Here is a 56499-nt window from a genome sequence, read left to right on the forward strand (position 1 = left end):
GGCGCGGCGGCGCCCAGGCCGGCCTCCGCCGGCTCCAGCTCGGCGGGCGGCGGCGCGCCGGTCACCCAGACCGTATAGCCCAGCGCCGCCAGCCAGCCCTGCTGCTCTGCCGACCATGGCGTCTGCGCGGACAGGCTCATGCCCGCGCCTCGCCACGGCGCATCCGCTGCCACAGCCAGTAGCCAGGGCCGGACAGTGCATAGCAAACGCCCACCGCGAACAGGACACGCGGCAGATCGATGAACAGGATCGCGATCACTACCGCGACCAGGAACAGGCCCACGAACGGCACCCGATCCGCGCGCGCGCCGCCTTCACCGCTGCCCTTGAAGCTCCAGAACCGGATCCGGCTGACCATCAACAATGCCGCCAGGATGGTCACCGCCAGCGCCACGTAGCGCAGTTCATCGCCGTTCCAGCCCAGGCTGCCATCGGCGAACGCCCACACGAAGGACATCATCAGCCCGGCTGCCGCCGGACTGGCCAGGCCGACGAACCAGCGCTTGTCGACCGTGCCGACCTGGGTGTTGAACCGCGCCAGCCGCAACGCCGCGCAGGCCGCGTAGAGGAATGCCACCGCCCAGCCCACGCGGCCCATCGCGGCGTTGTCCAGCTTCAGCGCCGAAAGCGACCAGTGATACATCACCAGCGCCGGCGCCAGGCCGAAGCTGACCAGATCGGCCAGCGAGTCGTATTGCACGCCGAACGCGCTGCTGGTGCCGGTGAGGCGGGCGACGCGGCCGTCGATGCCGTCCATCAGCCCCGCCACGAACACCGCGATGGCGGCGTTGACGAACTGGCCGTCGGCGGCGGCGATGATCGCGTAGAAACCCGCGAACAGGCCGGCGGTGGTGAACAGGTTCGGCAGCAGGTAGATGCCGCGGGAACGCGGCGGCGGCTTGATTTCGTCCATGCGTCCCAGTTTAGCCCAAGCCCAGCCGCCGCCGGCTTGCCAGCCCGGCGGGGGAATGCTGCAATCCGGTTCCTGCCGTTTCCGCCTGGAGCCGACCGTGCGCGCACCGCCCCGACCGTCCACCGCCCTTCCGCTGCTGGCGTTGGCGACGCTGGTCGTGGCCAGCCTGCCGGCCCTCGCCGGTCCCGTTTACCAATGGAAGGACGCCAAGGGCGTGACCCATTATTCGGACAAGCCACCGACGGACCGGCAATACCAGGACCGCCGCATCGCGCCGCGGGGCGAGCCGGTTCCGCAGGCCGATGCCGCCGCCGGCAAATCCGTCGAACACCCGCAATGCACCACCGCCCGCAAGAATCTGGAAATCCTCGGCAGCAGCGGTCCGGTCGCGCAGGCTGGCGAGGACGGCAAGCCGGGCCAGGCGATGGACGACACCCAGCGGGCCAACCAGCTGGCACTGGCGCAGGCGGCCGAAAAGGCTTACTGCGCGCCCCCGGCCAAGTAATCGGCGCACCCGCTCTCCAGCGCCGGACGCGGGCATCGGTGCATCCCGCGCCGGTCCGGCTTCACTGCGGGCCCCGCCGCGCGGGCGCGGACTGCGCAAGGCTGGCAGAATAGGCCGTTCATTCCCCCGAAAAACCGAATCTCGATGCGCCTGTCGCAATTCCATCTCCGCACCGCCAAGGAAACCCCGGCCGACGCCGAACTGGTCAGCCACCAGTTGATGCTGCGCGCCGGCATGATCCGCAAGCTGGCCGCCGGCCTGTACACCTGGTCGCCGCTGGGCCTGCGCGTGCTGCGCAAGGTGGAAACCGTCGTGCGCGAGGAAATGAATCGCGCCGGCGCCATCGAAATGGTCATGCCGACCATCCAGCCGCGAGAGCTGTGGGACGAGAGCGGACGCTGGGACAAGTTCGGCGATCAGTTGCTCAAGCTCAAGGATCGCAAGGAGCAGGAGTTCTGCTACAGCCCCACCGCGGAAGAGGCGGTCACCGAGTTCGCCCGGCAGGAGCTGAACAGCTACAAGCAGTTGCCGGTGAACTTCTATCAGATCCAGACCAAGTTCCGCGATGAAATCCGTCCGCGCTTCGGGGTGATGCGCGCGCGCGAATTCATCATGAAGGACGCGTACTCCTTCCACCTGACCGACGAGGATCTGGTGCGCGAGTATCGCAACATGCATGCGGCGTACACCCGCATCTTCACCCGCCTGGGCCTGGATTTCCGCGCGGTGCAGGCCGACAGCGGCGCGATTGGCGGCGACGCCTCGCAGGAGTTCCATGTGCTGGCCGAATCCGGCGAGGACGCGCTCGCCTTCTCCACCGGTTCGGACTATGCCGCCAACGTGGAAGCCGCGCAGGCCGCGGCGCCCGGGCCGCGTCCGGCCGCCGCGGAAGCGCTGCGGAAGATCGATACGCCCACCCAGAAGACCTGCGAGGAAGTGGCCGCGCTGATGGGCGTCGCGTTGCAGCGAACCGTCAAGTCGGTCGCGCTGATGACCGAAGGCGGCTTCGTGTTGGCGCTGGTGCGCGGCGATCACGCGGTCAACGAGATCAAACTGGCGAAGGTGGCCGGCATGGCCGGGTACCGGCTGGCCAGCGAGGCGGAAATCCTGGCCCACCTGGGCAGCGAACCCGGTTTCCTCGGCCCGATCAACCCGCGCATGGCCATCCGCGTGATCGCCGATCGCGACGTCGCGGCGATGGCCGATTTCGTGGTCGGCGCCAACGAGGCCGGCTTCCACCTCGCCGGCGTCAACTGGGGTCGCGATCTGGCCGAACCCGAAACCGTCGCCGACATCCGCAACGTGGTCGCGGGCGAAGCCGCCGCCGATGGCGGCCAGATCCGCCTGGCGCGCGGCATCGAGGTCGGCCACGTGTTCCAGCTGGGCCGCAAGTACAGCGAGGCGATGCAGTTCACCGTGCTGGACGAAAACGGCAAGGCCGCCATTCCGGCGATGGGCTGCTATGGCATCGGCGTCACCCGCATCGTCGCCGCGGCGATCGAACAGAACCACGACGCCAACGGCATCATCTGGCCCGCGCCGATGGCGCCCTGGTCGGTGGCGGTCTGCGTGATCAATCCCAAGAACGATCCGGCGGTCACCCAGGCGGCGAACGAATTGCTGGCGGAACTGATCGGCGACGGCGTCGATGCCGTCCTGGATGATCGCGGCCTGCGTCCGGGCGCGATGTTCGCCGACATCGAACTGATCGGCATTCCGCATCGCGTGGTCGTGTCCGAACGCGGTCTCGCCGCCGGAACCTACGAATATCGCTTCCGCAAGGCCAGCGAAGCGGAAAACCTCGACAAGTCGGAATTGATTCGCCGCCTCGCGGGCTGAACGATAATCCGGATGACATTCGGGGCGGATATATGTCGATTCACTGACATTATTCGCCCCGATTTGTTTCTGCAAAGCCGCATGGCTAAGATGCAACTCCCGCCATGGACAGGTGATATTCCCTTTCCATACATCCGGAGAACTAGATGTCGATTGATTTGCGTGGCCTGTCGGCCAAAGAACTGGGCACCCTGATCGAGAAGGCCCGCCAGCAGCAGACGAAACTGGCCAAGCGCACTCCCATCGCTGCCATTCGCAGCAGAATCACCAAGTTCGCCAAGGCCGAGGGCTATACCATCGAGGAACTGTTCGGCACGGCAGGCAAGGCTCCCGCGGCACGTGGCCGCAAGGCCGCCGCCAAATCCGCTCCGCGCGCCGGCCGCAAGCTCGGCAAGGTGGCGCCCAAGTACCGCAATCCCGCCAATCCCAAGGAAACCTGGACCGGCCGCGGCAAGCAGCCGCGCTGGCTGGCCGCGCACACCGCCAAGGGCAAGAAGCTGGAAGACTTCCTGATCAACAAGAAGAAGTAATCCGCTTCATCGCAAAGTAAAAAAGAACGCCACGGACTTCGGCCCGTGGCGTTTCTTGTTTTTGGAGGTGGATTTTCGCGCCGATGCCCGGTCCTGACGGAATCCGGCCAGCATCAGGATTCAGAGATTCTTTCGCGCCGATACCACCAGATTGCCGAACAGCAGTCCCGCGATCAGCGCCATCACGATATTGGTCACGCCCAACAGTGCGGACTGGCCGACACCGACGTCCTGCTGCTGGACCAGCGTCATCAGTCCGCGCAGGCTCGCGCTGCCCGGGACCAGCATGAGGATGCCCGGTACCCGGATCAACGCGCCGGGCCGGTTGGCCCAGCGCGCGAAGGCATTGCCCGCGGCGGTCAGCACCAGTGCCGACAGGAAGATGCCCACCGGCGCCCCCCATGCCTCGCCGGCGAAGCGCGAGATGCCGTAACCGGCGAAAGCCGCCGCCATCACCCACGGGTAATCGCGCCGATGCGCCTTGAACAGCACCGCGAACGCATACGCGGCCAGCACCATCGACGACCATTCCACCCATTCCGGCTGCGGCCGCGACGCGCGCACTTCCGGATACAGGCCCACCAGTTCCGCCAGCGTGACCGCGATCAGGCTGCCGACGGTAAGTTTCAGAATCGTCGCCATCGCACCCGCGAAGCGGGCCACGCCGGACACCAGGTGCTGGCTGGTCAGCTCGTTCACCGAGTTGGTCAGCGCCATGCCGGGCAGCAGCACGATCAGCGAAGCGATGATGACCGTGTTGAGATTCAGCGGCGCGATGAAGTTGGCGATCAGGATCGCCACGAAGCCGGCCAGCAGCGCCGACAACGCATCGCTGGCTTCCTTCATCTGCGGCCGTCGCGCGATCACATGGCCCAGCAGGCCAATCAGCAGGCCGATCAGGCCGGCGGTGGCGATATCCAGCCACGGCAGCCGCCACAGCCCGGCGACCGCGCCGGAGGCCAGCCCGGAAGCCAGCACCTGCATCGCCCGCCAGCGGGCGCTCGGCCTGCGGTCCAGCGAGCGCAGCGCGGTATGCCCCTCGGCCACGCTCATGCGCCCGGCGACCACGTCCTCGGCGATCCGGTCGGCCTCGCTCAATTTGTGCAGGTCGTTTTCACCCGGCGCCAGCCGGATCACCCGGGTCGTGTCGCTGGCGCCCAGCGGACGCGCCGGATCATTGAAACTCAGGATCAGCCCGGTCGGATTCGACCACGGCTCGCAATCCAGTCCAAGCCGCTGCGAGAGCGCGGCCACCGCCGCTTCCAGGCGCTGGGCGGTGGTGCCGTAGCTGTGCAGGCGGCTGGCGATCTCGCAGACGAAGGCGATGCGCTGGGCGTAGGTGGCGGAAGCCGAATTCTCTGACATGTCACAAAGGTTGGAGCCGGCTTCGCCGGGGGTGGGCCGCGAGGGTATTGCGTAAACTGATCGCGGTCGGCGCAGCATAAAGGTGGACGTTGAGTATTGGTATCGGCGAGGCGCTGGCGCTCGGCAGCGCGGCCGCCTGGGCGGTGGGCGTGATCCTGGCGCGCCAGCTGGGCGCGACCCTGCCGCCGCTGGCGCTCAACCTGATGAAGAACGGACTGATACTGGCGCTGCTGGCGCCGGTGGTCCTGTTCCTGCACGCCGGCCAATGGCCGCAGATGCCGATGCGCGATGTCGCGCTGGTTCTGGCCAGCGGCGTGCTCGGCATCGCCGTCGCCGACACCCTGTACTTCCGCGCGCTCAACGAACTGGGCGCCGGCCGCATGGGCATCATCGGCAACCTCTACAGTCCGCTGGTGCTGCTGATGGGTTTCCTGTGGCTGGACGAGCGCCTGGGCGCGCGCCAATGGCTGGGCTTCGGCCTGGTCGGCCTGGGCGTGCTGCTGGTCACCCGCCCGCCGCGGGAATGGCGGACACATCCCGCCCACACGTTGCGTGGCGTGCTGATTGGCATGAGCGCGATTGCGCTGATGGCGATCGCGATCGTGATGGTCAAGCGCATCCTCGAGGAACAGCCGTTGCTCTGGGTCACCGTGCTGCGCTTGGCCGGCGCGGTCGCCGGCCTGCTGCTGATCGCCGCCCTGCCCGGGCTGCGCCGCCATCGCGCGTTCGATCCCGGCAAGGTACCGTGGCACCGGCTGATCCTCGCCGCGGTGATCGGCCAGGGGCTGTCGATGGTGCTGTGGCTGGGCGGCTACAAATACACCTCGGCCTCGGTGGCGGCCATCCTCAACGAGTCCGCATCGGTATTCCTGGTGATCCTCGCGGCGGTCTGGCTGCGCGAACCGCTGGGCAGGCGCGGCGCGGTCGGCGTCCTGCTTACGTTCAGCGGCATAGCCTGTATGCTGCTGGGCCGAGCGACGCCATGACCCGAACCGACGCACGCCCGCAGTTCCAATCCGACCCCTCCGAACCCTCGCGGGTGCGGCTGGAAGGCGATTGGACGCTCGCGACCGCCCTGAAGGTGGCCGAGCGCCTGCGCGAAGTCCCCGAAGGGGTGACCGAGCTGGACGCCACGGGCATCGCCCGCATCGATTCGGCCGGCGTGCTGCAACTGCTGCGCTTCGCCAGCCGGCGCAAGCTGGCGCCGGAGGCGCTGCTGTTCCGCGAGGATCATCAGGCGCTGGTCTCGACCATCGAGGATGTCGCCGACGATCGGCCGCCGCGCAAGCGCGACTATGGCTTCCTGGCCGCGTTGTCGCGCCTGGGCGAACGGGTCAGCGAGAACGGGCACGAAATCGTTGCCCTGCTCAGCTTCACCGGCGAGAACCTGGTCAAGCTGGCACGGATGGTCAAGGAACCGCGCCGCTTCCGCGCCATCGCCACCGTCTCGCACATGGAGCAGGTCGGCCTGGACGCGGTACCGCTGGTCATCCTGCTGTCGTACATGGTGGGCGCGGTCATCGCGTTCCTCGGCTCGACGGTGCTGCGGGACTTCGGCGCCGAGATCTTCGTGGTCGAACTGGTCAGCATCGCCTTCCTGCGCGAGTTCGCGGTCCTGATGACGGCAATCGTCCTGGCCGGCCGCACCGCATCGGCCTTCACCGCCCAGATCGGCGCGATGAAGAGCCGCGAGGAGATCGACGCGATCCGGACCCTGGGCCTGGATCCGGTGGATCTGCTGGTGATTCCGCGGCTGGTCGCCCTGTTGGTGATGCTGCCGCTGCTGACCTTCATTTCGATGATGGCCGGCCTGGCCGGCGGCGTGACGGTGGGTGCGTTCGACCTGGACATTCCCCCGCAGATGTACCTGGCGCGCATGCACGACACCATGGAGGTGCGGCATTTCCTGGTCGGCCTGTCCAAGGCGCCCGTGTTCGCGCTGGTGATCGGCCTGATTGGCTGCCTGCAGGGCCTGCAGGTCACCGGCACCGCGCAATCGGTCGGCGAGCGCACCACCTCCAGCGTGGTGCAGACGATCTCGCTGGTCATCATCCTCGACGCGCTGGCCGCGTTGTGGTTCATGCACATGGGCTGGTGACGCGATGGCCGATACGAGCGACGACGCGATCATCCAGGTCCGCGGACTGGTCAACCGGTTCGGCGAGCAGGTCGTGCACGATGGCCTGGACCTGGACGTGCGGCGCGGTGAAATCCTCGGCGTGGTCGGTGGCTCGGGCACCGGAAAATCGGTGCTGATGCGGGCCATCCTCGGCCTGCGCGCGCCGCAGGCCGGCAGCATCCGCGTGCTCGACACCGATGCGCTGTCAGAAGACCCGCAGGCGCGCCTGCACATCGAGCGCAACACCGGCGTGCTGTTCCAGGATGGCGCCCTGTTCTCCTCGCTGACCGTCGGCGAGAACGTGCAGGTGCCCCTGAAGGAGCACCACGGCGAGTTGCCCGACAGCTGGCGCTATGAACTGGCACTGCTGAAGATAAAACTCGCCGGCCTGCCGGCCGACGCGCTCAACAAGCTGCCCGCGCAGCTGTCCGGCGGCATGCGCAAGCGCGCCGGCCTGGCACGCGCGCTGGCGCTGGACCCGCCGCTGCTGTTCCTGGACGAGCCCACCGCGGGCCTGGACCCGATCGGCGCCGCCGCGTTCGACCGCCTCATCAAGACGCTACAGGAAGCGCTGGGCCTGACGGTGTTCCTCATCACCCATGACCTGGACACCCTGTACGCTATCTGCGACCGGGTCGCGGTACTGGCCGACCGCAAGGTCGTGATCACCGCGCCGCTGGCGGAGGTGGAGCGTTTCGATCACCCCTGGGTCCAGGAGTATTTCCATGGCCCCCGGGCCAGGGCCGCCCGCGGCGAGCCCGAACAAGAGGAAGCCTGAAACATGGAAACCCGTGCCAACTACGTCCTCATCGGCGCCTTTACCCTGGTGACGGCGGCGGCGCTGCTGCTGTTCGGCCTGTGGGCGGCGAAATACTCCTCCGAACGCACCTGGCAGCAATACCAGATCGTGTTCCGCGAAGCGGTCACCGGCCTGTCGGTCGGCAGCCCGGTGCAGTACAACGGCATCGCCGTGGGCTCCATCACCAAGCTGTCGCTGGCCCCCAATGACCCGCGCCAGGTGGTGGCGAGCATCCGGGTGGAGTCCTCCACCCCGATCAAGACCGACACCCGCGCCAAGCTGGCCATCACCAGCCTGACCGGCCCCACCATCATCCAGCTCAGCGGCGGCACCCCGCAGGCGCCGGCGCTGACCTCGGTGGACAAGCGCGAGGCCCCGGTCATCCAGACCGCGCCGTCCGCGCTGCAGAACATCACCGACACCGCCAACCGGATCGTCGAACGCCTGGATGAAGTGCTGAGCGACAAGAACGTCGCCAGCATCGCCGCGACCTTGCAGAACCTGGAGAACATCAGCGGTTCGCTGGCCAACCGCGACGAGGGACTGCAGGCGCTGATCGTCAGCGCGCGCGACGCGGCGAAGAAGCTGGATGCGACCCTGACCACCACCAACGGCGCCATCGAGCGCATCGATCAGAATCTGGTGCGGCAGCTGCCGCCCCTGCTGAACAAGCTCGACGCCACCCTCGCCAAGCTGGATTCGGCCGCCGGCAACGCCGACGCCATCCTGGGCGAGAACCGCGCCGCCATCAACAGCTTCGCCAACGATGGCCTGGGCCAGCTGGGTCCGACCCTGACCGAGTTGCGCGGCCTGGTCCGCGACCTGCGCCGGGTCAGTGATCGGCTGGAAGGCAACCCCACCCGCTACCTGCTCGGCCGCGACGCACCCAAGGAGTTCGAACCCAAATGAAGGCGCTGCGCATTCCCGTCTCCCTGTCGCTGGTCCTGCTGGCCGGCTGCTCCTCGATCCTGGGCAGCGGCCCGCGTGAACCCACCACCATCTACGCACCGGAAGTCCGGGTCACGGCCAACCCGAACTGGCCGACCGTCGCCTGGTCGCTGGTCATCGCCAAACCCACCGCCGCGCGCGTGGTCGACAGCCCGCGCATCTCGGTACGGCCGGCGCCGGGTGAACTGCAGGTCTACAAGGGCGCGTCGTGGTCGCAACCGGCGACCGAACTGCTGCAGGACGCGGTGCAGCGCACGCTGGAGGATTCCGGCCGGATTCCCGCCGTTTCCAGTGCCGACGCCGGCATCCTGGGCGACTACCGGCTGGTGATGGACGTGCGCCGCTTCGAGGCCGACTACGCCGGCCAATCGGTGCCGGCCGCGACCATCGAGGTCAACGCCAAGCTGGTGCAGAACCGCAGCCAGCGCGTGGTCGCCTCGCGCACCTTCCAGCAGGTCCGGCCAGCCGGTTCGACCGACGTCGCACAGGTGGCGACCGCGTTCGAACAGGCGCTGTCCACCCTGACTGGCGAGATTGCCGGCTGGGTGCTGGTCAGCGGACAGGCCGACGCCAGTCGCCCCTGAGCGCTTTGCCGTCCTGTCCGCGCATGCCGGCCGCTACCCGCGGCCCGGCGCCGGATGGATGAGGCGGAAGGTCAGGTTGATCCGCTCGCCCACCGGCCGCGCCGTGCGCGGGAGCGCATGGCGGTAATGGCGCTGGGTGTCGCCAGCCATCAGCAACAGGCTGCCATGCGGCAGATCCAGGGCCAGTCGGCTTTCCGCCCGTTCACGGTGCTTCAGCGCGAAGCGGCGGGTGGCGCCCAGGCTGATCGAGGCGATTGCCGGCGCCTCGCCCAGTTCCGGTTCGTCATCGCTGTGCCATCCCATCGCATCGCGCCCGTTGCGGTAGCGATTGAGCAGTACGCTGTTGAACGGCGTACCCAGCGTATCCCGCAGGCGTGACGCCAGCCGCTTCACGTCCGGATGCCAGGCGTGCGGTTCGAACAGCGCGCCCGAGTAGCGATAGCGCGCTTCCGGTTCCCCCATCCAGCAGCTTAGCCGCGGCGAATCCACTTCCCGCCCGAACAGGCGGATGCGATGCACTTCCCACGGCACCCCCGCCATCACGCTGGCGAACAGGACGTCGGCCTCCTCCGGTTCCAGCCACTGTGGCCACAGGCGCAAATGCGCCCCCGGCAGGTCAATCATTCCATCCGGCAGCAGCGGCAGGGGTATGGTCATCGCACGCCATGCTCGCGGATTTGCCCCACCCCGCGCAAACCCCGAAAATAGCCGCAGCCTAACGCCACGAGGAAGCCCAGCCATGTCCGAAGCCGAACGCGATGTCATGGAGTACGACGTCGTCACCGTCGGTGCCGGTCCCGCGGGCCTGGCCTTCGCCATCCGCCTGAAGCAGCTCAACCCGGAAATCTCGGTCTGCGTGATCGAGAAGGCCAGCACGGTCGGCGCGCAGATCCTGTCCGGCGCGGTGATCGAACCGGCGCCGCTCGATGCCCTGCTGCCCGGCTGGCGCGACAATCCGCCACCGGTCTGCGTGCCCGCGAAGGACGATGAGTTCTGGTTCCTCAGCAAGGCCGGCGGCCGCAAGGCGCCCATCGTCCCGCCCGGCATGCGCAACCATGGCAATTTCATCGTCAGCCTCGGCGCGATGTGCGCCTGGCTGGCGCCGCAGGCCGAGGCGCTGGGCGTGGAAATCTATCCCGGCTTCGCCGCCGCCGAGACCCTGCACGACGAAAGCGGCAAGGTGGTTGGCGTGCGCATCGGCGACATGGGCGTGGCCAAGGATGGTTCGCACAAGCCCGGCTATACCCAGGGCATCGACATCCGCGCCAAGGTCACGGTGCTGGCCGAAGGCGCCCGTGGTCACCTGACCAAGCGGCTGGTCAAGCGCTTCGGCCTGGACAAGGACAGCGACCCGCAGGGCTATTCGATCGGCATCAAGGAGCTGTGGCAGGTGCCGGAAGGGCGCGTCAGTCCCGGCAAGATCGTGCACACCATGGGCTGGCCGGCGGACGGCAGGATCTATGGCGGCAGTTTTCTCTACCACCTGGACAACAACCAGATCGCGCTGGGCTACGTCAGCGGACTGGACTACGCCGATCCCGAGTACAAGCCGTGGGAGGCCTTCCAGCAGTGGAAGAACCACCCGATGATCAAACCGCTGCTGGAAGGCGGCAGCATCCTGTCCGCCGGCGCACGCGCCATCGTCACCGGCGGCTGGCAATCGCTGCCCAAGGTGGAAATGCCCGGCGCGCTGCTGATCGGCGACACCGCCGGCCTGCTCAACGTGCCCAAGATCAAGGGCACCCACCAGGCCATCCGCAGCGGCATGCTGGCCGCCGAACACCTGGCCGGCAACAGCCTGGAACCAGCCGGCTTCGACGCCCGCCTGCGCGCCTCCGAGGCGATGAAGGAACTGAAGCAGGTCCGCAACATCAAGCCCGGCTTCAAGAAAGGCATGTGGTTCGGCCTGCTCAACGCCGCCTGGGAAACCGCGACCGGCGGACTCTCGCCGTGGACGCTCAAGGTCAAGCCGGACTGGTCGTCGCTGGACAAGATCGGCCAGCACGAGGAACCGCGCCGCGACTACGTCGAGCGCACGCTCGCCCCGCGTGACCGCCTGCAAGGCGTCTACTACGCCGCCACCGAGCACGACGAGGACCAGCCGGTCCACCTGAAGGTCGCCGACACCTCGATCTGCGTCACCCGCTGCGCCGAGGAATACGACAATCCCTGTACCCGCTTCTGCCCCGCCGGCGTCTACGAGATCGTCGACGACACCCTGCCGGATGGAAGCAGCGGCAAGCGCCTGCAGATCAACGCCGCCAATTGCGTGCACTGCAAGACCTGCGACATCAAGGACCCCTACGAGATCATCACCTGGGTGACCCCGGAGGGTGGTTCGGGGCCGAACTACCAGAATCTCTGAAGTTACTCACCTGCCTCCATTGGACTGATTTCACGTACCGGCGAACGGCAAAAACACGGCGACAAATGCATGAATGAAAATGGCCTCCATAAAGGAGGCCATTTTCGTTTCTATCCGCGATGTTCCTATTTACCTGGGTCGAGGATCGACCAGCCGGCCGGCGACTTGCCCAAAGCGGTACTCGTGAACGAACCATTCGAGGCGCCCTGCCACATCCATGCCCCTCGGCTCGCCGAGTCGAACCACACCAGGTCCAGCCGCCCATCGCCGTTGTAGTCGCCCGACGTCACCAGCTGATAGATCGGGTTCCAAGTGAAATTACGCTCGCTGCCTTTCACAGCACCATTCATGAGCGTGTACTTGAAATAACCTGTTCCACCCTGGATGTAGCGCCACAGCAAGTCAGATTTGCCATCGCCATCGATGTCGCCGGCTCCGGCAATCGACCAGCCCGCTGCATACGAACCAAGCGCATGTCCTGCAAAGGTGCCCGCAGAACTACCAAGCCACAGATAGGCACGCCGTGCCGCGGTTTCTTCCCAGACGATATCCAGATAGCCATCCGCATTGAAATCACCCGTTGCTGCCAGTCTGTAGGCGGAACTCCAGGTGAAGTTCTTCTCGCTGACCCGGGTTGCCCCGTTCATCAGCGAGTACTTGAAGTAAGCCACGTTCCCCTGCTGATAGCGCCACAACAGGTCGTCACGCCCATCATTGTTGATGTCCCCGGATCCGGCGATCGACCAACCAGCCGGATACGTTCCCATGGAACTACTGGAGAAAGAGCCATCTGCACGGCCAAGCCACATCCAGCTCCCTCGGGTCGAAGGCAATATCCACACTAGATCCAGAAGGCCATCACCATTGAAATCCCCAGCCGTCACCAGCTGATAGGCTGGATTCCAGGTGAAGGACTTCTCCCTGCTCTTGGTTGCACCATTCATGATCGAATACTTGAAGGCTCCGCTACTACCAGCGATGTACCGCCAGAGCAGGTCGGACCGTCCATCGCCATCGATGTCGTGCTTTGCACGCCCCGAGAAGGGAACCTTGGTTTCACGGAAACGCGCCACCACCGGAATCGTCTGATTCAGGCTACGGGCGTTGTCGGCCGCATTGGCGACACCGCAGGCTGCCGTCGGGGTTCCGCAAGTCGTGATGTTCGGATTGGAGAACAGGCGATACGGTGTCTGCCCGGAATCCCCATAGGCCATGATCGTGTAGAAATTGCTGGCGGTATTCTTGTAACCGTAGGAATACGGATATCGACCAGCCGTATTGTTGGAGTTGGCCTGGTCATGCGCCGAACCCAGCAGATGGCCCACCTCGTGCACCAGGCTCTCGGGGGCGCAGTAGTAACTATTGCCATCGGTGCCCAGATCATCGCCGAAACTGACAACGCCATATCCCCAGCCCGCGTGCTGGGCCGGGGTCACCGTCGTGCCCTTTGCACCGATCAACCAGGCAATGCCGCATCCCTGATGCTCGGGCTGCTGGAATCCACGCACCAGCAGCGCGACGTCGGCGCCGTACTGGTCACGTGCCGTACGCAGGGGGGTCAGCGTCGTAGGAGTCGTAACGTTGTTGACGCCATCACTACCCGTGAGTTCGTACAGGGCCGTCTGGTTCGCATTGCTATCGGTGTAGGACACTTCCTGCGCATTCACCAGTCGCAGATAGCCATCGACCTTGCTGTTGCTCAGTCCCTGATTGGCGACCTGGAACAGGAAGGTCAGCGCGGTCGTCACCGACTGTTGCTTCAGGGCCGCCTGGTTGCGGAATCCGGCGGTGTAGCCCACCGCGACGTCAATGGTGTTGGAACTACCTGGGGCCGCAGCCATGGCGACCGCCTTTTGCGCAACCTGCGCATTGGCCGCCAGTGCTTGATTCACCACTGTGTCCATGAGGCCACTGGCCTGCGGAATGGCCATATCGTCATGGCCGATGTTTGGCGAGCGGACCTTGGTGGGATCCATTTCGACCGCATACAGGCCGCTACCTTGCGTACGGATGGCGATCGGCGGTTTGCCGTCGCTTTGCGGAATGGATGCAAAAACAGCCTCTTCACCAAAGGTGATGATGGCTTCCTGCATGGGATCTCCGCCTTCAACGCGACCCACCCAGGTCCAATTGCCATCGATACCTTCTTCATGCCGCTCGTACTTGAGCTTGACCTCGCCTCCATTCGGCAGGGGCACGGTCATGTGGCCGGTCACCACACCCTTGAGCGCGTGTTCCTCGCTCATGCTCACCGGGTAATAGGTAAAGGCGCCTTCGCGCTTCACCGGCTTCCCCTGGTTCTGATAGGCCATCAGCGTCCCGCGGTCGGGTGCGTTGGCAATCGAATGATGGACGTCGCGGCCGGATGGGGTCATCCCCGCCCGGGCCTGTGACTTGAGCGAATCGCCTCCTGCGGAGCCATGCAGCGCAGCCATCTGGCTGTCGGACTTCTGGCCGCTGCAGGCGGCCAACAAAACTACGGCGGCGCATGCGCCGAGGCGAAACTTCATGCGAACCCTCAATCTGGCTGGTGTTGCCCCTGAATCGGGAAATATAACCCAGCTCGCGGCTTCCCGGCCGTGAAGCCGGGTTTCACACGACGGGAGGGGCGGCATCGTACAGGTTGTCTTAAGCCGCCCCTGCCCCTCCCTTTTTCAGGGGGTCCGGATGGGTACGCCGGTCTTGTCCCTGAGTTCGTCAAGGGTGACGCCGTCCGCAGTTTCAACCAGGGCCAGCCCCTCCGGGGTGACGTCGAACACGGCCAGGTCGGTGATGATCCGGTTCACCACCCCGACGCCGGTCAGCGGAAGGTCGCACTGGGGCAGGATCTTGTGGCTGCCGTCCTTCGCCACGTGCTCCATCAGCACGACGATGCGCTTGACCCCGGCGACCAGGTCCATGGCGCCACCCATGCCCTTGACCATCTTGCCGGGCACCATCCAGTTGGCCAGGTCGCCCCGGTCGGTGACCTGCATGGCGCCCAGCACGGCCAGGTCGATGTGGCCACCCCGGATCATGCCGAACGAATCGTGGCTGCCGAAGTAGCTGGCACCTGCCCGGGCGGTGACGGTCTGCTTGCCGGCGTTGATCAGGTCGGCGTCGACTTCGTCCTCGGTCGGGAACGGGCCGATGCCCAGCAGCCCGTTCTCGGACTGCAGCCAGACGTCGATGCCGGCGGGGATGTGGTTGGCTACCAGGGTCGGCAGGCCGATGCCCAGGTTCACGTAGGCGCCATCGGTCAGTTCGCGCGCGGCGCGCTGTGCCATCTCGTCGCGGGTCCAGGCCATCACTTGTCTCCTTGGCGCACGGTGCGCTGTTCGATGCGCTTCTCGGGATTCGGGTTGTGGACGATGCGATCCACGTAGATGCCCGGCAGGTGGACGTGGTCGGGGTCAATCTCGCCGATCTCGACGACCTGCTCGACCTCGGCCACGCAGATTTTCCCGGCCATGGCGCAGGCGGGATTGAAATTGCGCGCCGTCTTGCGGAACACCAGGTTGCCGGCCCGATCGGCCTTCCAGGCCTTGACCAGCGACACGTCGGCCACCAGCGCGGTTTCCATCACGTACCAGTGCTCGCCGAACTGACGGGTCTCCTTGCCCTCGGCCACCACGGTGCCGTAGCCGGTACGGGTGAAGAAGGCCGGAATGCCGGCGCCGCCGGCGCGCAGACGCTCGGCCAGCGTGCCCTGCGGGTTGAATTCCAGCTCCAGTTCACCGGCCAGGTACTGGCGCTCGAACTCCTTGTTCTCACCCACGTAGGACGAAATCATCTTGCTGATCTGGCGGGTCGCCAGCAGTTGCCCCAGGCCGAAACCGTCGACGCCGGCATTGTTGGAGATGGCCGTCAGCCCCTTCACGCCGCTGTCCCGCAGCGCGGCGATCAGCGCTTCCGGGATGCCGCACAGGCCGAATCCGCCGACCGCCAGGATCTGGCCATCCGCCACGATGCCATCCAGCGCGGCGGCGGCGCTGGGAAAGAGTTTCTGCTTGCCCGTCTTGGGGGCCGCGTTCGCGGTTTCAGCCATTGGCAGGGTCCATCTCGGGAAATGTCCGCCATTCTACCCGTGCCCCCCCTGCGCAACAGGTACTTTCGGGCAATGGCAACACCCGCTCGACCATGCCCCTACACTGCACGCCATGACCGCCATCGCCCTCATCACCGCCATCTCCGCCACCGGCCACGACGAAGATCTTCCACCGCTGCTGGCCGCCTGCGAACGCGCCGGGCTATCGGTCCGCGCGCTTGCCTGGGATGACGCGTCGGTGGGCTGGAGCCGCCTGGATGCCGCCTTGCTGCGTTCGCCGTGGGACTACACCGAGCGCCTGGCCGAGTTCATGGCGTGGTGCGAGCGCGCGGCGCATTCCCTGGCACTGTTCAACCCGCTGCCGGTGGTCCGCTGGAACACCGACAAGCACTATCTGGCCGATATGGCCGCACTCGGCGTACCCGTCGTGCCGACGGAGTTCGTCGAACCCGACGCCGAACCGATGGAGGCCCTGCAGGCGTTCCTGGCAAAACACCCGTCCGCGGAATTCGTGGTGAAGCCGACCGTAAGCGCGGGTGCCCGTGATACCCAGCGTTACCGTCGCGACCAGGAGTTCGCCGCCGGCAACCATCTGGCACGCCTGCTGGACGCCAACCGCAGCGCGATGCTCCAGCCGTATCTGTCGGCCGTGGATGCCGACGGGGAAACCGCCCTCATCCACATCGACGGCGTATTCAGCCACGCCATCCGCAAGGCCGCATTGCTGAAGGCCGGCGACACACCGCCGCTGGATCCGCATGCTTTCGGCGATATCCAGGCGCGGGAACCGGCCGACGACGAACGGCAGTTGGCCGATCAGGTGCTCGCCGCGGCCACCCGGCTGCTCAAGCTGGAAGCTCCCCTCCTGTATGCGCGCGTGGACCTGCTGCGCGGGATGGACGGCGTGCCGCGCCTGCTGGAACTCGAACTGACCGAGCCTTCCCTGTTCTTCGCCCAGGCCCCGGAGGCCGCCGGCCGGCTGGCCGAGGCCCTGGCGGGAAGGCTCGCGAACGGCACCGTACGGACTCGCACGGATATCGGCTGACCGCTAGAATCAGCGTTCTGCCCTCGGCCAGCCGCCGCGGCCGGGCCTCTCCGTAGCACTGAAGGAATTCCCAGAGGATGAAGATTCTCGTCGCCTACAAGCGCGTGGTGGACTACAACGTCCGCATCCAGGTCAAGCCGGACGGGTCCGGCGTGGTCACCGACGGCGTCAAGCTGTCGGCCAACCCCTTCGATGAAATCGCGCTGGAAGAAGCCCTGCGGCTGCGCGACAAGGGCATCGCCACCGAGGTCGTGGTCGCCACCATCGCGCCGGCCGACGCCCAGGCGCACCTGCGCAACGGCCTGGCCATGGGCGCCAACCGCGCCATCCACGTGGTCACCGACCAGCCGATCCAGCCGCTGACCGCCGCCCGCACCCTGCTCAAGCTGATCGAGAAGGAACAGCCACAGCTGGTCATCCTGGGCAAGCAGGCCATCGACGACGATGCCAACCAGACCGGCCAGATGCTGGCCACCCTGTGGGGCCGTCCGCAGGCGACCTTCGCATCCAAGCTGGAAATCGCCGGCGACAAGGCCACCGTGACCCGGGAAGTGGACGCCGGCCTGGAAACCCTGGAAGTCGACCTGCCAGCGGTGGTCACCACCGACCTGCGCCTCAACGAGCCGCGCTTCATCAAGCTGCCGGACATCATGAAGGCCAAGAGCAAGCCGCTGGAGACCCTGCAACTGGCCGATCTCGGCGTGCAGGCGGCCGATACCCTGAAGACCACCCATTACGCTGCCCCGGCCAAGCGCAGCAAGGGCGTGATGGTCAAGGATGCGGCCGAACTGGTCGCCGCGCTCAAGGCCAAGGGCCTGCTGTAACCCATCGTTCCCTCTTCTTCCGGGAAGAGGGTCGCGGCGATGGCGCGACGCGGAAACGCAGGCGCGCCATCGCCAGAATTCTGGAGATTCCGCAATGTCCAAAGTCCTCGTCATCGCCGAACACCTGGACGGCAAGCTCAACAGCGCCACCGCCAAGACCGTCAGCGCCGCCCAGGCCCTGAAGCCCGACAGCATCGATGTCGTGGTGCTGGCCGCCGATCCGGCCGGCATCGCCGCCGAAGCGGCGCAGGTCGCCGGGGTCGCCCGCGTCCTGACGGTCGCCAATCCCGCCAACGCGAACGCCATCGCCCAGGTGCTGGCTCCGCAGATCGCGCAGTTGGCCGCCGGCTACACCCATGTCTTCGGTCCTTCCACCACTTTCGGCAAGGATCTGATGCCCTGCGTCGCCGCGCTGCTGGGCGTGGCCCAGGTGTCGGACGTGATGAGCGTCGAGGGCAGCCACGTGTTCAAGCGCCCGATCTACGCCGGCAACGCCATCATCACCGTCGAGGCGCCGGCCGATCAGACCGTCGTCGCCACCGTCCGCACCGCCTCCTGGCCGGAAGCGGCCAAGGGTGGCAGCGCCAGCGTCGAGACGGTCTCCGCCGATGCCTCCCTGCCCGCGCACACCCGCTACCTCGGCCTGGCTGCCGGAAAATCCGACCGCCCCGATCTCCAGAGCGCAAAGCGCGTGGTCTCCGGTGGCCGCGGCGTCGGCTCGGCGGAGAACTTCAAGATCATCTACGACCTGGCCGACAAGCTGGGCGCGGGCGTCGGTGCCTCGCGCGCCGCGGTCGACGCCGGCTATGTCCCGAACGAACTCCAGGTCGGCCAGACCGGCAAGATCATCGCCCCCGAGCTATACGTGGCCGTCGGCATCTCCGGCGCCATCCAGCACCTGACCGGCATCAAGGACGCCGGCACCATCGTGGCCATCAACAAGGACGCCGAAGCCCCGATTTTCGAGATTGCGGACATCGGGTTGGTGGGGGATCTGTTCAAGTTGCTGCCGGAGTTGCAGGCGCAGCTGTAATACGAAAAAAAGGGCCCTCACGGGCCCTTTTTTAACTTGGTGCTCACTGCTTTTTCAAAAACCAGACCTCGATGTCGGAGGGCAGGATCTTGAGGAACGGGATTGCCAGCATCATTCCGGCAGTGATGACAGCTGCTTTCAGCGCCGAGATATCGTTCGAACAGTGGATGCGGTCATAAAGGCCATCGGCCGTCACCGAGGGCAATGACATTTTGGATTCCAGCTTGAATCCATTTTTCTCTGCCAGACGTTGCATACTTGGTGTATCGAGATAGTGCACATGCGGCGAGGGAAGGCCCAACTGCCACAAGCGGTCGAACGCACCTCCCATGCCAAGCCGAAGCATGACCTTCGACAGCCTGTACAGGAATCCCGTGCGCGATGGCGCGTTCACCACGACATAGCCGTCTGGATTCAAATGGTGATGGCACGCGGCAAGCGTCGCGTTTATGTCCGGGATATGTTCGAGGACATCGTTGAACACGATGGCATCAAACCGCTCATCCTCCTGCAACGCCGCCGGGAAAAAACCTTCGCGGACCGGCAACCCGCGCGCCATCGTCGCTGCAGCGACGATAGGGTCGGGCTCGATACCGAACGTACGGAAGGTATGTTCGTTCGATTGCAAGAACCAGCCGTGCGCGCACCCGACGTCAAGCAGGCGAGGACCGCCGTCGCCCTTTAGGTCCTCCCAGTTCCGTAGGCCGCCGAGTCGCAGCGAAAGCAAGCTGAAATTCTTCTGTCGCAATGGCGACAATCCGTGCTCGCGCGCATCTTCATCAATGTTACCGGCTTGTTCCACAATCCTTGGCGACAAGGACGAGCCTTCGTAGGAACAGGTCACACATTGCAGGTGCCAGGACCGTAATCCGACCTGTAGCGTGGTCCCGCAGCTTGGACATGCCGGTCCCATTAATTCCCCCTCCAGGAGGTAATGCTCACTCCCAGGAGGATGATCGCTCCGCCTACCAGCACCTGCCATCGCAGTGGTTCATTCAGGAACAGGCGCGCAAACACCGGGACCAGCACAAAACCCAGTCCATAGAAGGGGAAGGCAAGCGAAAGCGGAACTCTCGCGAGTACCGCCAACCATGCCAAGGTCGCGACACCATAGATTGCTATGGCGCCAATCAGGACCGGAGACATGAATGTGCGCGGGTCCAGCAGGCTGACGTTGACGGACGCGTGCTTGAAAAGCACCTGTCCGAACGACAACAAGCCAACCGTCCCCAGAATCAGCAAAAGCGTTGAAGGGGTCAAAGCGCTATCTAGTCTGCTCACAGCTGAATCCTGGGGCGATGGGATGAAAAACTAGGGCTGTCCAGCGACCGGACCGCTTGCAGGTCGGTCTGGCAACAAGGGCGTATGATAACTTGTTCCCGCCATCGCAGCCCGGCCCATGCCTGTGCCGGGCTGCGATGCACGGTGACCCGACATCTGCCATTGGAAAGTGTAGAAAGATGCCCCTGACTAGGACGGAATCCGCGTCGACGCCGGAGTGGACTTCGGGAATAGCGGTCGTGATCCCCTGTTTCAGGGTAACCCGCCACATCGGAGAGGTTATTGCCGCCATCGGTCCCGAAGTCGATCGCATCTATTGCGTGGATGACTGCTGCCCTGATGGCAGTGGCGATTTCATCATGGCATCCGTCGATGACCCCCGGGTCCATGTGCTCCGGAATGCCGCGAATCTCGGCGTAGGTGGTGCGGTGATGAGCGGTTACAGGCGCGCCATCGAGGAAGGTGCCACGGTCATCGTCAAGGTGGATGGCGATGGCCAGATGGACCCGAAATTGATCATGAGTTTTGCCCTCCCAATACTCGAAGGCGAAGCGGACTACACGAAGGGAAACAGGTTTTTCGACCTTAGCAAGATCCGGGACATGCCACTGATCCGTCGCCTCGGGAACCTGGGGTTGTCGTTCATGGCAAAGGCATCCACCGGCTACTGGGATGTTTTCGATCCCACCAATGGCTATACGGCGATCCATTCTTCGGTCGCCGCAAGACTACCGCTGGATTCGATAAGCACGCGCTACTTTTTTGAAACCGACATCCTCTTCCGTCTGAACACCCTGAGAGCCGTCGTTCTGGATATACCCATGGACGCACGCTATGGAGACGAGGTAAGCAACCTGAAGATCTCGAGGATCCTTGGGGAATTCCTTGTCAAGCACGTTCGCAACGCGTTCAAGAGAATCCTGTACAACTATTTCCTGCGCGACATGCCAATTGCTTCGCTTGAGCTGACGGCTTCCATTCTGTTGCTCGGCTTTGGCGTCATCTATGGCGGGCTACATTGGTGGCATTCCGCCCAAGCGGGGGTTGGAACTCCCATCGGCACCATCATGATCGCAACCGTTTGCATCGTGGCGAGTCTGCAGTTCTTGTTGGCTTTCCTCGCATACGACACATCGAATCTGCCCAAGCGTCCCATACACCTTCGCCTCTCCAGGTGGCGGGACGCCAGGCGAAATGGAGGCACATCGTGGAACTGAGGCCAACAGAAGCCACTCCGATCATGCTGGTGAAGTACGAAGCGCTCTTCGCGGAATGCTTTCCCGGTGCCACCCACCTGAACACCGCTTACCTCGCGTGGCTGTACCGCGACAATCCTGCGGGAACAGTGGTCGGTTTCGATGCATGGGAGGGTGACGTGCTGGCGGCGCATTATGTCTGCGTGCCTGTTGATGCCGTACTCAATGGGAATCCCGCCCGACTGCTCTTGTCCCTTAATACCGCCACTGCACCCGCGTTCCAGGGAAAGGGCCTGTTCACACGCCTGGCTGATGCCACATACCAGTATGCCGCGTCCCGTGGCTTCGATGCCGTGTATGGCGTGGCCAATGCAAACTCAACGCCCGGTTTCATACGGAAACTCGGTTTCGACCTGTTGACTCCTCTCGACGCGAAGGTCGGCGTTGGCCATCTCCCGATGGTCGACGATACCGACAACCTCCAACGGCAAGCACTCTTTCATCGCCTGTGGCGGCGGGACGCACTTTCCTGGCGCTTGGGCAGCCCGGCCCGGCCTTATCAACTTGTCCGTGCCGGACAACGGATTGCAGCATGGACGACCACCGGGCGGGCGGGCATCGCCGCCTGGGCGGAACCCATACTGGAGGAGTCTCTGCCTGAGAACCTGCCGTCTCCCCCTATGCGCATCCATCTACAGCTTGGCCTGATTCCCGAAGCAATGAAGACGAAGGGCGTGCGTTGGTTCAACATCCCCGATCGGTTCCGCGCCAGCCCACTGAATCTCATCTTCAAGCCATTGCAATCCGGCGTGTCTGCCCCTCCCCGCGATGCGATCCTGTTCGGGCAACTGGACTTCGATGCGTTCTGATATTCCCCTGGTCGTGATCATGGCGCACCCGGACGATGAGTTCGCGGTGTTCCCTTGGCTCGAGGCGGCGTGTCGCGAACACAGGCTCATTCATTGTTGCTGGCTCACCGATGGTGGTTGGGGTGGCCAGGACATCAGCAGGAGGCGGGCAGAAAGCACCGCGGTGCTCCGCAAGATTGGCATTCCGCTGGAGGCGATGCACTTCATCGGCGAGCAACTGGAAATCCCGGATGGGGAGCTCCATACTCGACTCGAGCAGGTGGTGCCTGCCCTACGCAAACTTTTCCTTGGGTTGCCTGAAGCGGTGGAGGTTTTAGTTCCTGCTTGGGAAGGCGGACACCAGGACCACGATGCTACCCAACTCGCAGCCATCGCTGGGGTATCAGGCAGGCGGGCACGCCTCCGGCAGTTCTCTCTTTACCATGGCGCGCGCTTGTCCGGGCCCTGGTTCCGGGTTCTTGCCCCCCTCGCGGAGAATGGTCCCCTGTCCACTCTCCCGCTCGGGCCGACAGCGCGACTTCGGTGCCTTGTCAGATGCACCCGCTATGTATCGCAGTGGAAGAGTTTTCTTGGATTGCTACCTTTCTATGGCTTGAAAATGCTCGTCCGCCACCCGTTCGCTTTGCAAGACGTGAGCTTTTCGAGAACGGCAGAAAGGCCCCATCCGGGGAGGCTCCTTTACGAGCGCAGAACTGTCCTGACGTGGGAAGCCTTCGCCGAGTGGACTAGCGCCTATCGCAGCCCCTGAGCGAACATTCAGGCATGCGAACTCACTACCTCAACGATCCGCGAGGCAGCCAGACCATCTCCGTAAGGATTATGCGCTCGCGACATCGCCCCATAGGCGCGCTCGTCATCCAGTAATCGGTTGGCCTCTTGGACGATACGCTGACTATCGGTCCCTACCAGTAGAACCGTACCAGCCTCGATCGCCTCGGGCCTCTCCGTAGTATCCCGCATAACCAACACGGGCTTGCCGAGGGACGGGGCCTCTTCCTGAATGCCGCCGGAATCCGTAATGATGACGTGCGCTCGCGACATCAAGTAGACGAACGGCAGGTAATCCAAAGGCTCGATCAGGTGTACACCGGCGGCCCCGCCCAGGATACGATTCACGGGGCCTTGCACATTCGGATTCAGATGCACGGGATAGACGACCTGGACGTCGCCCCGCGACGCGATTTCCTTGAGTGCGTGGCATATCTGTTCGAATCCCTCACCGAAATTTTCGCGCCGGTGCCCAGTCACCAGTACCAGCCGCTTGTCCGACGAGAGAAATGGAAAACGCAGCGCCAGTGCTGAGCTCAAGCCCACGTCTGCCTCGATCTTTTTCACGACGGCAAGCAGGGCATCGATAACCGTGTTGCCGGTTACGTGAATCGAATCCTTGGCGATACCTTCGTCCAACAGATTGCGGCGAGATTGTTCGGTGGGCGCGAAATGCAGCGTCGAAAGCGGAGCAGTCAAGCGCCGATTGGCCTCTTCCGGCCAAGGCGAGTAAACGTTGCCGGTTCTCAGCCCGGCCTCGACATGGGCCAGGGGCGTACGATGGTAGTAGGCGGCCAGCGAGGTCGCCAGCGTGGTACTGGTATCGCCATGGACCAGTACGAGATCCGGCGCGTGCTTCTCGATAACGCCCGCCATGCCGGTCAGGACCCTAGCGGTCAGGTCAGCGAGGCTCTGGCCGGGCTTCATGACATTGAGGTCTTCATCAGGCACGATTCCAAACAGCTCAAGCACCTGATCCAGCATCTGCCGGTGCTGTGCCGTGGCCACCACAATCGTCTGGATCCCGTCCGCGGCACGCAGCGCTTCCACCACCGGCGCCATCTTGATGGCTTCCGGTCTCGTGCCAAACACAACCATTACCTTCTTCATTCGATTCACCAGGGGAAAGCACTCAGGACATCGCGACGTCGAGCCGGCTTCCGTCCAGCGCCGCGAGTGATTTTAGGGTATGCAGGTAGAACTCTGGAACATAATGGAATGGTGACACTCCCCATTTGTGTGCGCTGTCCGAGACTAGCAGCCCCGGAGGATAATCGATTGCTCTAATTCCCTCGAATGAATCGATAAAGCCATACATCCGTGCCAACTGGATGTTTGCAGCCTGAATCTCGTCCTGCTTGGGAAGCTCCATGCCGCTTTCGTCGTGCGTCGCCCAGAAGACCCTGTTTAGGATGATCCTTTCTTCGCCCACTACCGATGCCAGACGCCTGAATCCCTCTCGCCAGCGTCTCATTCGCGTTGGATTTGCCAGCGGAACCCACTCCGCCCTGGGCGGAAGTTGAATTCCCGCTTTGAGCATTTCTGAGGATACCGTAACGAAAGAATCCCCGAACTCAGCAAGATCAAAGCGTTCATCAATGAGGTCCAGCAAGAGATAGTCATACTCCGTGGTACCTAGGACCGTGACGGCGGTGCGTCGCAGGTCGGCGGCGACCATTCTCCGCTGAAACTCGCTGGTGATGCCACTGAGGTCGGCTTCTCCCACAGTAACATCACAGGAACGACCAAACGCGCTCGCTATCGATGAGCGGGCAAGATAGTCGTGGGGTTTCGTATCACCGAGAAAGGCGTCCCTCGAGACACAACTCCCGAAGACGAAAATGCGCTTGCAATCATCCTCTTCGGACTCGAAGGCCAACTCTCCGCTGAAGGCCAATTGGTCGAGCCCATCCCGCATGAAGGCCACGATCTTATCAATTGGTTTACTTTTCTCGGTCCTGAAGTAGGCCTGCCTGCTTGGTGTATACCAATGCGTCCTGATGCGTTCCCCGCGGCTATAGGCATAGAACGCATAGCTTGCTCCCGGGTACCTGGCGCCATCCGGAAGCATAACCGAAGCAACGATACCGCCGTATGCCGATGCGACCTCCACGTTGAGCGACGCCATGGACCCTCGCGCCGCGTTGAACGGCGCAAGCTCACGTTTCCGCACCGCGATGACCTGCTCCGAAATCGAAGACTCGAACAAACTGCCAGGCATGAAATCTCGCCCACACATCGCCCCAACCAATGTCTTGATCAGTTCAATGGAAGGAATAGCATGTCCCTTCCCCCAACTTCCAAAGAAGACCGCCCAATGGTCGTTCCTGGTCAAGTACAGATCGGGTTCGACGGGCGCGAGTCCATGTCCTGCAATGAAGGGGGCAGCATGGGCCTTCACATGCCAGTCACTGGAGTTCTGGAGATAGAGCATCCGCCTAGGTCCAGGCATTGCATCTGGCGCGGTGACGGAAGCGCGGACTCCCACCTTTGCTAGCGACTCCGCTGTCACGGCATCTGCGCCCCGTTCGCCCACGAGGTCGGGAAAAGCCGCTTTCAGATACGTGTCGACACTTCGGCGCGAATACTTGAGGAAATCGGTCTGTGGATTCCAGACCAACACGGAAGCCTTTTCTCCCAGTCGCATGCCGAGATTGATCGCAGCAAAGCCACCACCACTACCTCCGATCAACAGCAGTTCCATGCCGAAGGAATCCGACAGGTGAACAAGTATTTCCGTCAGCTCATCCTGCAGCCGTTGCCATTGGTTACCTGCATACCACGCCAGTCCCAGATCTTCGTCCAGAGACACGGTTGGGTCAGCAATGCAGATGCATGGTCTGCCCAGCTGCCTTGACACCGAAAGGCCCGAAAAGAAAGGAGGCGTCTTTTCAGCTCTTCCGCTCACTGCACCCGCGAAGAATACGGGAAGTACCTCACCTTCTTTGAAACCTGCCTCGCAACCATGGATGAGCAATTGGATCGGACATCCGGATGTCTGGATGACGTGAAGGCCAACGGACTGCTTTCCTGCCGCTATGAAGTCCTGTGGCGCTCGCCAAATGCTCGGCTCGCCACTGACCCATGGCCGATAGTTGGGCGCCTGAAGGGCGGGGAGTATTGCGCCAGCGGTCTTGCTCATCGGTCTGACTGGCAGGTGCCATCCGGCTCAAGCATCAGTACGAATACCCTAGGTTTGGTTTCCGTCATGCTCCAATCGAAAAAACCCAATTCAGCCTCCACTCCATCCATCCTGGTTCGTGCCATCCGTGGGCCAACCTCCGACGTAATATCCCTGACACCGGCCCCCTCTACCGAAGCGCATCGTAAAGGCCAAGAATTCGTATGTTTTAGCGCTTCTGAAGGATTGTAGACAATGATCGCCCTGCTACCTTGGCGCAAATTGCCTTTCGCCGGACTCACGCCATGTTGCGGTCCATAGCCAAGTGCACGGAACGAAAAATAGTCGTCGACATACACTGGGACTCCCGGGAAGCGTTCCCGGGCATTGGATACGGCGGCCTGGAATGCACGGAACTCACGCGCGCGATAGATGTCGCCGGCTCGCTCCGCAGGAAACACTATCTGTTGGGCGACCAGTCCAACGAGCGCTGCCATCGCCATTGAGCGCAAAATCCCACTCGACCCCAGCCAGGGGGATACGGCCCGCGCCAGCACGATGCAAAACAACACCGCCGCGGGTGCGTAATAGCGGATCTGGATGGGAATGCCGACGTACTCGCGCAAGGAAATACTACCAAACGTCAGAAACAACAGTACCCAGAGCGCAGACAAGGATACGATGCCATCAACCGAACAGATAAATCGCGAGATCGATCGATGCCGCCAGATCAGCAGCAAGATTGACGCGAAGTATATGGGAGCCACCGGCCATAATGCCCTGAATTGTCCATAAGCATAGTTAAGTCGCTCTATCGGCATGGTTCCTTGGTATGACATGAACTTGGCTGCCTCCTGGACCACGTTCATATTCTTTGCAACAGTAAAACGAATCAATGGATCACCAAAGACCCCGTACGAGAGCAGTAGGTCTCCCAACAGTACGCAGGCCACTCCTCCAATCCCCCAACCCAGATGACGGAAAGCGGCCTGCAGTGGCATGCCACGAATCGTCCAGAGCGCGTACGCGGCGACCGGCAGGAAAAACGCTAGTGCAGCCTCTTTCGTCACATAACACAGTGCCGCAAAAGATGATGCGAGAAACAAGCTCCATCCTCCGGATGAAACCCCTAGTCGCATGCATTTGTACCAGTACGCAAACAGCAGCACTGCCACGACGAACATGATGGACAACATGTTGTCCGGGAGAACGGCTCCGGCAAAGAAGAAAAGGACGGGATTTGCCACCACGAGGATTGACGACAGCAAGGCTTCGCGCTTGTTATAGACCCTTGCTGCGAGGAAATAGACAACCAGCGCAAGCACTACGAAAACGAAAACGAAACCAAAAACTGCTTTCTGAGGCTCGTTCCCGGAGAGCTCCAGCATGACACGCAGCGGCACCGAGATCGTATATCGCGCAGCCCCGAGTAACGCGTAGTAAGGCGCCTGGGCAAAGCCCGCGGCGCCATTTATGTATGCCAGATCGTCCGAGCCAAACAAGCCCGTGAAGTAATACAACGAAATCAAGGCGCCGCCGATGATCACCAGCAACAGTGCATAAAAGTTGTCGGTTTGACCAATTTTTCCGGCGGTGCGCATGTCTTACTGCTCCTTCGCCACGTCTTCCCAAACGAAATAAATAGTTCCCTGTGCCTCTGGCGGCAACTTCAGCGCCGGATCCTTATTGATGTCGGCGGTCATACGCCCAATCTTGGAATTCTGTGCGACATACCGAATCGCTCCATTGCGCTCAACCGGCTCTTTGACGACTAGTCCGCGTGCTTTCAAATCGGCCGACAGCAAATCTCCGATGGCATCGTCGGTAGCCTTATACTCTACGATGACGATGTGGCGGGAACGCCCCTCAGAGAGCGGCTCTTCCCGCTTCGAACGCAAGCGTGTTTCGAATGTTGGCACGTAGCCGCCCAGGAGCGTGTAGTCCACTCCTGCCGCCGGACCAGTGACTGCCGGTGTAGCCGCAGCATCAACTGCCGGTACCGCCGTCTTGTCCTGTTCGGACTTCTTCTCCCCGCACGCAACCAGCACCAGGGCGGCCGCCGAGAACAACATGACGCGAAGTTTCATTTCAATCTCCTGAAAGCATGATGGGTGGAAGGATACCCGCCGGCCTCTGTGGCCGGACAGCCGGGCATTCCTATCGGTGCAACGAAATCAGTGCCACTTCTCGCCGAATGGTGGAATCGAAGCCGCTCTGGCCGCGAACCCGCCTGGCTGCATTCGACGACAGCCGTTCGAACTGCGTCGGATCCTGGACTACCTGGAGGATTCCCTGCGCCATGGCGCGCCAGTCCTCTCCGGGTGCGAGAATCCCGCAAGTCTCGTCGACAAACTCGGGAATAGCGGTTACCGCATTGGTCACCGGAACCAGACCAGACGCCATTGCTTCATCACGGGATACACCCTGTGAATCCATCCGGGTGGGGGCAAGGAAGATACCGTACTGCTTGTGGAGCTCTGCAATCTCCCCTTGGCTCAGGAACCTTCGCTCGATGCGCACGTTCCGCATCTCCAACAGAGGCTGAAGTGTTTCGTCGAACAGAGCGCCATCGCCTAGTATGTGGAAGCTCATTTGCTCAAATACCGGGTGCTTGCTCAATTCGACAATCGCATTTACAGAAAGATCGTTCGCGTATTTGGCTGAGGCGAACGGTCTGATGCTCAGAACCTTGAATCGCTGCTCAGGGTCCTTTCTCTCGTAGGAGAAAAGTTCCTCGTCAATATAGTTATGGATAATCTCGTACCGCGATACGTCCAGCTTGATTCCAACGTCCTCCATAACCTCGTTGGCGAAATATTGGGAAACGAATACGAAGCCAAGGAGAGGACTTGTCTCAGAAAACACCTCCCGCCACAACCGCATGCGCGCATCACTTGCAATGACGGCCTTGGCCTTTTCTTCCTCGGTTCGGTAGTTGAACTCGCGTCTATGCCAAGGCTGTACCTCGGCTCCATGGATCCAGACGATGACCCGGATCTTGTCAACGAAGTCCTTAATGACCGACCACATCCCCTCATCGAGGAAGTGCACGAGGACGGACTCTACCCCTCCAGATTCAAGCAGGGAACGTAACATCTCCCTGTCGGCATACCTGACGTCCACGCCTTCGAACTCGTGGGACATGGCCTGCCTCTCCGAGAGACAGACTACATCCACGTCCAGTCCCAAGTCGCGATACCCGACCACTCGCCTGTGAACAAAGCCATTTCGATACAGATTGTCATATGAAGGATAGTGGTTGGTAAGCACCAGCGTCTTTCGTCTGACCACCATCGCGCCGATGTCGGCCGGCAAGTGCTCCATGTAGAGAGCTCGGATCACACCCTCTCCCGCTCCCTTGACACGCAGGCCGAATCGAACCGCCTCGGAACCTGCCGGCACCATCACTGTATGATTGCGTCCTGCCGCCACCATCTGCACCCCGGTACGCTCGCCCCCCTTTCCGAGGAAGACCACGGCGAGCTCCATCCCGACATTCGTGCTCACATCCAGATTGAACCGGAGCTCCTCGTGGGACCACCAGTCAAGCGGGAGCGGCTGCATATACAGGTAGAGATGCTTGTCATGCGCGAGCGTCGATACCACCCGGATACCTGCATCGGGGTCAAAACCAGCAGTTACAGCCCCGTTTCCGTGATTCCCGAACAGCTGGGCAAGCCGTTCACCATCAATGCGCGGGAGTGCGACATCTGGTTGGAAAGCAGCAGCCGGAATGCTCTCTGCCTGACGGAGAATCTCCACCAGAGGGATGCCACCGTCTATCTCTGGCAGGCAAACTACACCATCCAGGTTGTTCGCCGATGCGCCACGGAGGTAGTGGAACTCATCAACGGCAAGAGCACGTCCGTGGTACGCACCTCGCTCGATAGAATCCACGAAATTCTTGAGATCGCCCTGGATCAAATCGCTCGCAAGCACGGAGCACCGGATGTCTATCGCATCAAGGTAACTGTACTGCCCGCCTTCCTTGTTCAGCGCCACGCCAGCTTCCATCACCTCGAAATAGGTTCCCTTCCCGATCGCCCTCGTATCAGAGTAAACGAGCGCCAGCATCATGTCGGTCAGGTAGTGATCGCCATAGGAATCATCAAGCGACACCCCTGCCAGCATGGCTTTTGGCCACTTCTGCGAAGGGTTCACCTTGACGCAGGATTCATAGCCAAGTACCGAGACATCCGCGGAACGCGGCAGATCGCCAGCACGAAGTCCTTCGGAAGCGACGAGCACAAGGTGTTTTTCGGGCCACGATTGTCGAAGGAAATTTGCGCGCGCCTGCTCCACGTCGGCCAGCGAGGAAACCCTCGCGACCATGACGGCGAGGGGCTTATCGACACCGGGATGATGCTCGTCAACCTTTGAGAGAACGTACTCAAGCCGATGCTGATAGGTATGTTCCATCATGATCTTGCGTAAACCGGATAAGCGGAATCGTCGATACGCCAGATCATCGTCCAACAACGGCTTGAGGCGTTCTAGCATCTGCCCGCCGTTGTCTGTGGTGAACACGAGGTCGCCAAACATCAGTCTGAGACCGAGGGAGAAATTGCTTATCGTCGCTGTATTGCAGCCGAGCAGATCGAATACGCGGCGCGCGAACATCGATTGCGACTGCTTCACGGAATTCAAGTTGATGTTGTAACGATATCCCTTGTACGCTCGGTCAATCTGATCAAACGCAAGCCCTCCCTTGATCAGGGGCTGATAATCGGCCGGAAATTTGTAGGCAGGATCGTCTTTACCATGATTGCGGTCATAGATATGTATCTCGGTCTCCTCCCGGAGCACTCCAATGAACGTATCCAGATCCCTCTGGCGCTCTGGAAACCTCGCGTAATACGCCCCGGCGAAACAGAACGCATCTTGCCTCTCATACTGCTCGACGGGATTGTGCGTCACTGGCTGGCAAGCAAATGGCAACAGATAGACGCGATCATGGCCAAGGTTGGCCTTGTACCGGGAGATACAATCAATATCGGTCGTGAATACATGATCAAAGCGGCTTGCCGTCGCGATGAAGCCCTCAAAATGGACTGGATCTTCCTTGTTCCAGAATATGGTAGGAATTCTCCGGATTCGACACCAGTCAATGATGTCCCTTAGCTCATCCGAGCAATGGCTTATCTTGCCCTTCCAGGCATCATTCTTCCCGCGCCACGCGGATTCGATGAAAAGAATGTCCGGCGAATGGTTCTCAAGCTCTTCTCTCCAGTTGGAGGGGGTCAACTGAAGCACGTTGCAGCAGTGCTGATAGGACGAATAGGTGAATTCGTCCATGATCGCAGCCATCCTTATTCCGGATAGATTTTTTGGCAGGGACGGCAGCCGCGCTGTGCGCACACTGGCATCCGATGGAATACTTGCGGATGGAACACCTGTTCCAATTTCCGTCAGTGCTGGAGAGATGGGAGAGTTCTCCAAATAGCTCAGTGCTTCCGATCGAAGTGCCCCAATCTGTGATCTGTAGCCGACATCGACAATCTGACGGGGAGAGGCACCGCTGCGCCTTGCGCTTGCCTCACGAGCCAAGCGCAGTAGCGTGCCAGGCAGCTTGATGGCCTTGGATGGCGAGGTGGCCGCACGCAGCAAGCTGTTCCCAAGCTGCAGCGAAAGTGAGTTCGCCAACACCTCTTGAGCCTCCAGAGCGTGAATTGCTCGACCCAATGCCGAAGACAACCGGCCGATCACTTGATCCCCGACAACCTTTTGCTTTGCCGCATCATCCAGCTTTTGAGTGAGGCCAGCGAGCGTCGCTTTTACGATTTCCAACTGTTTGCCTTGCGCGACCTCACTATTCTTGGCGTCAGCCAGTCTCCGTAACTCGGTATCCAGGCGTGTCTGTAGTTCCGCTGCCCGCGACTGACTTTCCAGCAGTTGTTCGTTCAAACGCTGGAGACTTTGCGCATGGCCCTCGAAATGCATCGCAACTCGTTCCATCCATGCATCGTTACGCTTGGCCAGTTCCATCCCTTGCCGCTCAACCAGCGATTGGAATGAATCAGACATCGCAGTGAGCATCACCATGAATTCCCTGCGTGCATCCGCCGCATCGGCCGTCAGGCCCCGCAGCTCTTCCCTTAGCTCGTTCTCGCTCGCCATTTGTAGATCTTTCAGTTCCTTTACGACGTCGGCCCTTTGTCCATCAGAGTATTGTCTTCCTTCACGGCTCAGCCGTTCCGAATACCTGTCGGACCTCCTAATTTCCCCTTGCAGTCTCCTGATTTCTCGTTGCAGCAGGATGATCTCTTCGAAGCCATGCTCCGTCAGTCTCCCTTTCTCTTCCTCTGTTCTCGCGGGGAGGAATAGATAGGTGTCCGTTGCGTTGTAGCAGGCTGTCGGCAGATAACCCATTTCCGCCATGAACGAGCTGATGGCCATGCGCTGGCTGGCCGTTGCAGCCTCGCAGACCACCCAAGGTCGGTCCTTGAGCAAGGTTTTCCTCGCGCCCTGCAGGACGTCCAAGTCCATTCCCTCGACATCGACCTTGAGGAGGGAAACTTTCTCTTCTAGGTTCAGTTCATCAATCGAGACCACATCGATTTCGCCATCCGAGCCCAAGGCCAAGCTGGTGCCACCGATATTGGTCGGATCGAACGATGCAACGCGGGCCTTCGCGCTGGCTCTACCGAGGCCTGACTTCCTTGGGCTGACCAGGTGCTGCACCTCATTGAGGGCAATGTTTTTCTGCAGGAGATTGAATGTCTCCTCGATCGGTTCAAAAGCGAGGACGCGGCAACCTACGCACTTGGCGAAGAAAATCGAGTGGTTCCCGATGTTCGCACCAGCATCCACGACCAGATCGCCCGGCGCCAGGAGGGCTGCCAGAGACAACAGCATTTCCTCCTCATAGAAAGCATTGCCGTCGATGATCGACTTGGCGATATGGTCTTCCCGGCTGGAGAAAACGAACTCGATTTCCTTGCCGGCATGGACAAACTTGAAATAGCCGTCGCTCATGGTTGGTTTCCCCGACCGGCCTGTTTCGACATATGCCCTCCCACCATCGCTCAGGCGCGCCAGAAACCGACCGGGTCAATAGTAATCGCGTTCTTTCCTGGGCGTAGCCCACGGAAGGTCGTATGCGGCACCAACATCACCGCGAGATCGGCACCTGTCAGAGCATCGTCGACTTTGCCGAGGATCAGATCTCCTACCGGCTCTCCGGAGTGTGCGAGCGCGTCGATATAGGGGTCGACGCCGATCACCTGGCCGGGGAAGCGTTCAGACAGGTCCCTTGCAATGGTCAGCGCCGGACTTTCTCTGAAATCATCGACATCCGCCTTGTAAGTCAAGCCCAGGCATACGATCCTGCCACCAGGACGATCCTGCATGGCCTCAACAACCTGCTGAACCACATATGCGGGCTTCGCATCATTCACTTCACGCGCAGTACGGATGATGCGCGATTGTTCGGGTGCACCGGCAACGATGAACCAGGGATCGACCGCGATGCAGTGTCCGCCCACTCCGGGACCTGGATTCAATATATTGACCCGAGGGTGATGGTTGGCCAATTGAATGACCTTCCACACATCCAGCCCCAGCCGTCCGCAGATCATCGACAGTTCGTTGGCAAATGCGATGTTGACGTCGCGGAAGGAATTTTCGGTCAATTTGCAGAGTTCTGCGGTTCTGTCGTCACTAGGTAGGCAGTCCCCCTTGACGAAACTCGAGTAGAGCGTGGTTGCCTTTTTTGTGCATGCAGCGGTCATCCCGCCGATGATCCTGTCGTTCTCGACCAGTTCGACAAGCATCCGCCCGGGGATGATTCGTTCCGGGCAATAGGCGAGATGTACATCAGGTGACGCTTGCCCATCAAGCGGAAAGCTCAGGTCTGGACGCATCTCCGCTAGCAGTTGTGCAACCAGGCGTGTGGTGCCCACAGGTGACGTGGATTCCAGAACGATGAGGTCACCCTTCTTCAACACCGGTCCGATGGAACGGGCGGCGGCTTCCACATATGACGTATCCGGTACGTGGCTGTCGTGATCAACCGGCGTGGGCACGGCGATGATGAAACTGTCAGCGGCTTCGGGAACTCCTGTCGCACGCAGCCTGCCGCTGGTTACACAGCGGTGGACCAGTTCGGACAGTCCCGTTTCCTCAATGTGGGGTGAGCCCGCATTCACGGCGTCGACGGCCCGTTGTGAGACATCGATTCCGATGACCGAGTGACCTGCCGAAGCAAACATTGCAGCGGTCGGCAAGCCAATGTATCCAAGGCCAATAACGGAGATTACACCGAGTTCCCCATTGTTCGCGCTCATACCGTTATTTCCTTTGTTATCCATTTTCATGCCCCGCGCATATATTGCTGGGGGTCTTCGGCACGCGACGCCACTGCGTAAATGCACTGCAACTGGGCAAGCAGCCTGTGTGCGACAGATTTCCAGGAAAACTCGTCAATTTTCATTTTGTCCCGCATAGCCATCAGTTCCGCTCCCTCTTCTCGCTCGTAGTTGCCGAGGAAATCCAAAATGGCCTCCCGCCTGTTGGGAAGGCTCCAACCGGAACCTGTTTGCATAACGATTTTCCCGGACTCGTCCTCTTCGGAGCCTCCTATGTGGAGGATTGGCCGGCCTGCCCCAAGATATTCGAACAGTTTACCCGGAACTTGAATTGGATCGGCATTCGCGAGATTTACCAGCAGATCGCACTCGCGCTGCGCCTGGATCGCCGCCGCATGCGGAACGAAACCCAATAAACGTATTGAGTCCGGGTACTTGCGCGCAGCTTCCAACAATTCCATAGGGGGATTGATACTAGCCACGCTCAATCTTGTTCCATTCGCACGCACTACTGCGGAGATAAGCTCATCTGGCTTGCGGAAACTGTAGAAACTTCCAGCATAGAACAACTCAAGCCTGTTCCTGTCGAAGACGACCACCTTGCATCCAGACGGCGCCGCTTGAACTCCGGCGTACCCCTGGGTCGCTACCAAGAATTTTTCTGGAGAAACCCCATGTCTCTGGACAAGGACATCCCTTGCCCCTGCGGCAGTGAGGGTGATCAGATCCGCGCGCTCGCATACCATCCTCTCAAGCGACTCGGCATGCTCTCTCCATCGTATGGGTGTGTACGGAGAAAGTACGGGATCCCCCAGATCAGCAATCCAGCGATACCCCCGACGCTTGGCGAGGATGCCGAGCGGAAGGGAATTCGCGGGTTCGTGCGATGTCACTACGAAATCCGGCTGGAATCTTGCGAGCAACCGCAACAACTTCCAGCGGGCCCATGGCCACCATTCGGCCCGGATGTCAGGGTACATCCAAAGCTCCGCAAGGACCCTTGGCAAGTCCGCGAGGCTGCCCCCCACCCGCAGGTCCAGCCCGCAGCGCCCCGCCCATCCCGCCAGTCCGGGACCGATTCGAAGGGCCGCCTCCATGGAGCGCCTCAACTTGCCTTTCCAGTTGAGCACGACAGGCTGTAACGTCACCGGGTCTGACGTCGTCCCCGGGTCGGTGCATGCGCCATCGGCACTGCTTCGATTCAGGGCCTGGCGGCGACGCATCCGCCACGTCCGCCAGGCCGAAAATGGACCCGGCCATACCCGGTGCACGTGCACGTCGGCATGTGGCACCGGCAATCCCCCTCCCCCGCCATATCCTTCAACATCGGGGGCGAGCACGTGGACTTCGTGTCCCGCCTCAGCCAGTTCGTTGGCCAGATAAGCCCATCGGAGCGACTGTGGGGAAGGAATCGGTGGAAAATCGTAGGCGACAAGAAGAAATCGCATAGGCAGAAATCAGGAAGAGGCCTCTACCTTGGCATGCAGGATCTTCTCGTACTCCCGCAGGGCGGGCCGTATGTCACCAAAGTATTGGATTTTCCCCCGCTCAAGTAGAAGCCCCTTGTTGCAAACCTCTTTCATGAGCTGGAAGTTGTGGCTCGCAAGGATGACCACCTTCGCGCCATCCACTCGGCCCAGCATCCGGTCCTTTGCTTTCGTGATGAACGCGGCATCACCCGCGCCGATCCATTCGTCCATTACCATGATGTCGTGCTGAACCGCCGTGGCGATGGCAAAACCTAATCGCATCCGCTGTCCGGACGATAGGGTCTTGAGCCGGTCATTGGCCTTTTCGGCAAGCTCGGCAAACTCAAGTACTGGCACCACAAGATCCATCAACTGGGAGGTACGCATTCCCATCGCGGTTCCCCGCAGATAGATGTTCTCCTTGAGCGTTGCTTCATTGTTGAAGCCAAGCGAAATGTTCAACAACGCCTGTCGACTTCCGGTCATGTCCAGCCAACCCCGGGTTGGCTGATACGCGCCTGCCAGGATGCGCAGGAGGGTCGATTTGCCCGCTCCGTTGCGCCCCACTATTCCGATGCGATCCCCTTCGTTCGCCTCGAAGTTGATGTCATCGAGTATGGTCCTGAACTCTCTTTTCGGTGGTTCGAACGCGGCTCGGACCAGCATCGACAGCCAGGACCCGGGGGAGCTGTCCTTCTGACGGAAGACGGGAAGTTCCAGCGAAACATGACGGGCAGCAAGAAAAGCCATCGGAACCCTCACATCCACAGCGGAACGAAACGCGCGTAGCGGCGATATAGATAGGCGGTCATCGCCAGTCCGACGATCGTCAAACCTGCAACATAAAACAAGGTCGTCGTTTCCAGCGACTCGCCAAGCAGGGGCGCCCTGACTAGCTCAATCAGGTGATACAGCGGGTTGATTCGCATGAAGACTCCATGCACGGTACCAGGCGGGGCCGCGCTCGCACTCCAGAGAATCGGGGTGAGGATGAAGCCAAAAATGAAAACGCTGGTCATCAGCTCATGGATGTCGGGGAACCTCGCGCCCAACAGTGCGATGGCAATACCCATCCACATCGCGTTCAGAATCAATACGACAAGAGCCGGCAGCGAAATCGCCAGGCCCCACAGTTCCAGTCGCGGGGACACCAAAAGGGCAACGATCAAAACCGGCGCCGCCACGGAGAGGTAAAAGAGTCCCTTGGCCACCACCCTGAAAACGAAATCCGTCAGTCGTGCGTGTCCATCCAGTATGAAACTGGAGTTCGCGGGCAGGACCAATGATGATTCAGTGATTATCGTCATCAGAAACCGGAACAGCAGATAGCCCACGCCCAGATGGGGAATGAATTCGAGGGGCGACAGGCCTTGCAGCTTGGCGAAGTAATAGCCCACTCCAAGGACGTAGATCAGGGGCGGAATCAGCAGCCAGACGAGACCCAATCGCGAACGCCGATATTTGGTCACGATATCCAGCCAGGTGGAATAGGCCCAGAATTCGGGCTCCCGCAGGCTGCCAAGCACATCCCTGACAAGCGAACTCAAAGTCCCACCTCCAGGCTGTTCCTCAGGTCATCAACGGCCTCGATCCCGACACTCAACCGGACAAGTCCATCCGAGATGCCCAGCGTATTCCGACGATCTGGAGGAATCGAAGCATGTGTCATCACTGCCGGATGGTTGACGAGACTTTCGACGCCACCAAGCGATTCGGCCAAGGTAAACAAGCCACTGTTCTCACACAGTCTGCGCGCGGCCTCGAAACCGCCTTTCATCACGATGGAAATGATTCCGCCGTAGCCCTGCATTTGGCGCGAGGCAAGACCGTGATGCGGATGGTCCTTGAGACCAGGATAGATGACCCGTTCAATCGCAACCTGGCCTTGCAGCCATTCGGCCAGCGCCATGGCATTCTCGCAATGCGCCTTCATGCGCAGATGCAGGGTCTTCAGGCCACGCAGTGCCAGGAAGCTGTCGAACGGTCCCTGTACCGCGCCGATGGAGTTCTGCAGGAACGCCATCTGCTCGGCGAGCGCGTTGTCGTCTCCAACCACGGCGATGCCACCGACCATGTCCGAGTGGCCATTGAGATACTTGGTGGCAGAATGCATGACGATGTGCGCGCCGAGTTGCAACGGACGTTGCAGGATCGGCGAGGCGAAGGTGTTGTCCACGACCACGATCAGGCCGTGCTTGCGGGCGGCCTCGGCGATCGCCTGGATGTCGACGATCTTGAGCATCGGGTTGGTCGGGGTTTCGATCCAGACCATCCGGGTGTTCGGGCGAACCGCCGCTTCGAACGCGGCGGGATCAGTCAGGTCGACGAAACTGAATTCCAGTCCTGCGCTGCGCTTGCGCACGCGCTCGAACAACCGATAGCTGCCGCCATAGATATCGTCCATGGCGATCACATGGCTGCCGCTGTCCAACAGTTCCAGCACCGTGGAGGTGGCGGCCATGCCGGAGGCGAAAGCGAAACCGCGGGTACCGCCTTCAAGCGCGGCCACGCAGCGCTCGTAAGCGAACCGGGTGGGATTGTGGGTCCGTGAGTACTCGAAGCCCTGGTGCACGCCCGGGCTGGCCTGGGCGTAGGTCGAGGTGGCGTAGATCGGGGGCATGACCGCCCCGGTGCTCGGATCGGGAGCCTGTCCGCCATGGATGGCCAGCGTGCCGAGGGCGTAGGAGGCTTCTCCCCCGCCATTGGGCTTGGAGTCCGACATAGTTGTTCCTTTCAAACCGACCGCGAATTCTAGCAGTCGCGGCTTAACGTACCGTCCTTTTCACGCGGTTCCGGGACCCCGGGCGGTTACTGCGCCCGGCGCCTCAGGTAGTTCAGCAAATCGATCCGGGTAATCAGGCCCAGGAAGGCGTCGCCATCGGTGATGATGGCGACCTGGCCGCGGTCGAACACCGGCAGCAGGGCCTCGATGGGGGAACGGACGTCCAGGCGATCCAGCTTGCTGACCATGGCGGTGGACACAGGGTCGCGGAACCGGGCCTCGTCGCCGTAGACGTGCAGCAGCACGTCGCTTTCATCGACGATGCCCACCAGTTTGTCGCCTTCCATGACCGGCAGCTGGGACACGTCATACAGCTTCATCCGCTGGTAGGCGGTGGTGAGCAGGTCGGTGGGGCTGACCACCACGGTGTCCCGCTGGCTGTAGGGGCGCAGGATCAGGTCGCGCAGGTCGCCGTACTGGGGGCGTTCGATGAAGCCGTTGTCCAGCATCCAGTAGTCGTTGTACATCTTGGACAGGTACTTGTTGCCGGTGTCCGGCACCAGCACCACGACGCGCTTGGGCGTGGTCTGCTCGCGGCAGTATTTCAGGGCCGCGGCCAGCAGGGTGCCGGTGGAGGAGCCGCCGAGGATGCCCTCCTTCGCCAGCAGCTCGCGCGCGGTCAGGAAGCTCTCCTTATCGCTGATCGAATAGGCCTTCTTCACCCGGCTGAAATCGGAAATCTGCGGCAGGAAATCCTCGCCGATGCCTTCCACCAGCCAGGTACCGGACTTCTCGCTGAGGGTGCCTTCGTTGATGTACTGGGTCAGGATGGAACCGACCGGGTCGGCCAGCACCATCTCCACGCCCGGGGCATCCTTGGCGAACGCGCGCGACAGGCCGGTCATGGTGCCGGAACTGCCGCAGCCGAACACGAGCGCGTCCAGCTTCCCGTCCATCTGGGCCAGGATTTCCGGGCCGGTGCCGAATTCGTGCGCGGCCGGATTGTCGGGATTGCCGAACTGGTTGATGAAGTAGGCGCCCGGCGTCTCGCTGGCGATACGGGCGGCCAGGTCCTGGTAGTACTCCGGATGGCCCTTGGCCACGTCCGAGCGGGTCAGCACGACTTCCGCGCCCATCGCCTTGAGATTGAAGATTTTTTCCCGGCTCATCTTGTCCGGAACGACGAGGATCAGCTTGTAGCCCTTCTGCTGGGCGACCAGCGCCAGGCCGATGCCGGTGTTGCCGGCGGTGCCTTCGACCAGGGTGGCGCCGGGCTTCAGATCGCCGCGCTTTTCGGCGGCCTCGATCATCGAAAGGCCGATGCGATCCTTGATGGACCCGCCGGGGTTGGCGCTTTCCAGCTTGAGGAACAGCTCGCAGACGCCGGTGTCCAGGCGCTGGGCCTTGATCATCGGCGTGTTGCCGATCAGCTGGAGAACGGAAGATTGAATCGCCATTGCGGACTCGCGCTCACGGATCGTGATGGAGCCCGGATTATCGCATCGAGTGACGCGGGCGGCGACGGCCGACGAGGAGGCCGCCGCCGCCCGCGACGATGGAGCGGGTCGTGGGTCAGTGCGGCTTCGCGTCGTAGATGCGGATCAGCCGTTCCTTGGTCGCGAGCTTCTCGCGCTTCATCTGTCCCAGCAGATTGTCGTCGATGGGCAGCACGCCCAGCTCGGCATCGGTGACCTTCTTGTCCAGTTCGCGATGGCGCTGGTACAGCTGCTTGAATTCCGGGTCGGCCTTGATCAGTGCGTCGATTTCAGTCTGCGGTTGACCTTCGAACATGGGGAGTACCTCCTTCAGCGGAAAAACGAACGCCCCGGCCTGGGCAGGCTCGGGGCGTTGGCTTGGGAGCGGAACGTCGAAGCGGGATGGCGGGCGCCTCCACCGGGAACACCCGCACGGACCTGGCCGTCGGGGGCGTTCTCCTCTGGGGCTTTGAACAACGTCATCGGCTCGACTCTCCGGTGAGCCAAGCGACGGGGGTCGCTTGGGTATATGACCCTACTCCTCGTCCCCGGACCCGACAAGCCCCTTCACAAGTCCTTGATCCGACAAGGCAAGAACGGCAAACGAGGCGTTCAGACTGTTCGTCCGGAACGCCCCGTTTTTCGTGCAGGTCTTTGTTTTTAAAAACAAAACTACTGCGTGACCACGATCTCCGCCGCCTTGCTGCTGGAACCATTGCCCTTGCCGGCGGCCTGGATCCGCCCCTTGGACACGCCCGCCGCGACCAGGGCATCGCGCAAGGCGTCGGCGCGGCGCTGGCCGGGGGTCTGCTTGTCGCCGAAACCCTCGATCCGGGCCTTGGCCTTGGGACTGGCCTGCAGGTAGGCGGCCAACGCGGACGCGCTGGATTGGCCCGCCTCCGACAGCTTGGCCGAGCCGCCGGCGAACGCGCTCGCCGGCAGGGTGAAGACTTCGCCGCGCGCCTCGAACTTCGAAGCCGGCAGCTTGGTCCCGGACACCAGTTCGGCCTCCTCGCGGGCCAGCCGCGCTTCCTTCTGCCGGGCGGCACTGAGCTTGGCGCTCTGCTGCCCGGCCACGCTGGTCAGCGCCAGCTCGGCGTCCTGGCGGGCCAGGGTTTCGGCTTCGGCGGCCTGGCGCAGGCGCTCGGCTTCCTCGGCCTGGATCTGCGCCTGGATGCGCATCCGCTCGACTTCCTGCCGGGCGCGTTCGGCCTCGCGCCGGCTGGCTTCCACCAGCAGCTCGCTGCGGGTGCGATCGAGGCGTCCGACTTCGCGCTGCGCGGCCTGGGTGCGGGTGGCGATCTCGGCGATTTCCACCCGCCGCTCGGCGACGTACTGGGCCCGCTCGCGGACACTGCGCCGCGCTTCGGCCAGTTCACTGATGGCCTGCTGGGCCTGCAGGCGTTCGAAGGCCGCCAATTCAGCGTATTCGGGATTGGCGCGCAATGCCGCCAGGCGCTGGCCGAGTTGGATGACGACGGGATTGTCCCCTGCCAGCAATGCGCCGGCCGGCAGCGACAGCAGCAGGACCAGCAGGCCCGCGCGACCGAGATTGCGGTTCATTGGCCGCCCTCCATGCCGAGCTTGCGCTGGAGATCCGCGATTTCGGCGCGTCGCTGCTGCAGGTCGGCGTTCGCCACCGCCTCCAGGCTCAGCGCGCGCGCCACGTCGGCATCGGCCGCCGCACGGATGGCCAGGTCCAGGGCCACCTTCTTGTCGCGGCTGCTCTGCGCGGCCTGGGCCTGGGCGAGCAACTGGCGCGCGATGGCCATGCGGTCCGGGGCGTACTGATCGGCGTCGGCCTGATCCGCGCGCTCCACGGCCTGGCGCGCCGTTTCCAGTTCCGGCGTGGTCGCGGTCTGGGCCCGGATCGGGAATGCCGACCCGCCGGCGACCGTGAGTGCGGCCACCATCACATACAGGGGCAAGCGGATTTGTGCGAAGCTACGAATCATCTGGGTGCCGTGACGTATCAGGGGATCGCGCGGCCATTGTCGGAAGCCTGCGCCCCCGTTGCAACGGTGGGCCGCCACAAATGGGGATGCTCGCACATGGACATCGGCTATTTCCTGAAGCTGATGACCGAGAAAAACGCCTCGGACATGTTCCTGACCACCGGGGCGCCGGTCTATATCAAGATTGAGGGAAAGCTTTATCCGCTGGGCAATACCGGCCTGCCGCCCGGCATGGTCAAGAAGATTGCCTACTCGCTGATGGACGAGGGCCAGGTGCCCGTGTTCGAGCGCGAGCTGGAACTGAACATGGCCATCGCCCTGCAGGATGCGGGGCGTTTCCGCGTCAACGTGTTCAAGCAGCGCGGCGAGGTCGGCATGGTGATCCGCGCCATCCGCAGCGTGATCCCGTCCATCGAGGACCTGCACCTGCCGCCGGTGCTCAAGGACATCATCATGACCCCGCGCGGGCTGGTCCTGATCGTGGGTTCCACCGGCTCGGGCAAATCGACCACGCTGGCGTCGATGATCGACCACCGCAACAGCAACACCACCGGGCACATCCTCACCATCGAGGATCCCATCGAGTACCTGCACAAGCACAAGCAATCGATCGTCAACCAGCGCGAGGTCGGCCTGGATACCCATGCCTTCCACAATGCGCTGAAGAACGCGATGCGCGAGGCGCCGGACGTGATCCTCATCGGCGAGATCCTCGACGCCACCACCATGGAGGCGGCCATCGCCTTCGCCGAAACCGGTCACCTGTGCCTGGCGACCCTGCACTCCAACAACGCCGACCAGACCATCGAGCGCATCCTCAATTTCTTCCCGGAGAGCGCGCACAAGAACGTGCTGATGAACCTGGCGCTGAACCTGCGCGCGGTGGTGTCGCAACGCCTGGTCAAGGGCGTGGACGGGCGCCGCCTGCCGGCCGCGGAAGTGCTGATCAACACGCCGATGATCCGCGACCTGCTGCGCCGCGGCCAGGTCCACGAGATCAAGCAGGCGATGGAGGAATCGCTGGAGGAAGGCATGGAGACCTTCGACCAGTGCCTGTTCCGTATGGCGAAGGACGGCGAGATCGAGCAGGAGGAGGCGCTGCGCGCCGCGGATTCGCGCGATGGCCTGGCGTTGAAGTTCCGCCTCTCGGAGGGTAGCCAGGGCGAGCACGATCCCTACGCGGACTACGAGAATTCCAATCCGGGCACCTCGTCCCCGCGCATCACCCACGGCTTCGGCTGACAGACGTAGAGCGGAGCTTGCTCCGCTACGCTCTGGCTCCACCACACCGATACGCGGCCGCCTCAGGGCTGTGCGTCGGGCTGCTTTTCCGGGCGCGCCAGGTCAAAGGCCGGTAGCGCGAGGCAGGCCTGTTCGATCCTGACCAGCGTCGGGAACGCCTCCATGTCCACGCCGAACCGGCGGGCATTGAAGATCTGCGGGATCAGGCAGCAATCGGCCATGCCCGGCGTCTGCCCATGGCAATAGGCGCCGGTCGCCGCATCCCCTGACAGCAGCGTCTCCATCGCGGAAAACCCTTCAAGGATCCAATGCTTGATCCAGTCGTCGCGCTCGGAATGCGGGACATGCCAGGTGTTCTCGAAGTACTGGAGCACGCGCAGGTTGTTGAGCGGATGGATGTCGCTGGTGACCATCTGCGCGAGCGCGCGCACCCGCGCCCGGTCGCGCGCGGTCATTGGCAGCAGTCGCGGGGACGGCCAGGCCTCGTCGAGGTATTCGAGGATCGCCAGCGACTGCCGGATCACCCGGGTCCCGTGCAGCAAGGTGGGTACCAGGTGCTGCGGATTCTTGGCGACGTAATCGGGATGATGCTGCTGCCCCCCTTCGCGGACCAGATGGACCGGAATCGTCTCGTAAGCCAGGCCCTTGAGGTTCAGGCCGATGCGCACGCGGTAGGCCGCGCTGGAACGCCAGTACGAATAGAGCTTCAGTTGCTCACCCATGGCGGAAACTCCGTTCCGTTTTGTTTTGCCTTCCCTGTTGCCGAACGCCCATGAGCCCCCCTACGCGACAGTCTGGTCCATTTGCGCTCTCCGGCCGGCTCAAGGCAAGGACTGGGGCTCGATGCGCTGCTCGATTGCGCCAAAAATGGAATCGCCGTCACTATTCAGCATTTCAATGCGAACCACGTCACCGAACTTCATGAACGGCGTGCTCGGCTTGCCGTCCCGCAGGGTCTCCACCGTGCGTCGCTCGGCGAAGCAGGACGCGCCCTTGGAGACGTCCTCGTTGGCGATCGTGCCCGAACCCACCAGGGTGCCGGCCGAGAGCGGGCGGGTCTTGGCGGCATGGGCAACCAGTTGGGCGAAGTCGAACTGCATGTCCACGCCGGCCTCCGGCGCGCCGAACCATTCGCCGTTGATATGGGTCAGCAGCGGGAGGTGCACCTTGTTGCCGCGCCACACGTCACCGAGTTCGTCGGGCGTGACGAACACCGGCGACAGCGCCGAACGCGGCTTGGACTGCAGGAAGCCGAAGCCCTTGGCCAGTTCCGGCGGAATCAGGTTGCGCAGCGATACATCGTTGACCAGGCCGATCAGCTGGATGTGTCCTGCCGCCTGCTCGGGAGTGACGGCCATCGGCACGTCGTCGGTGACCACGAGGATTTCCGCCTCCAGATCGATGCCGTAGTCCTCGCTGACCACCCGGACCGGATCGCGCGGGCCGTGGAAGCCGGCGCTGGTGGCCTGGTACATCAGCGGGTCGGTGTAGAAGCTTTCCGGCACTTCGGCGTTGCGGGCACGCCGCACCCGCTCGACATGCGGCAGGTAGGCGCTGCCGTCGACGAATTCGTACGCACGCGGCAGCGGCGCGGCCAGCGCCTTGTGATCCAGATCGAACACCCCGTCGGCGTCGCCATGGTTGAGTGACTCGGACAGGGCATTGAGGCGCGGCGCGACATTGGACCAGTCTTCCAGCGCCTGCTGCAGGGTCGCGGCGATGCCGGTCGCGCGCACGGCGCGGGCCAGGTCACGGGACACCACCACCAGCGTGCCGTCGCGGCCGCCTTCCTTCAAAGAACCCAGTTTCATCGCTCTGCGGACCTCTGCTGATTATGGTTTCAATTGTAACTACCCGCGCGCCACGCTGTCAGTCGCCCTGGAAGCCATCCGCGCGGAAAGTCAGTACCAGCGTATCGCGGTGACCCGCCTGCCCTTCAACGGGCTGGATGGGGGTGGATTCGTGGATCACCCGGGCATCATCCAGGAACATCAGTGACCAGGGCGCTTCCAGTGTGAAGCGCTGCCCGTCCGGGCCAGCCGCCTCGAACACCCGGGTTTCGCCGCCCTTGATGCCGACCCGATCCACCAGCATCACCGCCACGAAATCCACGCCGTCGCGATGGGCGCCCTCGGGCGTGGGGCGGCCGATGCCGTCGGTGGTGTCGATGCGGAACTGGTGGGCTTCGACATACCAGGCACGCGCGCCTTTCAGCTCGGAGCAGACCCGGCCCAGCGCCATGAGCAGATGCCGCCACAGCGGATGGCCAGCGGTTTCCGGCCGCATCGGCTCGAACCAGCGGCGCATGCCACCGTGCAGCGCGTTGTAGTCCAGCGACTGCCAATGCGCGCGATGTGGCGCCTGGCCCAACTCATCGCCCTCGACGACGAAACAGGAATGCCGCCGTCGCCGATAGCGTCCGCCGTCCTTCAGATACTCATCGACCGCCAGGTGGTCCCAGTCCGGCTTGAACACGTCCAGGGCGGGGACCGGAAAGCCGCACAGTTCGCCGACGGCGGCCGGCTCGAGCACGGCATAGCCGCGCTGGCGCATCTGCGGCAGCAGTTGCGCGGCGGGAATGAAGGGCGGCAGGAACGTCGCGACCATCACATGGTCCTCGGCAAAAGCAAAAACCCGCACGAGGCGGGCTTTTGCTGGATTCCGGTTCCCTGGCGAGGCCAGAGTGACCGGTCTTCGAATTGGCAGCCCCGGATGGATTCGAACCACCGAATGCCTGAGTCAGAGTCAGGTGCCTTACCGCTTGGCGACGGGGCTGTAAAACGTGTGGAGCGTAGTTTAGCGCTTCGAGAACTGGGTTGCACGACGTGCTTTGTGCAGACCGACCTTCTTGCGCTCGACCTCGCGGGCGTCGCGGGTCACGAAGCCGGCCTTGCGCAGCTCGGTCTTCAGGGTTTCGTCATACTCCACCAGCGCGCGGGCGATGCCCAGGCGGATGGCGCCGGCCTGGCCGGTGGTACCGCCGCCGGAAGCGGTGGCGACGATGTCGAAATTCTCGGTGTTCTTGGTCAGTTCCAGCGGCTGGCGCACGATCATGCGCGCGGTCTCACGGCCAAAGAACTCGTCCAGCGGACGGCCATTGACGGTGATGTTGCCGGTGCCCTTGCGCAGGAACACGCGGGCGGTGGAAGACTTGCGACGGCCGGTGCCGTAGTTCTGAGTGATAGCCATGATTAGATGTCCAGGACCTGCGGCTGCTGAGCGGCGTGCGGATGATTCGGGCCGGCGTAGACCTTGAGCTTGCGGTACATGTCGCGGCCCAGCGGGCCCTTCGGCAGCATGCCCTTCACGGCGGTCTCGATCACTCGCTCCGGATGACGTTCCAGCGCCTGCGCCAGGGTTTCCGTCTTCAGGTTGCCGATGTAGCCGGTGAAGCGGTGGTACTTCTTGTCCGCCAGCTTGTTGCCGGTCACCGCGATCTTCTCGGCGTTGATCACGACGAGGTAATCGCCGGTATCGACGTGCGGGGTGTAGACGGGCTTGTGCTTGCCACGCAGGCGGCGGGCCAGTTCGGTGGACAGACGGCCGAGCGTCTTGCCGGTGGCGTCGACGAGATACCAGTCGCGCTGGACGGTCTCGGACTTGGCGGTGAAGGTCTTCATGACGGAACTCTAGGTGTGGGTCGGGCGGATTGCGCCGGCGGGCGCCGACGGAACTTTGCCACGCGATGTGAAGGGTGGAGCGAAAGAAGCGGGATTGTACTGGTCGGTCGAGCGGCGTGCAAGTCGGCCCCCTGGCGGAATCCGGGCGGCGGCGCTCGCCGGGTTGGCAGGGGAAGCGTCGGGGGCGAGAATCCGTCCACCCCACTCGCCACTGCCCGTCCCATGCGTCCGCTCCGCCTGCACACCCCGCTGGACCAGTTCCTGATCGAGACCCAGCGCGCCCTGGAAACCGTGTTCGGCAGCCCGGCCGCGCAGCGCCCGAACCCGGCCGGGGACACCCCGGAGGTCGAACTGGACGCCGGCGAGCGCCGCCACGCGGCCGGACTGATGCGGATCAACCATGTCGGCGAGGTCTGCGCGCAGGGCCTGTACTTCGGCCAGGCGGCCGTCGCACGCGACGATGCGACGAAGGCCCACCTGCTGGAAGCCGCCCAGGAGGAGACCGACCACCTGGCCTGGTGCGCCGACCGCCTGCGCGAGCTGGACAGCCGGCCGAGCCTGTTCAATCCGCTCTGGTACGGCGGCAGCTACGCCCTGGGCGCGCTCGCGGGCCTGCGCGGCGACGGCTGGAGCCTGGGTTTCGTGGTGGAAACCGAACACCAGGTCGAAGCGCACCTGGACGAGCATCTGGAAACCCTGCCGGAGGCGGATCTGCGCAGCCGCGAGATCCTCAAGGTGATGAAGGCCGACGAGGCCCGCCACGCCGAGCACGCCGAACAGGCCGGCGCGCGGGTGTTGCCACCGCCGATTCCCACCCTGATGGCCGCCGCCTCGCGGTTCATGAAGACGGTCGCCTACCGCCTGTAGCTGGTCCGGAAAGCCATCTTTACGGCCCCACCGCCCCGCCCCCCGCTTCTTGCCCTTTCCTGAAGCGACAGGATCCGCCGGCACGTCCGTCCCGATCGGAGTCACGGCAAATGGGTCCCGGCCTTGCCCGGGACCACGGCGCATCGCCATGCGCCAGCCGGAAACGGCGATGGCGCCCGGGGCCACTTACCCGTTCGAGGTGAGCTTGAGCCCGGCGATGCCGGCGATGATCAGGCCGATGCAGACCAGCCGCGCCACCGTGGCCGGCTCCTTCAGCACCAGCATGCCGAGCAGGGCGGTGCCCACGGCGCCGATGCCCACCCAGATCGCGTAACCGGTACCGAGCGGGATCTGCTTGAGCGCCGTCGCCAGCAGCCAGAAGCTGGCCACCATCGCGACCACCGTGATCAGGCTCGGCCACAGCCGGCTGAAACCTTCCGAATACTTCAGGCCCATCGCCCATACCACTTCCAGCAGGCCGGCCAGCACCAGATATACCCACGCCATACGTCTTTCCTCCAGGTTGTACCCGGGCCGCCAACGAAAAAGCGGCCCGGAACTCTCGCTCCGGACCGCCGTCGGTCCTGCTTTCGCGGCCTGCGGGCCGCGGGCGGGTCGTCCCGCCTGATTTGCGCGCCAGTGTGAACCCGCGCGCCCGAACCGGATGTAACCGGCGCAGGCCCGCCGATTACTCGGACAGGTTGCGCCCGTGGAACAGTTCCTCGATCTCACGCTTGAGCAGCGCCTCGATCTTCATCCGTTCCTTGAACGACAGGTTCTTGGCCTTCTCTTCGAACAGGTACTGATCCAGGTCGAAGTCCTTCAGGTGCATCTTCGTGTGGAAGATGTTTTCCTGGTAGACGTTGACGTCGAACATCTCGTAGCGCGACTTGATGTTGTTCGCCAGGAAGTTCTGGATCGAGTTGATCTTGTGATCGATGTAGTGCTTCTTGCCCTTCACGTCGCGGGTGAAGCCACGCACCCGGTAGTCCATGATGACAATGTCGGACTCCAGACTCTCGATCAGGTAGTTCAGCGCCTTCAGCGGCGAAATCACGCCGCAGGTGGCGACGTCGATGTCGGCGCGGAACGTGGCGATGCCGTGCTGCGGATGGGTCTCCGGATAGGTGTGCACGGTGATGTGGCTCTTGTCCATGTGCGCCACCACCGCGTCGGAGATGATCTCCTTGCCTGCCTGCTTCTTGTCGATCACCGGTTCTTCGGAGATCAGGATCGTCACCGACGCACCCTGCGGGTCGTAGTCCTGGCGGGCCACGTTGAGGATGTTGGCACCGATGATCTCCGCCACATCCGTCAGGATCTGGGTGAGGCGATCGGCGTTGTACTCTTCGTCGATGTATTCGATGTAGCGCTGGCGCTCGTCTTCGGATACGGCGTAGCACACGTCATAGATGTTGAAGCTCAGCGCCTTGGTGAGGTTGTTGAAACCTTGCAGCCTGAGGCGAGGCAGTGGTTTTACCACGGCAGCGGTCCCTCTTTGGGGGTAATGGGGAAGGGGCGGAATTATGGGGCAAACGACGTGACAACGAAATGTCCGGGGCCGACGGCCGGCCGACGCGGGTTTGGCCCGGCGCTTGCATGGCCCGGGTTTGCCGTCCGGGGCGTATTGGGACTAAGCTTCCTGAATTCACCGCCCCGACCATCATGAGCCCTGGCCTGCCTCTTTCCGCCCCCGCTCGCACCGCCGCCAGCCCACTGACGCCGGATGCAGCCACGATCGAGCGTTTCCTCGCCCACAGCCATCGCCGGCGCTATCCCGCTCGGGCCGATGTGTTCCGCCCGGGGGATCCCGCCGGCACACTCTACTATGTGGTCAGCGGTTCCGTGAGCATCATCACGGAAGAAGATGACGACCGCGAGTTGGTGCTCGGCTATTTCGGCGGCGGCGAGTTCGTCGGCGAGATGGGCCTGTTCATCGAGTCCGACCGGCGGGAAGTCATCCTGCGGACCCGGACCCAGTGCGAACTGGCCGAGATCAGCTACGAGCGCCTGCACCAGTTGTTCCTGGGCTCGCTGTCGGCGGATGCGCCCAAGCTGCTCTACGCCATCGGCGCGCAGCTTTCGCGCCGGTTGCTGGATACCAGCAGGAAAGCCAGCCGGCTGGCCTTCCTGGACGTCACCGACCGCATCGTGCGCACCCTGCACGATCTGGCCCGCGAGCCGGAGGCGATGAGCCATCCGCAGGGTACCCAGCTGCGCGTGTCGCGCCAGGAACTGGCCCGTCTGGTGGGCTGCTCCCGCGAGATGGCTGGCCGCGTGCTGAAGAAGCTGCAGGCCGACGGCACGCTGCACGCGCGCGGCAAGACCGTGGTGCTGTACGGCACGCGCTGACGGGTCACATTGATTGCTCCGCCGGGTCCAGATGGACCCGGCCTCCCCGCCTCCGGTTATCCTGACCGCGCAAACCGGGCATTCCTGCCCCACGGGAAGCGCTGGATGGCGTTTGGAAGCGAGTTCTACTGGTTCATCCTCATCGGCCTGGGCGCGCAACTGGTGGATGGCGCGCTGGGCATGGCCTTCGGGCTGGTCTCCTCGTCGATCCTGCTGGGCATGGGCCTGCCGCCGGCGGCGGTGAGCGCGAGCGTCCACACGGCCGAGGTCTTCACCACGGGCGTCTCGGGCGCCTCGCATGCCTATTTCCGCAACATCGACAAGCGCCTGTTCTGGCGCCTGACCCTGTCCGGCGCGCTCGGCGGGGTGATTGGCGCCTACGTGCTCACCCGGCTGCCCGGCGAGGCCATCCGTCCCTTCGTCTACCTGTACCTGCTGTTGCTGTCGATCCTGATCCTGTTGCGCTCGTTCGGCCGCTTCATGCCGAAAAAGCAGATCCAGCGGGTGCCCGTGCTGGGCTTTTTCGCCGGACTGCTGGATGCCAGCGGCGGCGGCGGCTGGGGCCCGTTGGCGACCTCGACCCTGCTTGCCGGCGGCGGCAAGGCGCGCACCACCATCGGCACGGTCAACGCGGCCGAGTTCGTCATCACCCTCGCCGTTTCGCTGACCTTCTTCCTGACCATCGGCCTGCAGCACCTGGAAATCGTGCTGGGCCTGCTGATCGGCGGCGTGCTCGCCGCACCGCTGGCGGCCTATCTGGTGCGCCATGTGCCGGAGCGCGTCGTGCTGACCGTGGTGGGCGTGCTGGTCCTGTGCATCAGCCTGTACCACATCGGCGCGGCCTGGCTGTTCTGAGCGCTGGGCAAGCCGGGCCGCGCCCGCTAACGTATCCGCCACGTTTCCCGCCGCGAGCCGCCCCGCCATGCAATGCCCCAAGTGCCACCACGCGATGGAGCGACTGAACCTGCCCGAGGCCGACGTGCACCGCTGCACGCACTGCAAGGGATTGTGGTTCGACATGCGTACCCATGAACTCCTGAAGGAGCGCGTGGACGAGATCGATACCGGAGATCCGGCGCAGGGCGAAAAATGCAACGACGTCGACCGCATCCAGTGCCCCGTCTGCATCGGCCACTGGGATCTGGTGCGCATGGTCGATCCGCAGCAGCCGCACATCTGGTTCGAGAGCTGCAAGAACTGCTACGGGCGGTTCTATGACGCCGGCGAGTACCAGGATTTCGTCCATCACGACCTGATGGACCTGATCAGGGATTGGAACGCTCCCGAGCGACTGTAAGTTTCGCCCGTTCCGTCAGGACACCGGCTCGCCACCGCGATCACGGCAGCCCCAGTTGAGGATCGGCGTGCCGGCCGGCAATACCCGCCGGAACATTTCGATCCGGCCGGGTTTCGGGTTGACCACCACCGGGGCGCGCGCGGCCTTGAGCAGCGGCAGATCGGCGCTGCTGTCCGAATAGGCCACGGCGACTTCGCCATAGCCGCGTTCGCGCAACATCCGCATCTTTTCCTCGTTGTGGCAATGACGGGTCGCGACCACCGCGCCCAGGCGCGGCCCCACCGCGGTGCCGATCACCGGCACGTCCTCGTGGGCGACGAAGCTGAGGATCGCCCGCGCCAGTTCCGGTGGTGCGCCGGTGGCCACCACCACCCGGTCACCGGACGCGCGATGCTGGCGGAATACCTCCAGCGCCACCGGCAGCAGTCGCTGCCGCACTTCCTCGCGATGGGTGGCGACGTAGCGATCGATCAATGAGTCGAAGCTTCGGCGCCCATGCAGGCCAAAGGTACCGATCCAGATGTAGCCGGAAATGCCATGCCGGCGGGTTGGCAGGAAGGCCACCATCGGGCCCAGCACCACCGAGGCGAGGATCGCCACGGCGGCACGCAGCGGGTTGCGCCTGATCAGCCAGGTCACCAGATGGCCGCCGGAATCGCCGGCGTACAGGGTATGGTCGAAATCGAACACCACCAGCGGCGCCTCGGGACGCGGCTTCGGGTAGGAAAGATCGCTCATGACGCGAAGAATAGCTGACGCAACGCCTCGCCCGGTTCGTCCGCGCGCATGAAGGTCTCGCCGACCAGGAACGCGTTGACCCCGGCCGCGCGCATCCGTGCCACATCGTCCGGTACCAGGATGCCGCTCTCGGTCACCAGCAGCCGGTCGCGCGGCACCGCGTCCTTCATCGCCAACGTGGTCTCCAGCGAGACTTCGAAGGTGCGCAGGTTGCGGTTGTTGATGCCTACCAGCGGCACCGGCACCTGCAGGGCACGCTCCAGCTCGTCGATATCGTGCACTTCCACCAGCACGTCCATGTCCAGCTGCATCGCCAGGCCGGACAGATCGACCAGTTGGTTGTCATCCAGCGCGGCGACGATCAGCAGGATGCAGTCGGCCCCCAGCACGCGCGCTTCGTATACCTGGTAAGGATCGATGGTGAAGTCCTTGCGCAGGACCGGCAGCGTGCAGGCCTCGCGTGCCTGCCGCAGGTAGTCGTCGGCGCCCTGGAAGAAATCCACGTCGGTCAGCACCGACAGGCAGGCCGCGCCGCCGAACTCGTAGCTCACCGCGATGTCGGCCGGGCGGAAGTCGGGCCGGATCACGCCCTTGGACGGACTGGCCTTCTTCACCTCCGCAATCACCGCCGGGTCGCCCTGCGCGATCATCGCGTTGAGCGCATCGGCGAAGCCGCGCGTGTCGGGCACGTCGGCGGCACGCGCGACCAGTTCGGCCAGCGGCACGCGGGCGCTGCGCTCGGCGATTTCCCCGGTCTTGCGGGCGAGGATGGTGTTGAGGATGTCGCTCATGGGGTTCCGATCAATGTCCAGTCTTCGGTGGTGCGGCGGCGCGGGAAGTCCTAGCCGCGATCCCAGCCGTAGGCGCGTTCCACCTTGGCCACGCGCAGTTCGAAGTGATCGTACCAGTCGCGCCGGCCCTGCTCCCGCGCCGCGGTGTGCTCGGCGTGCTGCCGCCAGGCGCGGATCGCGTCCTCGCTGTCCCAGTACGCCACGGTGATGCCGAAGCCGTCAGCCCCCCGGGTCGACTCGATGCCCAGGAAGCCTGGCTGCTGCACGGCCAGTTCGACCATCCGCTGGGCCATCGCGCCATAGCCCGGATCATCCTGGCCGTTGCGTTGAGAGGAAAAGATCACCGCGTAGTACGGCGGCTTGGGGAGCTGGGCGAAACCGTTGCCTGCCATGTCTACTTCCCTTCCCCGGCCAGGCGCCGGGTGGTCTCGACGAAGGATTGCAGCCGCGCGGCCGCGCGACCGTCGGTGATGGCTTCACGTGCGCGGACGATGCCGTCCTCGATGCTGTCGGCCACGCCGGCCACGTACAGCGCCGCCCCGGCATTGAGCGCGACGATATCGCGTGCCGGTCCGGGCTTGTTGTCCAGCACGCCCAGCAGGATCGCCTTCGACTCGGCGGCATCGGCCACGCGCAGGTTGCGGCTGGCGGACATGGCGATGCCGAAATCCTCCGGATGCACTTCGTACTCGCGCACCACGCCGTCGCGCAGTTCGCCGACCAGGGTGGCCGCGCCCAGCGACAGTTCGTCCATGCCGTCCCGGCCCCACACCACCAGCGCGCGTTCGGCGCCCAGTTCTTGCATCACCCGCGCCTGGATGCCGACCAGGTCGGGATGGAACACGCCCATCAGGATGTTGGGCGCACCGGCCGGATTGGTCAGCGGACCGAGGATGTTGAAAATCGTGCGCACGCCCATTTCGCGGCGGACCGGGGCGACCACCTTCATCGCCGGATGATGTACCGGCGCGAACATGAAGCCGATGCCGGCCTGTTCGATGGAACTCGCCACCTGTTCCGGTTGCAGTTCGATCGCCGCGCCCAGCGCTTCCAGCACGTCGGCGCTGCCGGACTTGGAGGACACGCTGCGGTTGCCGTGCTTGGCGACCTTGGCGCCGGCCGCCGCGGCCACGAACATCGAACAGGTGGAGATGTTGAAGGTGTGCGAGCCGTCGCCGCCGGTGCCGACGATATCGACCAGATGGCGGGTGTCGGCAATCGGCACCGGCCGCGAGAACTCGCGCATCACCGTGGCGGCGCCGGCGATCTCGCCGACGGTTTCCTTCTTGACCCGCAGGCCGGTGAGGATGGCCGAGGTCATCGTCGGCGACACGTCGCCGCGCATGATCTGGCGCATCAGGTCGACCATCTCGTCGTGGAAGATCTCGCGGTGCTCGATGGTCCGTTGCAGCGCTTCCTGGGGGGTAAGGGGCATGGTGTGATTCCCGCGTGGCTGGTTGGCGGCGTGGGGCGGCCGACCGGTGGCGCTATCGTTCAAGGAAATTCTTGAGCAGGGCGTGGCCATGCTCGGTCAGGATGGACTCGGGGTGGAACTGCACGCCTTCCACCGGGAACTCCCGGTGACGCAGTCCCATGATCTCCTCGAACGAGCCGTCCTCGTTCTCGGTCCAGGCGGTGATCTCCAGCGCGTCCGGCAGCGAGCCGCGCTCGACCACCAGCGAGTGGTAGCGGGTGGCCTCGTAGGCATCCGGCAAACCGGCGAACACGCCCCGACCCTCGTGACGGATGCGCGAGGTCTTGCCGTGCATGATCTGGCCGGCACGGATCACCTTGCCGCCGTAGGCCTGGCCGATGCCCTGGTGGCCCAGGCACACGCCGAGGATCGGCGTATTCCGTCCCAGCGATTCAATCACGTCCAGCGAGACACCGGCCTCGTTGGGCGTGCACGGACCGGGCGAAATGACGATGCGTTCCGGCGCGAGCCGCACGATTTCGTCCACCGTCAGCGCATCGTTGCGCACCACCTTCACCTCGGCGCCCAGCGACTGCAGGTACTGCACGAGGTTGTAGGTGAAGCTGTCGTAGTTGTCGATCATCAGGAGCATGCGGAACTCCCCTCTTTCATTTCGATGGAAAGAGGAATGCGGGGGGCTAGGGTGCGATCAGGAAGATCGCGTACACGTTTTCGGTGAAGGTGAGGGTGCCGGCCGCGAGGCTTTCCGCCTGCAGCGGCGGTGCCGCGGGGGCCGGCGGCAGGTAGGTATCGGCCGGCCTGGGCTCCATGGCCGCCACGGGACCGCTGGGCCATGTTCCCGCTTGCACGCCATAGGCAAAATCCGGAGCCACATCGGAAATGCTGTACAGGCCACGAATCCGGGTACCGTATGCCTTGGCCAGCTGCTCGGCCGTATGCCGGGTTTGCTCACCGGCTTCGCGTTTGAGCTGCCCGCGCAAGCTGGCCTCTGCGGAGTAGCCCGGTTCGAGACTGGCGATCTGTAGCTCGGGACTGGCCTTGATTTGCGCCAGGAAAGCCTGCGTATCTTCCAACCGGGAAAAGGTTCCAAGGACCTTCCGGCGCACCTGGCTTCCCTTGAACTCCCGCTTGTTGTCGCGCCAATCATAGTCAGGGGAAACACTCAGGGAGGATGCCTGCAGGGAGTCTTCGATCACCTGGTTGCGCTTGAAGGCTTCGATGACCTGGGCGGCGCTGGCCTGCACCTTCCGCCTGGCGGCGTCGGTGTCCAGGTCAGTCACCTGCAGGTCCAGGGAAACAGTGAAGCGATCCGGCACCACCGTGCGCGTGCCCTGCCCCTTGACCAACAGATGCGGTAGGGCCGGCAAGGCATTCATCTGCGCAGCGGCCAGCATCGGGGTGGACAGGAACACTATCGCCCACAACAATCGATTCATCATTCGCATCGGTACAGCTCCTTCGTCCCGTGGATTCTCACAATCCCTTCGCCGCTTCGGCCACCGCGCGGAACAGCGCGCGGCCCTTGTTCATCGTCTCGTCCCATTCCTTGTCCGGATCCGAGTCGTAGACGATGCCGGCGCCGGCCTGCACGTGCAGGCGGCCGTCCTTGATCACCGCGGTGCGGATGGCGATGGCGGTGTCGGCGTCGCCGTGCCAGCCGATGTAGCCGATGCTGCCGGCGTAGACGTTGCGCTTGATCGGTTCCAGTTCGCGGATCACTTCCAGCGCGCGGATCTTCGGCGCGCCGCTGACGGTGCCGGCCGGGAAGGTCGCGCGCAGTACGTCGGCATAGCTCAGGCCCGGCAGCAGCCGGCCGGTCACCTCGCTGACGATATGCATGACGTGGCTGTAGCGTTCGATGACGAACTGCTCGCCCACCTGCACGGTCCCCGCCTCGGAGACCCGGCCGGCATCGTTGCGGCCGAGGTCAATCAGCATCAAGTGTTCGGCGCGCTCCTTGGGATCGGCCAGCAGCTCGGCTTCCAGCGCCAGGTCCTCGTCGTGGGTGCGGCCGCGTGGACGGGTGCCGGCGATCGGACGCACGGTGACCTCGCCGTCCTGCAGGCGTACCAGGATTTCCGGCGACGAACCGACCACCT

General features: G+C 63.2%; 56 protein-coding genes and 1 tRNA gene (1 of these 57 only partly in view). 20 read left to right on the forward strand and 37 right to left on the reverse strand.

Features of this window, described 5'->3' with window-relative positions; translation table 11 throughout:
- Positions 1-136: 136 nt before the first annotated feature.
- Complete coding sequence (gene pssA / locus IQ458_RS13650; RefSeq protein ID WP_203323165.1) at positions 137-913, reverse strand: CDP-diacylglycerol--serine O-phosphatidyltransferase; 777 nt, start codon at positions 911-913, stop codon at positions 137-139.
- A 97-nt stretch (positions 914-1010) separates the two neighbouring features.
- Between pssA and IQ458_RS13655 the strand changes: the two genes are divergently transcribed.
- The 3 genes from IQ458_RS13655 (at position 1011) to IQ458_RS13665 (ending at position 3787) form a co-directional block, all read left to right on the forward strand.
- Entirely contained in the window at positions 1011-1418 is a 408-nt protein-coding gene (locus IQ458_RS13655; RefSeq protein WP_318287731.1) for a DUF4124 domain-containing protein, read from the forward strand.
- Positions 1419-1562: 144 nt separating this feature from the next.
- Positions 1563-3257: a proline--tRNA ligase gene (locus IQ458_RS13660; protein WP_203323166.1), complete on the forward strand. Its 1695-nt coding sequence runs from the start codon at positions 1563-1565 to the stop codon at positions 3255-3257.
- Between the two features lie 146 nt (positions 3258-3403).
- A complete protein-coding gene (locus IQ458_RS13665; protein WP_183639106.1) occupies positions 3404-3787 on the forward strand; it encodes an H-NS histone family protein in 384 nt (127 codons plus the stop codon).
- 120 nt (positions 3788-3907) lie between these two features.
- On the opposite strand, the gene IQ458_RS13670 is transcribed toward IQ458_RS13665, so the two are convergent.
- Complete coding sequence (locus IQ458_RS13670; RefSeq protein WP_183639108.1) at positions 3908-5152, reverse strand: threonine/serine exporter family protein; 1245 nt, start codon at positions 5150-5152, stop codon at positions 3908-3910.
- 89 nt (positions 5153-5241) lie between these two features.
- Between IQ458_RS13670 and IQ458_RS13675 the strand changes: the two genes are divergently transcribed.
- Genes IQ458_RS13675 through IQ458_RS13695 form a run of 5 tightly spaced genes read left to right on the forward strand, consistent with a single transcriptional unit; the run spans position 5242 to position 9602 of the window.
- Positions 5242-6138 (forward strand): DMT family transporter, encoded by an 897-nt coding sequence (locus IQ458_RS13675; RefSeq protein ID WP_203323167.1) that lies wholly within the window; start codon positions 5242-5244, stop codon positions 6136-6138.
- On the forward strand, positions 6135-7250 hold the full coding sequence (locus tag IQ458_RS13680) for an ABC transporter permease (RefSeq protein ID WP_183639112.1): 1116 nt from the start codon (positions 6135-6137) through the stop codon (positions 7248-7250). The genes IQ458_RS13675 and IQ458_RS13680 overlap by 4 nt, the downstream gene beginning before the upstream one ends.
- 4 nt (positions 7251-7254) lie before the next feature.
- The gene (locus IQ458_RS13685) at positions 7255-8049 is read left to right on the forward strand and encodes an ABC transporter ATP-binding protein (protein WP_183639114.1); all 795 of its coding nucleotides are present in this window, start codon (positions 7255-7257) and stop codon (positions 8047-8049) included.
- A gap of 3 nt (positions 8050-8052) precedes the next feature.
- Positions 8053-8979, forward strand: a complete 927-nt coding sequence (locus IQ458_RS13690) for an MlaD family protein (protein WP_141455600.1) — start codon at positions 8053-8055, stop codon at positions 8977-8979.
- Positions 8976-9602 carry an ABC-type transport auxiliary lipoprotein family protein gene (locus IQ458_RS13695; RefSeq protein ID WP_203323168.1) on the forward strand — a complete coding sequence of 209 codons (627 nt, stop codon included), beginning with the start codon at positions 8976-8978 and terminating at the stop codon, positions 9600-9602. The genes IQ458_RS13690 and IQ458_RS13695 overlap by 4 nt, the downstream gene beginning before the upstream one ends.
- A gap of 33 nt (positions 9603-9635) precedes the next feature.
- Here the strand turns inward: IQ458_RS13695 and IQ458_RS13700 are convergent, their stop codons facing one another.
- A complete protein-coding gene (locus IQ458_RS13700; RefSeq protein ID WP_425504690.1) occupies positions 9636-10259 on the reverse strand; it encodes an alpha-ketoglutarate-dependent dioxygenase AlkB family protein in 624 nt (207 codons plus the stop codon).
- Positions 10260-10341: 82 nt separating this feature from the next.
- Here IQ458_RS13700 and IQ458_RS13705 point away from each other — a divergent pair, with 82 nt between their 5' ends.
- Positions 10342-11967: an electron transfer flavoprotein-ubiquinone oxidoreductase gene (locus IQ458_RS13705; protein ID WP_203323169.1), complete on the forward strand. Its 1626-nt coding sequence runs from the start codon at positions 10342-10344 to the stop codon at positions 11965-11967.
- Positions 11968-12092: 125 nt separating this feature from the next.
- Here IQ458_RS13705 and IQ458_RS13710 read toward each other — a convergent pair whose 3' ends face one another.
- From IQ458_RS13710 to IQ458_RS13720, 3 genes are all read right to left on the reverse strand, one after another.
- Positions 12093-14477 (reverse strand): FG-GAP-like repeat-containing protein, encoded by a 2385-nt coding sequence (locus IQ458_RS13710; RefSeq protein WP_203323170.1) that lies wholly within the window; start codon positions 14475-14477, stop codon positions 12093-12095.
- A gap of 144 nt (positions 14478-14621) precedes the next feature.
- The gene (locus tag IQ458_RS13715) at positions 14622-15254 is read right to left on the reverse strand and encodes a CoA transferase subunit B (protein ID WP_203323171.1); all 633 of its coding nucleotides are present in this window, start codon (positions 15252-15254) and stop codon (positions 14622-14624) included.
- Positions 15254-15994 carry a CoA transferase subunit A gene (locus tag IQ458_RS13720; protein WP_203323172.1) on the reverse strand — a complete coding sequence of 247 codons (741 nt, stop codon included), beginning with the start codon at positions 15992-15994 and terminating at the stop codon, positions 15254-15256. Before IQ458_RS13720 ends, IQ458_RS13715 begins: the two co-directional genes overlap by 1 nt.
- Before the next feature lie 112 nt (positions 15995-16106).
- Here IQ458_RS13720 and IQ458_RS13725 point away from each other — a divergent pair, with 112 nt between their 5' ends.
- From IQ458_RS13725 to IQ458_RS13735, 3 genes are all read left to right on the forward strand, one after another.
- Entirely contained in the window at positions 16107-17039 is a 933-nt protein-coding gene (locus IQ458_RS13725) for an ATP-grasp domain-containing protein (RefSeq protein WP_203323173.1), read from the forward strand.
- Between the two features lie 77 nt (positions 17040-17116).
- Positions 17117-17863: an electron transfer flavoprotein subunit beta/FixA family protein gene (locus IQ458_RS13730; RefSeq protein ID WP_183639126.1), complete on the forward strand. Its 747-nt coding sequence runs from the start codon at positions 17117-17119 to the stop codon at positions 17861-17863.
- Positions 17864-17957: 94 nt separating this feature from the next.
- Complete coding sequence (locus IQ458_RS13735) at positions 17958-18896, forward strand: electron transfer flavoprotein subunit alpha/FixB family protein (RefSeq protein ID WP_203323174.1); 939 nt, start codon at positions 17958-17960, stop codon at positions 18894-18896.
- A 43-nt stretch (positions 18897-18939) separates the two neighbouring features.
- Here IQ458_RS13735 and IQ458_RS13740 read toward each other — a convergent pair whose 3' ends face one another.
- Together IQ458_RS13740 and IQ458_RS13745 are read right to left on the reverse strand one after the other, a co-directional pair.
- Positions 18940-19740 carry a class I SAM-dependent methyltransferase gene (locus IQ458_RS13740; protein WP_203323175.1) on the reverse strand — a complete coding sequence of 267 codons (801 nt, stop codon included), beginning with the start codon at positions 19738-19740 and terminating at the stop codon, positions 18940-18942.
- Between the two features lie 68 nt (positions 19741-19808).
- Positions 19809-20177, reverse strand: a complete 369-nt coding sequence (locus IQ458_RS13745; RefSeq protein ID WP_203323176.1) for an EamA family transporter — start codon at positions 20175-20177, stop codon at positions 19809-19811.
- Positions 20178-20416: 239 nt separating this feature from the next.
- Here IQ458_RS13745 and IQ458_RS13750 point away from each other — a divergent pair, with 239 nt between their 5' ends.
- The 3 genes from IQ458_RS13750 to IQ458_RS19980 are packed head-to-tail and all read left to right on the forward strand — an operon-like array spanning position 20417 to position 22990.
- Positions 20417-21394, forward strand: a complete 978-nt coding sequence (locus tag IQ458_RS13750) for a glycosyltransferase family 2 protein (RefSeq protein WP_425504691.1) — start codon at positions 20417-20419, stop codon at positions 21392-21394.
- A 23-nt stretch (positions 21395-21417) separates the two neighbouring features.
- The gene (locus IQ458_RS13755) at positions 21418-22242 is read left to right on the forward strand and encodes a GNAT family N-acetyltransferase (RefSeq protein WP_203323178.1); all 825 of its coding nucleotides are present in this window, start codon (positions 21418-21420) and stop codon (positions 22240-22242) included.
- Positions 22243-22261: 19 nt separating this feature from the next.
- The gene (locus IQ458_RS19980; protein ID WP_425504692.1) at positions 22262-22990 is read left to right on the forward strand and encodes a PIG-L deacetylase family protein; all 729 of its coding nucleotides are present in this window, start codon (positions 22262-22264) and stop codon (positions 22988-22990) included.
- 8 nt (positions 22991-22998) lie between these two features.
- On the opposite strand, the gene wecB is transcribed toward IQ458_RS19980, so the two are convergent.
- The 14 genes from wecB to IQ458_RS13830 all read right to left on the reverse strand — a co-directional run bounded on the left by wecB (position 22999) and on the right by IQ458_RS13830 (position 42058).
- Complete coding sequence (gene wecB / locus IQ458_RS13765; protein ID WP_203323180.1) at positions 22999-24120, reverse strand: non-hydrolyzing UDP-N-acetylglucosamine 2-epimerase; 1122 nt, start codon at positions 24118-24120, stop codon at positions 22999-23001.
- A gap of 22 nt (positions 24121-24142) precedes the next feature.
- Positions 24143-26152 carry a DUF6270 domain-containing protein gene (locus tag IQ458_RS13770; protein ID WP_203323181.1) on the reverse strand — a complete coding sequence of 670 codons (2010 nt, stop codon included), beginning with the start codon at positions 26150-26152 and terminating at the stop codon, positions 24143-24145.
- Positions 26149-27732: a glycosyltransferase family 39 protein gene (locus IQ458_RS13775; RefSeq protein ID WP_203323182.1), complete on the reverse strand. Its 1584-nt coding sequence runs from the start codon at positions 27730-27732 to the stop codon at positions 26149-26151. The genes IQ458_RS13770 and IQ458_RS13775 overlap by 4 nt, the downstream gene beginning before the upstream one ends.
- A gap of 3 nt (positions 27733-27735) precedes the next feature.
- Entirely contained in the window at positions 27736-28218 is a 483-nt protein-coding gene (locus IQ458_RS13780) for a hypothetical protein (protein WP_203323183.1), read from the reverse strand.
- A gap of 70 nt (positions 28219-28288) precedes the next feature.
- Positions 28289-33106, reverse strand: coding sequence for an FkbM family methyltransferase (locus tag IQ458_RS13785; protein ID WP_203323184.1), 4818 nt, complete (start codon positions 33104-33106; stop codon positions 28289-28291).
- Positions 33107-33156: 50 nt separating this feature from the next.
- Positions 33157-34446, reverse strand: a complete 1290-nt coding sequence (wecC, locus tag IQ458_RS13790; protein WP_235996854.1) for a UDP-N-acetyl-D-mannosamine dehydrogenase — start codon at positions 34444-34446, stop codon at positions 33157-33159.
- Positions 34443-35417: a glycosyltransferase gene (locus tag IQ458_RS13795; RefSeq protein ID WP_328805186.1), complete on the reverse strand. Its 975-nt coding sequence runs from the start codon at positions 35415-35417 to the stop codon at positions 34443-34445. The genes wecC and IQ458_RS13795 overlap by 4 nt, the downstream gene beginning before the upstream one ends.
- 477 nt (positions 35418-35894) lie before the next feature.
- Complete coding sequence (locus IQ458_RS13800) at positions 35895-36656, reverse strand: ABC transporter ATP-binding protein (protein WP_203323186.1); 762 nt, start codon at positions 36654-36656, stop codon at positions 35895-35897.
- Between the two features lie 8 nt (positions 36657-36664).
- Positions 36665-37453 carry an ABC transporter permease gene (locus IQ458_RS13805; RefSeq protein WP_203323187.1) on the reverse strand — a complete coding sequence of 263 codons (789 nt, stop codon included), beginning with the start codon at positions 37451-37453 and terminating at the stop codon, positions 36665-36667.
- Positions 37450-38628 (reverse strand): cystathionine gamma-synthase, encoded by a 1179-nt coding sequence (locus IQ458_RS13810; RefSeq protein WP_203323188.1) that lies wholly within the window; start codon positions 38626-38628, stop codon positions 37450-37452. The genes IQ458_RS13805 and IQ458_RS13810 overlap by 4 nt, the downstream gene beginning before the upstream one ends.
- A gap of 86 nt (positions 38629-38714) precedes the next feature.
- Positions 38715-40085, reverse strand: a complete 1371-nt coding sequence (locus IQ458_RS13815; RefSeq protein WP_183639151.1) for a pyridoxal-phosphate dependent enzyme — start codon at positions 40083-40085, stop codon at positions 38715-38717.
- 115 nt (positions 40086-40200) lie between these two features.
- A complete protein-coding gene (locus IQ458_RS13820; RefSeq protein ID WP_183639152.1) occupies positions 40201-40419 on the reverse strand; it encodes an HP1242/YdcH family protein in 219 nt (72 codons plus the stop codon).
- Between the two features lie 356 nt (positions 40420-40775).
- Positions 40776-41666: an OmpA family protein gene (locus IQ458_RS13825; RefSeq protein WP_203323189.1), complete on the reverse strand. Its 891-nt coding sequence runs from the start codon at positions 41664-41666 to the stop codon at positions 40776-40778.
- Positions 41663-42058: a DUF4398 domain-containing protein gene (locus tag IQ458_RS13830; RefSeq protein WP_203323190.1), complete on the reverse strand. Its 396-nt coding sequence runs from the start codon at positions 42056-42058 to the stop codon at positions 41663-41665. Before IQ458_RS13830 ends, IQ458_RS13825 begins: the two co-directional genes overlap by 4 nt.
- 96 nt (positions 42059-42154) lie before the next feature.
- On the opposite strand from IQ458_RS13830, the gene IQ458_RS13835 reads away from it, so the two are divergent.
- Complete coding sequence (locus tag IQ458_RS13835; protein ID WP_183639157.1) at positions 42155-43300, forward strand: PilT/PilU family type 4a pilus ATPase; 1146 nt, start codon at positions 42155-42157, stop codon at positions 43298-43300.
- A gap of 62 nt (positions 43301-43362) precedes the next feature.
- Here the strand turns inward: IQ458_RS13835 and maiA are convergent, their stop codons facing one another.
- The 6 genes from maiA to rplM all read right to left on the reverse strand — a co-directional run bounded on the left by maiA (position 43363) and on the right by rplM (position 46920).
- Positions 43363-44022, reverse strand: a complete 660-nt coding sequence (gene maiA / locus IQ458_RS13840; RefSeq protein ID WP_141455574.1) for a maleylacetoacetate isomerase — start codon at positions 44020-44022, stop codon at positions 43363-43365.
- A 99-nt stretch (positions 44023-44121) separates the two neighbouring features.
- Positions 44122-45111: a fumarylacetoacetate hydrolase family protein gene (locus IQ458_RS13845; RefSeq protein ID WP_183639159.1), complete on the reverse strand. Its 990-nt coding sequence runs from the start codon at positions 45109-45111 to the stop codon at positions 44122-44124.
- Positions 45112-45169: 58 nt separating this feature from the next.
- On the reverse strand, positions 45170-45907 hold the full coding sequence (locus IQ458_RS13850) for a 2OG-Fe dioxygenase family protein (RefSeq protein ID WP_203323191.1): 738 nt from the start codon (positions 45905-45907) through the stop codon (positions 45170-45172).
- A 93-nt stretch (positions 45908-46000) separates the two neighbouring features.
- Positions 46001-46075 (reverse strand) — tRNA-Gln (locus IQ458_RS13855).
- Positions 46076-46096: 21 nt separating this feature from the next.
- Positions 46097-46489, reverse strand: a complete 393-nt coding sequence (rpsI, locus tag IQ458_RS13860; RefSeq protein ID WP_141455571.1) for a 30S ribosomal protein S9 — start codon at positions 46487-46489, stop codon at positions 46097-46099.
- A 2-nt stretch (positions 46490-46491) separates the two neighbouring features.
- Positions 46492-46920, reverse strand: a complete 429-nt coding sequence (rplM, locus tag IQ458_RS13865; RefSeq protein ID WP_141455570.1) for a 50S ribosomal protein L13 — start codon at positions 46918-46920, stop codon at positions 46492-46494.
- Between the two features lie 222 nt (positions 46921-47142).
- Between rplM and coq7 the strand changes: the two genes are divergently transcribed.
- Positions 47143-47787, forward strand: coding sequence for a 2-polyprenyl-3-methyl-6-methoxy-1,4-benzoquinone monooxygenase (gene coq7 / locus IQ458_RS13870; RefSeq protein ID WP_192197981.1), 645 nt, complete (start codon positions 47143-47145; stop codon positions 47785-47787).
- A gap of 186 nt (positions 47788-47973) precedes the next feature.
- On the opposite strand, the gene sugE is transcribed toward coq7, so the two are convergent.
- Both sugE and speD read right to left on the reverse strand, forming a co-directional pair.
- Positions 47974-48294 carry a quaternary ammonium compound efflux SMR transporter SugE gene (gene sugE, locus IQ458_RS13875; RefSeq protein ID WP_183639165.1) on the reverse strand — a complete coding sequence of 107 codons (321 nt, stop codon included), beginning with the start codon at positions 48292-48294 and terminating at the stop codon, positions 47974-47976.
- Positions 48295-48475: 181 nt separating this feature from the next.
- On the reverse strand, positions 48476-49270 hold the full coding sequence (gene speD, locus IQ458_RS13880; RefSeq protein ID WP_141455567.1) for an adenosylmethionine decarboxylase: 795 nt from the start codon (positions 49268-49270) through the stop codon (positions 48476-48478).
- 182 nt (positions 49271-49452) lie between these two features.
- Here speD and crp point away from each other — a divergent pair, with 182 nt between their 5' ends.
- From crp to IQ458_RS13895, 3 genes are all read left to right on the forward strand, one after another.
- Positions 49453-50139, forward strand: a complete 687-nt coding sequence (gene crp, locus IQ458_RS13885; RefSeq protein ID WP_141455566.1) for a cAMP-activated global transcriptional regulator CRP — start codon at positions 49453-49455, stop codon at positions 50137-50139.
- Positions 50140-50244: 105 nt separating this feature from the next.
- On the forward strand, positions 50245-50994 hold the full coding sequence (locus IQ458_RS13890; protein WP_183639167.1) for a sulfite exporter TauE/SafE family protein: 750 nt from the start codon (positions 50245-50247) through the stop codon (positions 50992-50994).
- A 67-nt stretch (positions 50995-51061) separates the two neighbouring features.
- The gene (locus IQ458_RS13895; protein WP_183639170.1) at positions 51062-51436 is read left to right on the forward strand and encodes a TFIIB-type zinc ribbon-containing protein; all 375 of its coding nucleotides are present in this window, start codon (positions 51062-51064) and stop codon (positions 51434-51436) included.
- 15 nt (positions 51437-51451) lie between these two features.
- Here IQ458_RS13895 and IQ458_RS13900 read toward each other — a convergent pair whose 3' ends face one another.
- The 7 genes in view from IQ458_RS13900 to trpE are tightly spaced (at most 52 nt apart) and all read right to left on the reverse strand, a layout consistent with a single transcriptional unit that may run on beyond the window.
- Positions 51452-52174 (reverse strand): HAD-IB family phosphatase, encoded by a 723-nt coding sequence (locus tag IQ458_RS13900; protein WP_183639172.1) that lies wholly within the window; start codon positions 52172-52174, stop codon positions 51452-51454.
- Positions 52171-52965, reverse strand: coding sequence for an indole-3-glycerol phosphate synthase TrpC (gene trpC, locus IQ458_RS13905; protein ID WP_141455562.1), 795 nt, complete (start codon positions 52963-52965; stop codon positions 52171-52173). Before trpC ends, IQ458_RS13900 begins: the two co-directional genes overlap by 4 nt.
- A 50-nt stretch (positions 52966-53015) precedes the next feature.
- Positions 53016-53357 (reverse strand): antibiotic biosynthesis monooxygenase family protein, encoded by a 342-nt coding sequence (locus IQ458_RS13910; RefSeq protein WP_183639177.1) that lies wholly within the window; start codon positions 53355-53357, stop codon positions 53016-53018.
- Between the two features lie 2 nt (positions 53358-53359).
- Positions 53360-54400: an anthranilate phosphoribosyltransferase gene (trpD, locus tag IQ458_RS13915; protein ID WP_203323192.1), complete on the reverse strand. Its 1041-nt coding sequence runs from the start codon at positions 54398-54400 to the stop codon at positions 53360-53362.
- A gap of 52 nt (positions 54401-54452) precedes the next feature.
- Positions 54453-55031 (reverse strand): anthranilate synthase component II, encoded by a 579-nt coding sequence (locus IQ458_RS13920; RefSeq protein WP_203323193.1) that lies wholly within the window; start codon positions 55029-55031, stop codon positions 54453-54455.
- Between the two features lie 46 nt (positions 55032-55077).
- Complete coding sequence (locus tag IQ458_RS13925; protein WP_425504693.1) at positions 55078-55839, reverse strand: SIMPL domain-containing protein; 762 nt, start codon at positions 55837-55839, stop codon at positions 55078-55080.
- A 34-nt stretch (positions 55840-55873) separates the two neighbouring features.
- Positions 55874-56499, reverse strand: the end of a protein-coding gene (gene trpE / locus IQ458_RS13930) for an anthranilate synthase component I (protein ID WP_203323195.1). It continues 850 nt past the right edge of the window; only the last 626 of its 1476 coding nucleotides appear in the window; the start codon falls outside the window, past its right edge; its stop codon occupies positions 55874-55876.

The sequence above is a fragment of the Pseudoxanthomonas beigongshangi genome, assembly GCF_016820515.1.
Lineage (GTDB): Bacteria > Pseudomonadota > Gammaproteobacteria > Xanthomonadales > Xanthomonadaceae > Pseudoxanthomonas_A > Pseudoxanthomonas_A beigongshangi.

Coding starts and splice junctions, on each gene's coding strand:
- crp (WP_141455566.1), top strand. CDS start 49,453: ATGAGCCCTGGCCTGCCTCTTTCCGCCCCCGCTCGCACCGCCGCCAGC.
- IQ458_RS13715 (WP_203323171.1), bottom strand. CDS start 15,254: ATGGCCTGGACCCGCGACGAGATGGCACAGCGCGCCGCGCGCGAACTG.
- IQ458_RS13770 (WP_203323181.1), bottom strand. CDS start 26,152: ATGAGCAAGACCGCTGGCGCAATACTCCCCGCCCTTCAGGCGCCCAAC.
- IQ458_RS13830 (WP_203323190.1), bottom strand. CDS start 42,058: ATGATTCGTAGCTTCGCACAAATCCGCTTGCCCCTGTATGTGATGGTG.
- IQ458_RS13735 (WP_203323174.1), top strand. CDS start 17,958: ATGTCCAAAGTCCTCGTCATCGCCGAACACCTGGACGGCAAGCTCAAC.
- IQ458_RS13725 (WP_203323173.1), top strand. CDS start 16,107: ATGACCGCCATCGCCCTCATCACCGCCATCTCCGCCACCGGCCACGAC.
- maiA (WP_141455574.1), bottom strand. CDS start 44,022: ATGGGTGAGCAACTGAAGCTCTATTCGTACTGGCGTTCCAGCGCGGCC.
- IQ458_RS13695 (WP_203323168.1), top strand. CDS start 8,976: ATGAAGGCGCTGCGCATTCCCGTCTCCCTGTCGCTGGTCCTGCTGGCC.
- pssA (WP_203323165.1), bottom strand. CDS start 913: ATGGACGAAATCAAGCCGCCGCCGCGTTCCCGCGGCATCTACCTGCTG.
- wecB (WP_203323180.1), bottom strand. CDS start 24,120: ATGAAGAAGGTAATGGTTGTGTTTGGCACGAGACCGGAAGCCATCAAG.
- IQ458_RS13835 (WP_183639157.1), top strand. CDS start 42,155: ATGGACATCGGCTATTTCCTGAAGCTGATGACCGAGAAAAACGCCTCG.
- IQ458_RS13680 (WP_183639112.1), top strand. CDS start 6,135: ATGACCCGAACCGACGCACGCCCGCAGTTCCAATCCGACCCCTCCGAA.
- IQ458_RS13785 (WP_203323184.1), bottom strand. CDS start 33,106: ATGAGCGACGGCTATTTCAAGTTTGTCCATGCCGGCAAGGAAATCGAG.
- rplM (WP_141455570.1), bottom strand. CDS start 46,920: ATGAAGACCTTCACCGCCAAGTCCGAGACCGTCCAGCGCGACTGGTAT.
- IQ458_RS13665 (WP_183639106.1), top strand. CDS start 3,404: ATGTCGATTGATTTGCGTGGCCTGTCGGCCAAAGAACTGGGCACCCTG.
- trpC (WP_141455562.1), bottom strand. CDS start 52,965: ATGAGCGACATCCTCAACACCATCCTCGCCCGCAAGACCGGGGAAATC.
- rpsI (WP_141455571.1), bottom strand. CDS start 46,489: ATGGCTATCACTCAGAACTACGGCACCGGCCGTCGCAAGTCTTCCACC.
- IQ458_RS13920 (WP_203323193.1), bottom strand. CDS start 55,031: ATGCTCCTGATGATCGACAACTACGACAGCTTCACCTACAACCTCGTG.
- IQ458_RS13755 (WP_203323178.1), top strand. CDS start 21,418: ATGCTGGTGAAGTACGAAGCGCTCTTCGCGGAATGCTTTCCCGGTGCC.
- IQ458_RS13685 (WP_183639114.1), top strand. CDS start 7,255: ATGGCCGATACGAGCGACGACGCGATCATCCAGGTCCGCGGACTGGTC.
- IQ458_RS13775 (WP_203323182.1), bottom strand. CDS start 27,732: ATGCGCACCGCCGGAAAAATTGGTCAAACCGACAACTTTTATGCACTG.
- trpD (WP_203323192.1), bottom strand. CDS start 54,400: ATGCCCCTTACCCCCCAGGAAGCGCTGCAACGGACCATCGAGCACCGC.
- IQ458_RS13795 (WP_328805186.1), bottom strand. CDS start 35,417: ATGTACCCTGACATCCGGGCCGAATGGTGGCCATGGGCCCGCTGGAAG.
- IQ458_RS13810 (WP_203323188.1), bottom strand. CDS start 38,628: ATGTCGGACTCCAAGCCCAATGGCGGGGGAGAAGCCTCCTACGCCCTC.
- IQ458_RS13890 (WP_183639167.1), top strand. CDS start 50,245: ATGGCGTTTGGAAGCGAGTTCTACTGGTTCATCCTCATCGGCCTGGGC.
- IQ458_RS13820 (WP_183639152.1), bottom strand. CDS start 40,419: ATGTTCGAAGGTCAACCGCAGACTGAAATCGACGCACTGATCAAGGCC.
- IQ458_RS13710 (WP_203323170.1), bottom strand. CDS start 14,477: ATGAAGTTTCGCCTCGGCGCATGCGCCGCCGTAGTTTTGTTGGCCGCC.
- IQ458_RS13690 (WP_141455600.1), top strand. CDS start 8,053: ATGGAAACCCGTGCCAACTACGTCCTCATCGGCGCCTTTACCCTGGTG.
- IQ458_RS13850 (WP_203323191.1), bottom strand. CDS start 45,907: ATGGTCGCGACGTTCCTGCCGCCCTTCATTCCCGCCGCGCAACTGCTG.
- IQ458_RS13670 (WP_183639108.1), bottom strand. CDS start 5,152: ATGTCAGAGAATTCGGCTTCCGCCACCTACGCCCAGCGCATCGCCTTC.
- IQ458_RS13780 (WP_203323183.1), bottom strand. CDS start 28,218: ATGAAACTTCGCGTCATGTTGTTCTCGGCGGCCGCCCTGGTGCTGGTT.
- IQ458_RS13705 (WP_203323169.1), top strand. CDS start 10,342: ATGTCCGAAGCCGAACGCGATGTCATGGAGTACGACGTCGTCACCGTC.
- IQ458_RS13925 (WP_425504693.1), bottom strand. CDS start 55,839: ATGATGAATCGATTGTTGTGGGCGATAGTGTTCCTGTCCACCCCGATG.
- IQ458_RS13910 (WP_183639177.1), bottom strand. CDS start 53,357: ATGGCAGGCAACGGTTTCGCCCAGCTCCCCAAGCCGCCGTACTACGCG.
- sugE (WP_183639165.1), bottom strand. CDS start 48,294: ATGGCGTGGGTATATCTGGTGCTGGCCGGCCTGCTGGAAGTGGTATGG.
- IQ458_RS13720 (WP_203323172.1), bottom strand. CDS start 15,994: ATGGCTGAAACCGCGAACGCGGCCCCCAAGACGGGCAAGCAGAAACTC.
- IQ458_RS13895 (WP_183639170.1), top strand. CDS start 51,062: ATGCAATGCCCCAAGTGCCACCACGCGATGGAGCGACTGAACCTGCCC.
- IQ458_RS13730 (WP_183639126.1), top strand. CDS start 17,117: ATGAAGATTCTCGTCGCCTACAAGCGCGTGGTGGACTACAACGTCCGC.
- IQ458_RS13700 (WP_425504690.1), bottom strand. CDS start 10,259: ATGACCATACCCCTGCCGCTGCTGCCGGATGGAATGATTGACCTGCCG.
- coq7 (WP_192197981.1), top strand. CDS start 47,143: ATGCGTCCGCTCCGCCTGCACACCCCGCTGGACCAGTTCCTGATCGAG.
- IQ458_RS13800 (WP_203323186.1), bottom strand. CDS start 36,656: ATGGCTTTTCTTGCTGCCCGTCATGTTTCGCTGGAACTTCCCGTCTTC.
- IQ458_RS13815 (WP_183639151.1), bottom strand. CDS start 40,085: ATGGCGATTCAATCTTCCGTTCTCCAGCTGATCGGCAACACGCCGATG.
- IQ458_RS13900 (WP_183639172.1), bottom strand. CDS start 52,174: ATGAGCGATCTTTCCTACCCGAAGCCGCGTCCCGAGGCGCCGCTGGTG.
- IQ458_RS19980 (WP_425504692.1), top strand. CDS start 22,262: ATGGCGCACCCGGACGATGAGTTCGCGGTGTTCCCTTGGCTCGAGGCG.
- IQ458_RS13845 (WP_183639159.1), bottom strand. CDS start 45,111: ATGAAACTGGGTTCTTTGAAGGAAGGCGGCCGCGACGGCACGCTGGTG.
- IQ458_RS13825 (WP_203323189.1), bottom strand. CDS start 41,666: ATGAACCGCAATCTCGGTCGCGCGGGCCTGCTGGTCCTGCTGCTGTCG.
- IQ458_RS13660 (WP_203323166.1), top strand. CDS start 1,563: ATGCGCCTGTCGCAATTCCATCTCCGCACCGCCAAGGAAACCCCGGCC.
- wecC (WP_235996854.1), bottom strand. CDS start 34,446: ATGAAAATGGATAACAAAGGAAATAACGGTATGAGCGCGAACAATGGG.